Source organism: Streptomyces sp. NBC_00250, from assembly GCF_036192275.1.
Lineage (GTDB): Bacteria > Actinomycetota > Actinomycetes > Streptomycetales > Streptomycetaceae > Streptomyces.
In genome coordinates this window covers 341,149-397,714 of record NZ_CP108088.1, presented here as the reverse complement: position 1 = coordinate 397,714, position 56,566 = coordinate 341,149, and the positions used below count along the sequence as shown (strand labels likewise).

At 73.2% G+C, this 56,566-nt stretch carries 51 protein-coding genes and 1 pseudogene (2 of these 52 running past the window's edge); 25 read left to right on the top strand and 27 right to left on the bottom strand.

Features of this window, described 5'->3' with window-relative positions:
* On the bottom strand, positions 1-2,987 hold the 5' portion of the coding sequence (locus OG259_RS01800) for a DEAD/DEAH box helicase (protein WP_443051897.1). It extends 16 nt beyond the left edge of the window; only the first 2,987 of its 3,003 coding nucleotides appear in the window; its start codon is at positions 2,985-2,987; its stop codon lies beyond the left edge, outside the window.
* 281 nt (positions 2,988-3,268) lie between these two features.
* Here OG259_RS01800 and OG259_RS01795 point away from each other — a divergent pair, with 281 nt between their 5' ends.
* Together OG259_RS01795 and OG259_RS01790 are read left to right on the top strand one after the other, a co-directional pair.
* A complete protein-coding gene (locus OG259_RS01795; protein ID WP_328940545.1) occupies positions 3,269-4,360 on the top strand; it encodes a fatty acid desaturase family protein in 1,092 nt (363 codons plus the stop codon).
* An 87-nt stretch (positions 4,361-4,447) separates the two neighbouring features.
* Positions 4,448-4,993 (top strand): MOSC domain-containing protein, encoded by a 546-nt coding sequence (locus tag OG259_RS01790; RefSeq protein WP_328940544.1) that lies wholly within the window; start codon positions 4,448-4,450, stop codon positions 4,991-4,993.
* 63 nt (positions 4,994-5,056) lie between these two features.
* Here OG259_RS01790 and OG259_RS01785 read toward each other — a convergent pair whose 3' ends face one another.
* The 5 genes from OG259_RS01785 to OG259_RS01765 all read right to left on the bottom strand — a co-directional run bounded on the left by OG259_RS01785 (position 5,057) and on the right by OG259_RS01765 (position 11,229).
* Positions 5,057-6,433 (bottom strand): tannase/feruloyl esterase family alpha/beta hydrolase, encoded by a 1,377-nt coding sequence (locus OG259_RS01785; protein ID WP_328940543.1) that lies wholly within the window; start codon positions 6,431-6,433, stop codon positions 5,057-5,059.
* Between the two features lie 151 nt (positions 6,434-6,584).
* Positions 6,585-7,691: a hypothetical protein gene (locus tag OG259_RS01780; protein ID WP_328940542.1), complete on the bottom strand. Its 1,107-nt coding sequence runs from the start codon at positions 7,689-7,691 to the stop codon at positions 6,585-6,587.
* A 139-nt stretch (positions 7,692-7,830) separates the two neighbouring features.
* Positions 7,831-8,166, bottom strand: coding sequence for a hypothetical protein (locus OG259_RS01775; protein WP_328940541.1), 336 nt, complete (start codon positions 8,164-8,166; stop codon positions 7,831-7,833).
* Between the two features lie 86 nt (positions 8,167-8,252).
* The gene (locus OG259_RS01770; protein ID WP_443052109.1) at positions 8,253-10,361 is read right to left on the bottom strand and encodes a protein kinase domain-containing protein; all 2,109 of its coding nucleotides are present in this window, start codon (positions 10,359-10,361) and stop codon (positions 8,253-8,255) included.
* Positions 10,362-10,620: 259 nt separating this feature from the next.
* The gene (locus OG259_RS01765) at positions 10,621-11,229 is read right to left on the bottom strand and encodes a class I SAM-dependent methyltransferase (RefSeq protein ID WP_328940540.1); all 609 of its coding nucleotides are present in this window, start codon (positions 11,227-11,229) and stop codon (positions 10,621-10,623) included.
* A gap of 177 nt (positions 11,230-11,406) precedes the next feature.
* On the opposite strand from OG259_RS01765, the gene OG259_RS01760 reads away from it, so the two are divergent.
* The 5 genes from OG259_RS01760 to OG259_RS01740 all read left to right on the top strand — a co-directional run bounded on the left by OG259_RS01760 (position 11,407) and on the right by OG259_RS01740 (position 16,807).
* Positions 11,407-12,240: an MHYT domain-containing protein gene (locus OG259_RS01760; protein WP_328940539.1), complete on the top strand. Its 834-nt coding sequence runs from the start codon at positions 11,407-11,409 to the stop codon at positions 12,238-12,240.
* Positions 12,241-12,312: 72 nt separating this feature from the next.
* Positions 12,313-15,348 (top strand): sensor histidine kinase, encoded by a 3,036-nt coding sequence (locus OG259_RS01755; RefSeq protein ID WP_328940538.1) that lies wholly within the window; start codon positions 12,313-12,315, stop codon positions 15,346-15,348.
* Positions 15,345-15,779, top strand: a complete 435-nt coding sequence (locus OG259_RS01750; protein WP_030316903.1) for a roadblock/LC7 domain-containing protein — start codon at positions 15,345-15,347, stop codon at positions 15,777-15,779. The genes OG259_RS01755 and OG259_RS01750 overlap by 4 nt, the downstream gene beginning before the upstream one ends.
* A gap of 13 nt (positions 15,780-15,792) precedes the next feature.
* On the top strand, positions 15,793-16,209 hold the full coding sequence (locus OG259_RS01745; RefSeq protein WP_328940537.1) for a DUF742 domain-containing protein: 417 nt from the start codon (positions 15,793-15,795) through the stop codon (positions 16,207-16,209).
* The gene (locus OG259_RS01740; protein WP_055603501.1) at positions 16,190-16,807 is read left to right on the top strand and encodes a GTP-binding protein; all 618 of its coding nucleotides are present in this window, start codon (positions 16,190-16,192) and stop codon (positions 16,805-16,807) included. The genes OG259_RS01745 and OG259_RS01740 overlap by 20 nt, the downstream gene beginning before the upstream one ends.
* 52 nt (positions 16,808-16,859) lie before the next feature.
* Here OG259_RS01740 and OG259_RS01735 read toward each other — a convergent pair whose 3' ends face one another.
* Positions 16,860-17,285: a PPOX class F420-dependent oxidoreductase gene (locus tag OG259_RS01735; protein ID WP_328940536.1), complete on the bottom strand. Its 426-nt coding sequence runs from the start codon at positions 17,283-17,285 to the stop codon at positions 16,860-16,862.
* Positions 17,286-17,436: 151 nt separating this feature from the next.
* On the opposite strand from OG259_RS01735, the gene OG259_RS01730 reads away from it, so the two are divergent.
* The 7 genes from OG259_RS01730 to OG259_RS01700 all read left to right on the top strand — a co-directional run bounded on the left by OG259_RS01730 (position 17,437) and on the right by OG259_RS01700 (position 23,912).
* Entirely contained in the window at positions 17,437-17,850 is a 414-nt protein-coding gene (locus tag OG259_RS01730; RefSeq protein WP_328940535.1) for a roadblock/LC7 domain-containing protein, read from the top strand.
* Positions 17,851-18,094: 244 nt separating this feature from the next.
* Positions 18,095-19,282 (top strand): DUF6397 family protein, encoded by a 1,188-nt coding sequence (locus tag OG259_RS01725; RefSeq protein ID WP_328940534.1) that lies wholly within the window; start codon positions 18,095-18,097, stop codon positions 19,280-19,282.
* Positions 19,283-19,327: 45 nt separating this feature from the next.
* Complete coding sequence (locus OG259_RS01720; RefSeq protein WP_328940533.1) at positions 19,328-20,875, top strand: ATP-dependent DNA ligase; 1,548 nt, start codon at positions 19,328-19,330, stop codon at positions 20,873-20,875.
* 117 nt (positions 20,876-20,992) lie between these two features.
* Positions 20,993-21,370, top strand: a complete 378-nt coding sequence (locus tag OG259_RS01715; RefSeq protein WP_266900355.1) for a hypothetical protein — start codon at positions 20,993-20,995, stop codon at positions 21,368-21,370.
* Positions 21,371-21,658: 288 nt separating this feature from the next.
* Positions 21,659-22,444: a polysaccharide deacetylase family protein gene (locus OG259_RS01710; protein ID WP_328940532.1), complete on the top strand. Its 786-nt coding sequence runs from the start codon at positions 21,659-21,661 to the stop codon at positions 22,442-22,444.
* Positions 22,445-22,821: 377 nt separating this feature from the next.
* Positions 22,822-23,544, top strand: a complete 723-nt coding sequence (locus OG259_RS01705; RefSeq protein ID WP_328940531.1) for a hypothetical protein — start codon at positions 22,822-22,824, stop codon at positions 23,542-23,544.
* A complete protein-coding gene (locus OG259_RS01700) occupies positions 23,541-23,912 on the top strand; it encodes a peptidase inhibitor family I36 protein (protein WP_266900361.1) in 372 nt (123 codons plus the stop codon). The genes OG259_RS01705 and OG259_RS01700 overlap by 4 nt, the downstream gene beginning before the upstream one ends.
* A 121-nt stretch (positions 23,913-24,033) precedes the next feature.
* Here OG259_RS01700 and OG259_RS01695 read toward each other — a convergent pair whose 3' ends face one another.
* From OG259_RS01695 to OG259_RS01675, 5 genes are all read right to left on the bottom strand, one after another.
* A complete protein-coding gene (locus OG259_RS01695; RefSeq protein WP_443051896.1) occupies positions 24,034-24,798 on the bottom strand; it encodes a rod shape-determining protein in 765 nt (254 codons plus the stop codon).
* 121 nt (positions 24,799-24,919) lie between these two features.
* Positions 24,920-26,107: a globin domain-containing protein gene (locus OG259_RS01690; RefSeq protein ID WP_328940529.1), complete on the bottom strand. Its 1,188-nt coding sequence runs from the start codon at positions 26,105-26,107 to the stop codon at positions 24,920-24,922.
* Positions 26,108-26,177: 70 nt separating this feature from the next.
* Positions 26,178-26,621, bottom strand: coding sequence for an RrF2 family transcriptional regulator (locus tag OG259_RS01685; protein WP_328940528.1), 444 nt, complete (start codon positions 26,619-26,621; stop codon positions 26,178-26,180).
* A gap of 77 nt (positions 26,622-26,698) precedes the next feature.
* Positions 26,699-27,625 (bottom strand): hypothetical protein, encoded by a 927-nt coding sequence (locus OG259_RS01680; RefSeq protein WP_328940527.1) that lies wholly within the window; start codon positions 27,623-27,625, stop codon positions 26,699-26,701.
* 37 nt (positions 27,626-27,662) lie between these two features.
* The gene (locus tag OG259_RS01675; protein ID WP_328940526.1) at positions 27,663-28,055 is read right to left on the bottom strand and encodes an SHOCT domain-containing protein; all 393 of its coding nucleotides are present in this window, start codon (positions 28,053-28,055) and stop codon (positions 27,663-27,665) included.
* A 196-nt stretch (positions 28,056-28,251) separates the two neighbouring features.
* Between OG259_RS01675 and OG259_RS01670 the strand changes: the two genes are divergently transcribed.
* The gene (locus OG259_RS01670) at positions 28,252-28,692 is read left to right on the top strand and encodes a DUF6325 family protein (protein WP_328940525.1); all 441 of its coding nucleotides are present in this window, start codon (positions 28,252-28,254) and stop codon (positions 28,690-28,692) included.
* Positions 28,693-28,700: 8 nt separating this feature from the next.
* On the top strand, positions 28,701-29,054 hold the full coding sequence (locus OG259_RS01665; protein WP_328940524.1) for a hypothetical protein: 354 nt from the start codon (positions 28,701-28,703) through the stop codon (positions 29,052-29,054).
* A gap of 36 nt (positions 29,055-29,090) precedes the next feature.
* Here the strand turns inward: OG259_RS01665 and OG259_RS01660 are convergent, their stop codons facing one another.
* The gene (locus tag OG259_RS01660; protein ID WP_266900375.1) at positions 29,091-29,540 is read right to left on the bottom strand and encodes a peroxiredoxin; all 450 of its coding nucleotides are present in this window, start codon (positions 29,538-29,540) and stop codon (positions 29,091-29,093) included.
* Positions 29,541-29,685: 145 nt separating this feature from the next.
* On the bottom strand, positions 29,686-30,288 hold the full coding sequence (locus tag OG259_RS01655) for a PadR family transcriptional regulator (RefSeq protein ID WP_266900377.1): 603 nt from the start codon (positions 30,286-30,288) through the stop codon (positions 29,686-29,688).
* Positions 30,289-30,433: 145 nt separating this feature from the next.
* Between OG259_RS01655 and OG259_RS01650 the strand changes: the two genes are divergently transcribed.
* Both OG259_RS01650 and OG259_RS01645 read left to right on the top strand, forming a co-directional pair.
* Complete coding sequence (locus tag OG259_RS01650) at positions 30,434-30,919, top strand: SRPBCC family protein (RefSeq protein ID WP_328940523.1); 486 nt, start codon at positions 30,434-30,436, stop codon at positions 30,917-30,919.
* A gap of 243 nt (positions 30,920-31,162) precedes the next feature.
* On the top strand, positions 31,163-32,524 hold the full coding sequence (locus OG259_RS01645; protein ID WP_328940522.1) for a L,D-transpeptidase: 1,362 nt from the start codon (positions 31,163-31,165) through the stop codon (positions 32,522-32,524).
* A 186-nt stretch (positions 32,525-32,710) separates the two neighbouring features.
* Here the strand turns inward: OG259_RS01645 and OG259_RS01640 are convergent.
* Together OG259_RS01640 and OG259_RS01635 are read right to left on the bottom strand one after the other, a co-directional pair.
* Positions 32,711-33,283 (bottom strand): annotated as a pseudogene (locus OG259_RS01640) (threonine/serine exporter family protein); the annotation flags it as partial.
* 117 nt (positions 33,284-33,400) lie between these two features.
* Positions 33,401-35,029, bottom strand: a complete 1,629-nt coding sequence (locus tag OG259_RS01635) for an extracellular catalytic domain type 2 short-chain-length polyhydroxyalkanoate depolymerase (protein ID WP_328940521.1) — start codon at positions 35,027-35,029, stop codon at positions 33,401-33,403.
* A gap of 169 nt (positions 35,030-35,198) precedes the next feature.
* On the opposite strand from OG259_RS01635, the gene OG259_RS01630 reads away from it, so the two are divergent.
* Positions 35,199-35,717 carry a tetratricopeptide repeat protein gene (locus tag OG259_RS01630; RefSeq protein ID WP_328940520.1) on the top strand — a complete coding sequence of 173 codons (519 nt, stop codon included), beginning with the start codon at positions 35,199-35,201 and terminating at the stop codon, positions 35,715-35,717.
* Positions 35,718-35,830: 113 nt separating this feature from the next.
* Here OG259_RS01630 and OG259_RS01625 read toward each other — a convergent pair whose 3' ends face one another.
* Entirely contained in the window at positions 35,831-36,148 is a 318-nt protein-coding gene (locus OG259_RS01625) for a cupin (RefSeq protein ID WP_187624761.1), read from the bottom strand.
* A complete protein-coding gene (locus tag OG259_RS01620; protein ID WP_328940519.1) occupies positions 36,145-37,416 on the bottom strand; it encodes an MFS transporter in 1,272 nt (423 codons plus the stop codon). The genes OG259_RS01625 and OG259_RS01620 overlap by 4 nt, the downstream gene beginning before the upstream one ends.
* Positions 37,417-37,545: 129 nt before the next feature.
* Between OG259_RS01620 and OG259_RS01615 the strand changes: the two genes are divergently transcribed.
* Positions 37,546-38,436: a LysR family transcriptional regulator gene (locus OG259_RS01615; RefSeq protein ID WP_328940518.1), complete on the top strand. Its 891-nt coding sequence runs from the start codon at positions 37,546-37,548 to the stop codon at positions 38,434-38,436.
* 10 nt (positions 38,437-38,446) lie between these two features.
* On the opposite strand, the gene OG259_RS01610 is transcribed toward OG259_RS01615, so the two are convergent.
* The 7 genes from OG259_RS01610 to OG259_RS01580 form a co-directional block, all read right to left on the bottom strand.
* Positions 38,447-39,742, bottom strand: a complete 1,296-nt coding sequence (locus OG259_RS01610; protein ID WP_328940517.1) for a M20 metallopeptidase family protein — start codon at positions 39,740-39,742, stop codon at positions 38,447-38,449.
* A 168-nt stretch (positions 39,743-39,910) separates the two neighbouring features.
* Positions 39,911-41,161 (bottom strand): vWA domain-containing protein, encoded by a 1,251-nt coding sequence (locus OG259_RS01605; RefSeq protein ID WP_443052108.1) that lies wholly within the window; start codon positions 41,159-41,161, stop codon positions 39,911-39,913.
* Between the two features lie 77 nt (positions 41,162-41,238).
* Complete coding sequence (locus OG259_RS01600) at positions 41,239-42,465, bottom strand: AAA family ATPase (RefSeq protein ID WP_328940516.1); 1,227 nt, start codon at positions 42,463-42,465, stop codon at positions 41,239-41,241.
* A 65-nt stretch (positions 42,466-42,530) separates the two neighbouring features.
* Complete coding sequence (locus tag OG259_RS01595) at positions 42,531-43,904, bottom strand: hypothetical protein (RefSeq protein ID WP_328940515.1); 1,374 nt, start codon at positions 43,902-43,904, stop codon at positions 42,531-42,533.
* Between the two features lie 190 nt (positions 43,905-44,094).
* A complete protein-coding gene (locus OG259_RS01590) occupies positions 44,095-45,750 on the bottom strand; it encodes an acyl-CoA dehydrogenase family protein (protein WP_328940514.1) in 1,656 nt (551 codons plus the stop codon).
* Positions 45,734-46,351 carry a TetR/AcrR family transcriptional regulator gene (locus OG259_RS01585; RefSeq protein ID WP_328940513.1) on the bottom strand — a complete coding sequence of 206 codons (618 nt, stop codon included), beginning with the start codon at positions 46,349-46,351 and terminating at the stop codon, positions 45,734-45,736. The genes OG259_RS01590 and OG259_RS01585 overlap by 17 nt, the downstream gene beginning before the upstream one ends.
* Positions 46,352-46,483: 132 nt before the next feature.
* A complete protein-coding gene (locus OG259_RS01580) occupies positions 46,484-47,068 on the bottom strand; it encodes a TMEM165/GDT1 family protein (protein ID WP_328940512.1) in 585 nt (194 codons plus the stop codon).
* A gap of 323 nt (positions 47,069-47,391) precedes the next feature.
* On the opposite strand from OG259_RS01580, the gene OG259_RS01575 reads away from it, so the two are divergent.
* From OG259_RS01575 to OG259_RS01560, 4 genes are all read left to right on the top strand, one after another.
* Positions 47,392-48,021 carry a TetR/AcrR family transcriptional regulator gene (locus OG259_RS01575; protein ID WP_328940511.1) on the top strand — a complete coding sequence of 210 codons (630 nt, stop codon included), beginning with the start codon at positions 47,392-47,394 and terminating at the stop codon, positions 48,019-48,021.
* Entirely contained in the window at positions 48,018-49,517 is a 1,500-nt protein-coding gene (locus OG259_RS01570) for an MFS transporter (protein WP_328940510.1), read from the top strand. Before OG259_RS01575 ends, OG259_RS01570 begins: the two co-directional genes overlap by 4 nt.
* Before the next feature lies 1 nt (position 49,518).
* Positions 49,519-50,631 carry a PP2C family protein-serine/threonine phosphatase gene (locus OG259_RS01565; protein WP_328940509.1) on the top strand — a complete coding sequence of 371 codons (1,113 nt, stop codon included), beginning with the start codon at positions 49,519-49,521 and terminating at the stop codon, positions 50,629-50,631.
* A 177-nt stretch (positions 50,632-50,808) separates the two neighbouring features.
* Positions 50,809-52,752, top strand: a complete 1,944-nt coding sequence (locus tag OG259_RS01560) for a CocE/NonD family hydrolase (protein ID WP_328940508.1) — start codon at positions 50,809-50,811, stop codon at positions 52,750-52,752.
* Between the two features lie 65 nt (positions 52,753-52,817).
* On the opposite strand, the gene OG259_RS01555 is transcribed toward OG259_RS01560, so the two are convergent.
* Entirely contained in the window at positions 52,818-54,182 is a 1,365-nt protein-coding gene (locus OG259_RS01555) for an NtaA/DmoA family FMN-dependent monooxygenase (protein ID WP_328940507.1), read from the bottom strand.
* On the bottom strand, positions 54,179-55,306 hold the full coding sequence (locus OG259_RS01550) for an LLM class flavin-dependent oxidoreductase (protein WP_328940506.1): 1,128 nt from the start codon (positions 55,304-55,306) through the stop codon (positions 54,179-54,181). The genes OG259_RS01555 and OG259_RS01550 overlap by 4 nt, the downstream gene beginning before the upstream one ends.
* A 515-nt stretch (positions 55,307-55,821) precedes the next feature.
* On the opposite strand from OG259_RS01550, the gene OG259_RS01545 reads away from it, so the two are divergent.
* Positions 55,822-56,566, top strand: the 5' portion of a protein-coding gene (locus OG259_RS01545) for an alpha/beta hydrolase family protein (protein ID WP_328940505.1). The gene runs 428 nt beyond the window's last position; the window shows 745 of its 1,173 coding nt (coding positions 1-745); it begins with the start codon at positions 55,822-55,824; the stop codon falls past the right edge of the window.

Sequence of the window (56,566 nt, the reverse complement as noted above, 5' to 3'; positions counted from 1 at the left end):
CGCAGTCGTACGAGCTCCGCCAGCTCGGCATCGGTCAGTTCGGTCAGCTCCGACGGGGTGTCCCCGCCCGTCCCGAGGACGGTGTCCGCCAGCTCGCGCTTGCGGTCGAGCATGGTGGCGATCCGGTCCTCGATCGTGCCCTCGGCGATCAGCCGGTGGACCTGCACGGGGCGGTCCTGCCCGATCCGGTACGCCCGGTCGGTGGCCTGCGCCTCCACGGCCGGGTTCCACCAGCGGTCGTAGTGCACGACGTGTTCCGCCCGTGTGAGGTTGAGCCCCGTACCGGCGGCCTTCAAGGAGAGGAGGAAGACCGGAACCTCGCCTGCCTGGAAACGCGCGACCATCGCCTCGCGCTCGGCGACCGGTGTCCCGCCGTGCAGGAACTGAGTGCGTACGCCCCGCGCTGCGAGGTGCGCCTCCAGGAGCCTGGCCATCCCCACGTACTGGGTGAAGACCAGCGTGCACGCCCCCTCGGCGAGGATCGTGTCCAGCAGCTCGTCGAGCAGCTCCAACTTGCCCGAACGGCCCTCGATCCTCGGACGGTCCTCCTTGAGGTACTGCGCCGGGTGGTTGCAGATCTGCTTGAGACCGGTCAGCAGCTTCACGACCAGGCCGCGCCGCGCCATGCCCTCGGCCTCGGAGATCGCCGCCAGGGTCTCCCGTACGACCGCCTCGTAGAGACCGGCCTGTTCCGGCGTCAGGGAGACGGCCCGGTCGGTCTCCGTCTTCGGCGGCAGCTCGGGTGCGATGCCGGGGTCCGACTTGCGGCGGCGCAGCAGGAACGGGCGGACCAGCGCGGCGAGTCGCGCGGCGGCGGCCGGATCCCGGCCGCCCTCGACGGCGGCGGCGAACCGCGTCCGGAACGCGCCCAGGCTGCCCAGCAGACCCGGCGTGGTCCAGTCGAGGATCGCCCACAGCTCGGAGAGGTTGTTCTCCACCGGTGTGCCGGACAGCGCCACGCGGGCGCGTGCCCCGATGGTCCGCAGCTGCCTGGCCGTCGCCGAGTACGGGTTCTTGACGTGCTGAGCCTCGTCCGCGACCACGAGTCCCCAGCTCCGGGCGGCGAGCCGCGCCGCGTCGAGCCGCATGGTGCCGTACGTGGTGAGCACGAAACCGCCGTCGGCGAGGTCCTCCAGATCACGGGTGGCGCCGTGGAAGCGGCGCACCGGCGTGTCCGGCGCGAACTTCTCGATCTCCCGCTGCCAGTTGCCCATGAGGGAGGTCGGACAGACGACGAGGGTGGGTCCCGCGGACGCCGGGTCGGACTGCCGGTGCAGATGCAGCGCGATGACGGTGATGGTCTTGCCGAGCCCCATGTCGTCCGCGAGACAGCCGCCGAGGCCGAGAGAGGTCATCCGGTGCAGCCAGTCGAGCCCGCGCAGCTGGTAGTCCCGCAGGGTCGCGGTGAGTGCCGGGGGCTGGGAGACCTCCGGGCGGCCGCCCTCGGGTTCGGTGAGCCGCTCCCGCAGCCGCTCCAGCCATCCGGTCGCTGCCACCTCCACGGGCCGGCCGTCGATCTCGGTGGTTCCGGTGAGGACGGCCGAGAGGGCGTCCACCGGGGTCACCGTGCGGTCCTGCTGCGCCCGGGCACTGCGTACTTCGGCGGGGTCGACGAGAACCCAGCGGTCCCGTAGGCGCACCAGGGGCCGCCCGGCCTCCGCGAGCCGGTCGAGTTCGGCGCGGGTCAGCTCCTGATCGCCCACGGCGAAGCGCCAGTTGAAGCCGAGCAGGGCGTCGGCGGAGAGGAAGGAGGGGAGCACGGAGGAGGAACGAGCGTCCTCGGTCTCCTCGTCGGAGCCGAACCCCTTCTCGCGGGAGGCGAGCCCCTCGGCGGAGCCCTTGTCGCCGACGAAGTCCTGCGCTGCGGGCTTCTCCCCGCCCACCGGGCCGATCACCGCACTCGCCGTCAGCCGGTCGGCGAGTTCGCGCGGCCAGTGGACCTGGACGCCCGTCGCGGCGAGGTCGCGGCCCGCCGCGCCGAGCAGCTCCGCGACCTCCTCGTCGACGAGTTCGACGGTGTCGGGTACCGCCGCCGTCAGGAGCGGGGTCAGCGGGGGCCAGGCACGCGCGGCGCGCCGGAGCGCGAGGAGTGCGTCCATCCGGGCCCGGGGGCCGAACGCGGCCGCCGGCCGACCGGAGCCCGCCCACACCTCCGCCGCGTCCGCGACCAGGGTCGGATCGGCGACGGCGTGCAGCTGCAGCACGGCCCGGAAGTCCGGCGCCTTCTCCGACTCGGCGCTGAATCCCGGCAGTTCGAGCCGGAGCGAGAGCCGGACACCCGCGTCGTGCACCGCCGCCACATCGGCGGCCCACGCCCGCTGCTCGGGAACCGGCTGCGGCTCGTCGGCGGCGAAAGCGGGCCCGCCGGCCGCGAGCGGAGCCGCCGGGGTACGGGGCAGGCTGTCCGCGACGGCATCGGCGAAGGCGCGCAGCAGGCCCTCGGGCTGGGGGAGGAGCAGCGGCTCCTCCGGTGAGAGCGGTACGGCGTGCGCCTCGGGCGGCATCGACGCGGCGAGCGTGCGCAGTTCGGCAAGCTCGCCGGGCCCGAGCGGACCGGCCCGCCACGCGTCGACGTCGCCGGGGGTGAGGCCGGGCAGGAGCAGGCCGCGTGCGACGAGGTCGAGGGCGAGGAGAGTGGCGGCACCCCAGAAGGCGCTCGCGGGGGCCGCGGTTTCGGAGAAACGGGCGCGGGCGAGGAGCGGCAGGGCGTCCCGTACGGAGAGGGAGTACGCGGGGACGGTCACCGGCCGGAGGCTCTCCCCGTCCACGACCGTGAGACCGAGTCCGCTGCCGAGGTCGGTCGTTGTGGCTTCCAGGTCCGGCAGCGTGTCGTCGCCGTCCGATGACCAGAAGGCGATCCGTCCGGCGCGGGGCGGATCGGCGGGGAGGAAGACGGCGGAGTGGCGGGTGAGTTCGCGGGAGGGTTCCTGGGCGGGCTCGCGGGCGGGATCATCGGGTCCGTACGACAGCGACAACGCATTCCTCAAATTTGACTACCTGAAGTCCGAGCGGCCGAGGGTACCTCACGGCACCGCCTCGACGTCGTACGTACCTCGCGTGATCCCCACCACAGCCGGAGCGGGGTGGGGATCGCCCTACCCCCGGCCCCCGGCGCACCCCCCGCCGGGCTCGGGTGGTGACGCCATGGCCCCTGGAGATCACCGATCCGTACGTTCTCGGTAGGCACCCGACGACCGTCGACGACCGTCATTCATCGCCACCGACCGAGTCGCCGCCGCACCCCGACCGACAGAAACCGGAGCCCGCCATGTCCCAGGCCACCGTCCTGCCCCCGGCCGCCGCCGCACCCACAGCGGCGCCCGCCCGTGCCAGGGGCGGCAGCGAGTTCACCCCGCTCCTGCGGACGGTCAGGTCACAGGGCCTCCTCGAACACCGCCCCGGCTGGTACGCCCGCGGAATCGCCGTCAACCTCCTCGGCATCGCCGCCGTCGTGGCAGGGCTCGCCCTGATCGGCCCCTCCTGGTGGGCACTGCTGCTCGCCGTACCCCTCGCGCTGCTGTCCGCCCGGGCCGCGTTCGTCGGCCACGACGCCGGCCACGCCCAGATCACCGCCAACCGCAAGGTCAGCCGGATCCTCCAGCTCGTGCACGCCAACCTCCTCCTCGGCATGAGCCGGGAGTGGTGGAACGACAAGCACAACCGCCACCACGCCCACCCCAACCACCTCGACAAGGACCCGGACGTCGCGGCCGACATCCTCGTCTTCGCCGAGCATCAGACGGCCGGCCGTACGGGGCTGCGCGGTTTCCTCACCCGTCACCAAGCGTGGCTGTTCTTCCCGCTGACGACCCTGGAGGGCATCGCACTCAAGGTGTACGGGGTCCAGGCCCTGCTGGCCGAGGACGGGCCCTGCCGTACCCGCCGCGAGCGGCTCGTCGAAGGCGCGCTGCTCCTCGCCCACTTCGCGGGCTACACGGCCCTGCTCCTCACCCTCCTCACCCCGGCCCAGGCGCTGGTCTTCGCCCTCGTCCACCAGATGCTGCTCGGCGTACACCTGGGCATGGCCTTCGCCCCCAACCACAAGGGCATGGAGCGCCCCGACGAGCACGCGGACGGCGACAGCTGGGGGCATCTGAGGCGCCAGGTGCTCACCTCCCGCAACATCCGGGGCGGCGCCCTGACCGACTGGTTCCTCGGCGGCCTCAACTACCAGGTCGAGCACCACCTCTTCCCGAGCATGCCGCGCCCGAACCTGCGCCTCGCCCAGCCCGCCGTCCGGGCCCACTGCGCGGCCCTGGGCGTCCCGTACACGGAGACCGGTTTCGTGGACTCGTACCGTCAGGCCCTCGGCCATCTGCACGAGGTGGGCGCGCCGCTGCGGTCCGAGTGGTCCGAGTAGGGTCGGGGCAGGTCACACCTGGTGTGATCATCGGTTCGGCGGTCGGTGCTCCGGCCTCCGAAGATCGGAGAAGGGGAGCTCCTCGTCATGAGCGGCGGCACGGTCACCACGGTCAGCAGCAACGGCACGTACTCGTTCACCAAGCCCAACAGGGAGGGCATCACCCTCCTCGCCGGACTCGGTGTGGAGGGCGACGTCCACGCGGGCGTGACCGTCAAGCACCGGTCACGCGTCGCCCAGGACCCGACCCGGCCGAATCTGCGTCAGGTCCACCTCATCCACGCGGAGCTCTTCGACGACGTCGCCGGATCCGGCTTCGAGGTCGCTCCCGGCGACCTCGGCGAGAACGTCACCACCCGGGGGATCGACCTCCTCGGCCTGCCCACCGGCACCCGCCTGCACCTCGGTGCGGACGCCGTCGTCGAGGTCACCGGACTGCGCAACCCGTGCGCCCAGATCGACAACTTCCAGCACGGACTGCTCAAGCAGGTGCTCGGCCGCGACGAGAACGGAGACGTCGTGCGCAAGGCCGGGATCATGGGCATCGTCCTGACCGGCGGGGAGGTGCGGCCCGGCGACCCGATCCGCGCCGAGCTGCCGGAGGGCCCGCATCGCCCGCTGGAAAGGGTCTGACCGAGCCCCGTGGGCCCGCCAGGGCGCCCGGCTCACTCCTCCAGAGCGGCCAGGGGCCCCGGCTCACTCCTCCAGGGCGCAGGAGTTGACCACGTCACCGCTCGCGGGCCTCGCGATGGTGCGGTCCGCCGGCGGAGCCGTACCGTCCTCGACCCAGCGGGTCAGCGCCTCGAACGCGGAGCGGTAGCACGGCAGGATCGGACGCAGACGGTCCGGATACGTGTCGTAGAGGCCGTCGGTGTGCGTCCCGTCCTGCACCGTGTAGTACCGGTGCAGCCCGCCCCGGCCCCGCGCGTCGATCATCCCCGTGTACACATCCGAGTCCGTGGCGATGGGCAGCAAGGTGTCCAGGTCGCCGTGGAGCGTGATGAGCGGCCTGCCGATCCGCCCGGTGAGCGCGACCTTCGCCACCGCGCGGTGGACGGACGCCGGGCGGGAGACGTAGTCGTACGAGGCGTCCGAGGCGCAGGGCGCGAAGATCTGCTCCACGGTCCCGCCGGCGGTGGAGCCGGGGCAGGCCGGATCGTACGAGGGATCGAACTCGGCCCGGAAGATCTTCTGCGTCAGCCCCCAGTACGCCTTCTCGTGGTACGGCCACAGGAAGCGCGAGCCGGGTGCGAAGCCCGCCCCGATCAGATCCTCGTCGGTGGCCTGCCCGAGCGACCGGGCCACCGTCAGGGGCAGGCTCGTCAGGAGGTTGGGGCCACGCGCGGTCCACAGCACGCCCTCCCAGTCGACCCCGCCGTCGTACAGCTCGGGCCGGTTCTCCAACTGCCAGCGCGTCAGATAGCCGCCGTTGGAGATGCCCGTCATGTACGTGCGCTCCGGCGCCCGGCCGTAACGCTGCCGCACGGCCTTCTTGGCAGCCCGCGTCAGCTCGGTCACCCGGCGGTTCCACTCGGCGACCGCGTCGCCCGGACCCCGTCCGTCGGTGAAGAAGTCCGGTCCCGTGTTGCCCTTGTCGGTGGCGGCGTAGGCGAAGCCCCTGGCCAGAACCTGGTCGGAGATGAGCGCGTCCGTGGAGTACTGCCGCCGGGTGCCCGGCGCGCCGGTGACGACGAGCCCGCCGTTCCAGTGGTCGGGCAGCCGGATGACGAACTGCGCGTCGTGCGCCCAGCCGTGGGTGGCGTTGAGGCGCGAGTCGTCGGGGAAGTAGCCGTCGATCTGGACCCCGGGCACGCCCGAGGGGTTACGGGTCCCCCGGGCGGCGAGCCCGGCCTGGTCCGCCGTGTCGGTGTACTGCGTGCCCGCGAGCCCGGCGGTCGTCAGATCGGCCAGGCAGGCGGACTGCTGGTGCTCGGCGCCGGGAACGCGCAGTCGGTCCTGCCGCGCGCAGTGCGCGGTGGCCCGCCCCTCCGCCCCGGCGGGACTCGCGGGGGCCAGGACCGTGACGGCGGTCAGCAGCGCGGTGAGCAGGGGGACGCCTGGGAACAGGCGCATGGTGGGCCTCCGAGGGGACGGCGGGAAGGGGTGCGGCGCCACATCCTGCGGCGCACCCCGACCCCCGGGCCATGGTCCCGGACCACACCTCGGGCCGTCGTTCCGTGTGGAGTGGCGTGACACCCCCCAGGGGACGTCACGCCGAGGCCGCTCAGGAGGGGCGTACGGCGATCGCGTCGAGTCCTTCGAGGATCGCCGGCAGCCGCGGCCCCCGGGCCACCGGCAGCACCTCGCCCGGCAGCTCGTCGAGCAGGACGAAGGCCATGTCGTCCGTCCGGGCCACCAGCGACCAGCCGGGGCCGTCCGCCCGCAGTGTCCGCACGCCCTCGTCCGTGCCGGCGTCGGACCGCACGCGCCCGACCGGCGGCGGCTCCTCCAGGTAGCGGAGCGCCTGGTCCAGGGCCCTGCGGACTCCGGCGTACGGGTCGGAGACGGTGTCGGGGGACGGGTCGGTGTCGAGGGCCGGTTCGGGGGCGACGTCGGGGGAAGGTTCGGGTGCGACGACCGCGGACGGCGCAACCTTGGAGCGGGAGGCCGGTTCGAACCAGGCAGACGTCCTGGACGAGGCGGGGGTCTTGGCTGCGGCCGCGCTGTTGGACGCGGCGTCGGTCTCGGGGGAAGAGGCCGTTTCGGGCGAAGGCGCCGCTTCGGAGGAGGCCGCCGCGGGCGAGGCGCTGGTCTTGGGCGAGGCGCCGGTGTGGGGCGAGGCCGGCGTGTCGGGCGAGGCGCCCGTCCGTTCCCCGGCCGGAGCGCCGTCCTCCACCTGGCTCCGCCAGTCCGCCCATTGGAGTGCCACCTCGTCGGCGCCGAGGCGCCGCTGGGCCGGTCCCCAGGCGTCGCCGGAGGGCGGCGTCAGCGGGGCGGAATCGCCCTCTTCCGGCTCCGGGTCGTGCGGGGCCGGTACGCCGGGGGCGCGGGCGACCAGGTCGAGAGGCCAGCCCGGCAGCCCGGCGACCACCGAGCGTTCGTCGGGGGAGAGGTCGTAGGCCATACCGCAGTCCCAGGAGGAGATGGCCACCGCGACGAGCGACACGTCGTCGACGACGACCGTCCAGCGTGCGCCGAGCCCGTCCTGGCCGAACACGAGCCCGTACCCGTCCGTGTACGGCTCAAGCCCCAGCGCCGCGCAGGCAGCCGGGTAGTCGTCACCGAGCACGCTCGGGAAACGCGCGGGCGTCAGCAGTGCCGCGGTCAGCACAAACAGCGCGTCGGCATCGCCGACGGCCTCGGCCTCGGCGATCGGGTCCGTCCCAGCCACGCATGCCTCCCCATCTGGTTGTCGGCGCACCTTAACCAGTGAGTAGGGAGGCCTGTCCATAGCTCGGCGCCGTGACCTGCATCGCCGACGGATGCGAAGCCGCCGCCCGCGCTCGTGCCCCCGCTGTGGGCGGCGGGCCCTACGCGTCACCCGCCGGTGGCCTCGCCGGGTCCGCCCGCAGTCCGAGCAGCGAGCGGGCCACGGTGCTCGGCGACTGGTTCCGTTCCCGGGCGAGGGTGAGCAGGGCCCGGCAGGCCAGTTCGTTGACCCCGAACGACAGCATGCCGGGGGATACCCGGCTGGCCGCCTCCTCCGCCCGTGCCGGGTCGTCCTCGGCGCACGCGGCCACGTACTCGGCCGCCGCCTCGAACAGGTTGTGCCCCTGCCGGGGGCGCGGTGACGCCGGCGCGGCGGCCTCGGGTGCCCGCCGGGCGGAGGGAAGGAGTCTGCGCAGTCTTTCGGGTACCCGTGCCACGCCCCACCGCCTTTCCCGGGCACGACTGCCCGGTACATCCACGGTAGTCAGTGAAGTGCCGGGAAAGAAGGGTGCGTTGGCCGCGGCTAGGAGGGTCCTTCGCTGGAGGACCACTGCTGGACCGGCGGCGTGGCCGTCCGCAGGAGCGGGAGGTTCTTCTCGACGGCCTTCTTCCAGGAACCGTCGTCGATCATCTTCTGGAGAACCCGCTGGATGGTGCCCTCGCGGTCGCCGCCCTCCGGAACACCGATGGCGTAGGGCTCGTCGGTGATGCGGAAGCCGGCGATTCTGAAACGGCCCTTGTACGCGTCCTGCTGGGCGTAACCGGCGAGCAGCGTGTCGTCGGTGGTGACGGCGTCGACGGCACCCGAGGCGAGGTCGCTGATGCAGCGCGCATAGCTGTCGTGGGTCACGACCTGCGCCTGAGGGGCGAGATTCGTCCGGATCAGGAGCGCGGTGCTGGAGCCCGTGGCCGTGCAGACCTTCAGGCCGTTGAGATCCGTCCGGCTCTTGACGAAGGTGTTGTCCGCGGCGAGCAGGACGTCCTGATGGGCCATGAAGTAGGGACCGACGAAGTCGACCTTCTTGTCCCGTAGGGAATTCATCGTGTACGTGGCCACGACGAGGTCGACGTCGCCCCCGGAGAGGAGGGACTCGCGGGTGGAACTCCGCACCTCCTTCCACAGGATGTCGGAGGGGCGGTAGCCGAGTCCCGAGGCGATGTAGGTCGCCACGTCCACGTCGAGGCCCGCGTATGTGCCGTCCGGGTTCTTGAAGCCGAGACCGGGCTGGTCGAACTTGATCCCGACGGTGAGTGTGTCGGCGCCGCCGGACGGGTTCGCCGCAGACGCACCCGTGGACGGCGTGGACGGCGATGAAGACGAGGACGAGGAGGACGAGGGAGAGCCCTGGCCGCTGGGCTTGCCCGCGGTGCGGTTCCCCTCGCCGTCGGACTTCTCCCCGCCGAGGGGAAGGAGGTTCCAGACGAGCACACCGCTCAGCACGACGGCGGCCCCGGCCGCCGCGGCATAGGTCCCGCGGAGCCGCTTCCGCGTCGTGGACGTCGTGGGCGGCTGGGGCGGCGGTGCAGGTGGGGCGGGCGGTGCTGAGGCGGGAGCCGGGGGCGCGAGACGGAAGGCCGTGGCGGTGTCGGCAGCGGCGACGTCGACGCCGGGGCCGGACGGTGGGACCGACGGGGAGGCCGTCGTTCCCCGTGCGCCGACGCCCTGCGGGAGTGCGGTGGGCTGCGCCGATCCCTGTGCGCCCGAGTCGGGTCGGATCTCCGCCGGCGGCGTCGGCGCGTGTGTCCCGGCCGAACCGGCGCCCGCCGGTACCGCGTCCTTCGGCTCGGCGTCGACGGCGCGGTGTCCACCACCCCCGGCCGCGACCGAAGTCTCGGCCTCACGTGGAGCTTGAGCTTCTGCTGCCGTCTCCGTTTCGACCTCGGCCAGCATCCGGTCGAGCACTGCGCCTTCGGGACGCGCCGCCGGGTTCCGTATCAGCACGCCCGTCAGGACCCGCGTCAGCGGTCCCGCACGCCGAGGCGGCGGCACGTCCTCGCCGAGGACGGCCGCGAGCGTGGCGAGCGTGTTGGCCCGGCGCAGGGGATGGTGACCCTCGACCGCGACGTACAGCGTCATCGCCAGCGACCACAGGTCGGCGGGCGGCCCGCCCTCCTCGCCGGCGACGCGCTCGGGCGCCATGTAGTCGGGCGTGCCGATGATCGAGCCGGCGGCGGTGAGGGCGGTGGCCCCGTGGATCGCCGCGATGCCGAAGTCCGTGAGCACGGGCTGTCCGTCGGGCCGCAGCAGGATGTTCGCGGGCTTGATGTCCCGGTGCTGGATGCCTGCTGCGTGGGCGGCGCGTAGGCCCGCCAGGATCCCGCGTCCCAGGGTGGCAGCCTCGCCGGCGGTGAGGTCGCCCCGGTCGAGCCGGTCCTGGAGCGAGCCGCCGGCGACCAGTTCCATGACGAGCCACGGGTAGGTGCCTTCGCCGCCGTCGACGATGTGATGGATGGTCACCACCTGGGGGTGCGCCACGCGGGCGAGTGCCCGGGCCTCCCGCAGAACCCGGATGCGGAGCTCCCGGGCGCCCTCGGGGTCGTACTCGGCCAGCGCCGGGTCGGGCGGGCGGACCTCCTTGAGGGCGACCTCACGGTGGAGTGCCAGGTCCCGTGCTCTCCACACGGTCCCCATGCCGCCCCCGCCGAGCCGCGCCACCAGCTCGAACCGATCGTCGACCACCCGTGCCACCCGCAGCCCCCTCACCCCGATACGGCCACCCGGTGGGATGTGATGCGTCCCGCGGCGTCAGACCGTCGACCCCGCCCCGACTCTGCCACATCCGTGCGGGGGATCCGGCCTGGTCCGCGACCGCTATCGCTAACGCGCCCGCGTCAGTGCCAGCCGCGTCCGAGCCGCGACCGCGGCGGCGACCCCGACGGGGTTTCCTGGATCAGCTCTCGCGGACGGCCATGGCCAGAAAGCGCGTGTCCTCGTCGACGTAACTGACGAGCCGCCAGCCCGCTTCGGCGAGTACGAGGCGAAGCCGGGGCTCGGCGCGCAGGTCGTCCGGGGTGATCTGCCGGCCGTGCCGGGCCGCGAGCGCGGCCCGGCCGATCGGGTGGAAGAGGGCGAGCCGGCCGCCGGGCCGTACGGCCCGGGCGAGTTCACGCAGGTCGGCCACTGGTTCCGCGAGGTGCGAGATGAGCCCCGCGCCGAAGACGGCGTCGAGGGAGCCGTCTCCCACCGGCAGGCGTCCGACGTCGGCGAGCAGCAGCGTCGCGGTGTCGTCCGTGCCGCCGCGCCCGGCGGCGACGGCCCGTTCGAGCATCTCGGGGGTGAGATCGGCGCCGAGTACGGTTCCGGAGGGGCCGACGGCGGCGCGGAGCGGCGGCAGTGCCCGCCCGGTCCCGCAGCCGGCGTCGAGCACCGCGTCGCCCGGGCGCAGTCCGAGCTCGTTCACCGCGGCCGCGTACGCGGGGCCGTCGTCGGGGAACCGGCTGTCCCAGTCGGCGGCGCGAGCGCCGAAGAACTCTCGGACGTGTGTGGGGTCATCGCTCATGCGCTCATGATTCCGTACCCGGAGGGGTGAACGTTCTGTGTGAACATTTTGTGCGCATGTTCTGTGTGCACGTTCGAGCCCGGTGCGATCGTTCGGGATCATCTCTCTGTCATATTCCATCAGCTTTCGAAATGCGCCCCTGGTGCGCCCCCTGATGCGCACTAGCGTCCGGGAGCCATGGGACACCTGGACCACGCCACCTTCGGCTGGCTGACACCTGCACTGTCGTACGCGATGGCCTGCGTCGGCGCCGCCCTCGGGCTGCGCTGCACCGTGCGAGCGCTCGACGCGACCGGCCGCTCGCGGCGGAACTGGCTGCTCACGGCGGCCTCCGCGATCGGCACCGGCATCTGGACGATGCACTTCGTGGCGATGCTCGGCTTCGGTGTGACCGGCACCGACATCCGCTACGACGTTCCGCTCACCATTCTCAGCCTGGTCGTCGCGATGGCCGTCGTCGGCCTCGGCGTGTTCGCCGTCGGCTACGGACGCGACAGGGTCCGCTCACTCCTGATCGGCGGGCTCACCACGGGCATCGGCGTGGCGAGCATGCACTACATGGGCATGGCGGCCCTCCGACTCCACGGCGAGGTCCGGTTCGACCCCCTGCTCGTCGGCCTCTCCGTGCTCATCGCCGTCGTCGCCGCCACCGCCGCCCTCTGGGCGGCCCTCAACATCCACTCGCCCGCCGCCGTGGCCGTCGCCTCGCTCGTGATGGGCGCGGCCGTCAGCAGCATGCACTACACGGGCATGTTCGCGGTGCGGGTGGATGTGGTCCCCTCCTCCGCGACCCTGCCCGGGGCCACGGTCATGCAGTTCATCTTCCCGCTCGCCGTCGGCCTCGGCTCGTACCTCTTCATCACCTCCGCCTTCGTCGCCCTTTCCCCCACGGCCAGGGAACGGGCCGCGTACGCCTCGGCCGGGCGCCTCACCGAGCCGGACGAGCGCGCGGTGGACGTCGCACCTCCCGGCTTCCGCACCGCCCGGGCCGTCCGTACGCCCATGAACTGACCCGCCCCCGTGCTCCAACCCGCTCGCGGGACCCACCGCACCAGACACCGTCGCAGCCGGAACGAGGAGGCCATGCGAACTCCCCGCAGAACCAACGACGCCGAGGCGTCGGCGCCGCCGTCGGCGGCCGCGCGCGGGCGGCGCGCACACGCCGGGCCGCCCGCCGACGAGCCGGGGGAGCCCACCCCCGAGGCCTTCCCGACCACCGCACGCACGGCCGCCACCCACGCGCCGCCCGCTCCTCCCGCCGCCGAGGCGGGTCCCTTCCGCCCGCCGCGTGGCGGCCTGCGCCCCCGTACCGTCCGCGCCAAGATCGTCTCGCTCCTGATGGTCCCGGTCGTCTCGCTCCTCGCGCTGTGGGGATTCGCCACCGTCACCACGGCGCAGGACGTCGCCCGGCTCCGTCAGCTCCAGCGCGTCGACGCCGAGATCCGTGAACCCGTCACGGCCGCCGTCGCCGCCCTCCAGGCCGAACGGCGCGCTGCCGTACGGCAGATCGCGGCACCAGGCGCCACCCGGGTCGCCGAGCTCAAGGACCGGATACGCCGCACGGACGAGGCCGTCGACCGGCTCCGGCTGAACGACACGCACACCGTCGGCGACGCCGGAGACCTGCCCGGGGACGTCGGGGAGCGGGTGACCGTGTTCGTCGGCAAGGTCGCGGGCCTCGCCAGGCTCCGTACCGCCGCCACCGACGGACGGGCCGACGGGAACCAGGTGTACGAGGAGTACACCGCGGCGGTCTCCGCCGCCTTCGCCGTCGGCGGTGCGCTCACCGGCATCCAGGACACCCGACAGGGATCCGACGCGCGCGTACTCCTGGAATTCGGTCGGGCCGGCGAGATGCTGTCCCGCGAGGACGCCCTCCTCACCGCCGCCCATCTCGACGGCCGGTTCGCCTCGGACCGGCTCCGCGCCTTCGCCGGCGCCGTCGAGACCCGGCGTACCCTCACCGCCTCGGCCACCGCCGACCTGCCCGCCGCCGAACGCGCCGCGTGGGCCCGGCTCGCCGCCGGCGGAGACCACACGAGGCTCACCCGGGCGGAGGGCCGGATCCTCGCGGCCGACCCCGGCCGCCCCGCCGCCCAGGCGGTCACCTCCGCGGACTGGGACGACACCCTCGCCGCCGTACGGAGCGGCCTCACCGCGATCGAGACCGACGCGCGCACCGTCGCGGCCGACAGAGCCGACCCCTTCGCGGGCGGTGTGCTCACCGCGGGCGGCGCGGCGGTCGTTCTCGGCCTCGCGGCCGTCGCCGCCTCACTCGTCATCTCCGTACGGATCGGCCGCGGCCTCGTCGTCGAACTCGTCAGCCTCCGCAACACCGCCCTCGGCATCGCACGCGGCAAACTCCCCGCCGCCATGCGCCGGCTGCGCGCCGGAGAGGAGATCGACGTCCAGGCCGAGGCCCCGCCGGGACCCGTCTCCCAGGACGAGATCGGTCAGGTCGGCGAGGCCCTCACCACCGTCCACCGCGCGGCCCTCTCCGCCGCCGTCGAACGCGCCGAACTCGCCAGCGGCATCTCCGGCGTCTTCGTCAACCTCGCCCGCCGCAGCCAGGTCCTCGTCCACCGCCAGCTCAACCTCCTCGACAGCATGGAGCGGCGAGCCGACGACCCCAACGAACTCGGCGACCTCTTCCGGCTCGACCACCTCACCACCCGGATGCGCCGCCACGCCGAGAGCCTCATCATCCTCTCGGGTGCCGCTCCCGGCCGCGCCTGGCGGATGCCCGTCCCCCTCACCAACGTCGTCCGCGCCGCCGTCTCCGAGATCGAGGACTACGCGCGCGTGGAGGTGCGCCGGCTCCCCGAGACGGCCGTGGTGGGCGGCGCCGTCGCCGACCTCACCCACCTCCTCGCCGAACTCATCGAGAACGCCGCCCAGTTCTCCCCGCCCCACACCAAGGTCCGCGTCAGCGGCGAACCCGTCGGCAACGGCTACGCCCTGGAGATCGAGGACCGCGGACTCGGCATGGGCAAGGACACCCTCGCCGAGGCCAACGCACGCATCGCCCAGTCCGAGGCCCTCGACCTCTTCGACAGCGACCGCCTCGGCCTCTTCGTGGTCAGCCGGCTCTCCTCCCGCCACGACATCAAGGTCCAGCTGCGGACCTCCCCGTACGGCGGCACCACGGCCGTCGTGCTGCTTCCGACCGACCTCCTCCAGGGCGCACTGCCACCCGGCCGCGGCACCCCGGCGACCGGCAACGGAACCGACACGCCCCACACGGGAACGCCCCAGGTGCGCGATCCCCGGATGCCGGCCGCCGGCGGGGGAGAGCCGGGCGCGGACCACCGACAGAGCCGCGACGAGCAGGTGACGGGCGACCGGTTCGGCCCCGACGGCTTCAGCGCCGACCGCCTCGGCGCCGACCGGCGGACGGACGACGGGCGCGCCGCACGAGAGCGGGAGGAGGCGCATCGCGCCGAGGCGCGCCGCTTCGGCCGCCCCCAGGTGTCCCGCGCCCCGGCGCAGGCCGGTCCGCCCGCCCCCGCCATCGGTGGAGGAGCCCCCGCCGGGCCCGTTCCGGCGCCCCGCCGGACCGCTCCGCAGCCGCCGACCGGCGCGCGGCCGGGAGTCCTGCCCAAGGAGGCGGGTGGCGCACGGCCGCCGCTCCCGCCGCAGGCCGCACCGTCCTCACGGCCGCAGCCCCTGCCGCGTCCGACCGCCGTCCCCGCGCTCGCGCCGTCGCCGCAGGCCGGGCCTCCGCCCGCCGGGGTCACCGAACTGCGCCGCCGCGGTCCCTCCGTACCGCCGACGGCACGGGAACAGCAGCCCGGCACGCCCGCAGGCCACGCGGGTTCTGCCGGACGCGGCGACGACCCGGAGGGTGAACTGCCCCGTCGCGTACGGCAGGCGAACCTCGTCCCGCAGCTGCGCGAGGCGCCCGCCGCCGCACCCGTCTTCGTGCCGGCCGCGCCGGAAACGGACGCCCGCACCCCGGAGGTGGTACGCGACCGGATGGCGGCCTACCGGGACGGCTGGCAGCGCGGCGGCGGCGCGGCCCCGGGCAGCAGACGCCCCCTCGGCACCGGCACCGGACACACCCCGGGCCACGGCACGACCCCCCTCGACGACCCCCGCCCCGAAGGAGACCAGGCATGATCGACCACGAGAGGATCTCTCACCACCGGTCCGGTGAACTCGACTGGCTCCTCGACGACCTCGTCATGCGGGTCCGGGAAGTCCGCCACACCGTCGTGCTCTCCAACGACGGACTCGCCGTCGGGGCCTCCAACGGACTCAGCCGGGAGGACGCCGAACATCTGGCCGCCATCGCCTCCGGCTTCAACAGCCTCGCCAAGGGCGCGGGTCGCCAGTTCCACACGGGCGGCGTCCGCCAGACCATGGTCGAGATGGACGACGGCTTCCTCTTCGTCGCCGCGGCGGGGGACGGATCCTGCCTCGCCGTCCTCAGCTCGGTGAGCGCCGACATCGGCCTCATCGCCTACGAGATGGCCCGCCTCGTCAAGCGCGTCGGCGAGCACCTGCACACCCCGCCGCGGCTCACGGTGACCCCGCCGGCCGCCGGCTGACCCGGAGACAGCCATGAACGAGGACAGCACCGGCGGCGGCCCGCCCGTGCCGGGCAGTCAGTGGTACGACGCCGACGCCGGACCGCTCGTACGCCCGTACGCGATGACGGGTGGCCGGACCAAGCCCGGGCCCAGCAACGTACGGTTCGACCTCATCGCCCTCGTCGTCGTGGACGACGACCCTCCCGGACCGGCCGAGGAGTCCCTCCTCGGACCCGAGCACCGGTCCCTGCTCGCCCTGTGCAGGGCCGAGACCCAGTCGGTGGCCGAACTCTCCGCCGACGCGGACCTGCCCGTCGGTGTCGTCCGGGTCCTCCTCGGGGACCTCCTCGAATCGGGCTTCGTGCGCGTCAGCCGGCCCGTACCCCCCGCACAGCTCCCCGACGAAAGAATCCTGAGGGAAGTAATCGATGGCCTACGAGCGCTCTGAGAGCACCGGCGCGGACGACGGCGCGGACACCACCGCCCTCGCCCTGAAGATCCTGGTCGCCGGTGGATTCGGCGTGGGCAAGACCACCCTCGTCGGCGCGGTCAGCGAGATCCGGCCGCTCCGCACCGAGGAACAGCTCAGCCGTGCGGGGGAGTCGGTCGACGACACCGGGGGAGTCGACCAGAAGACCACCACGACCGTCGCCATGGACTTCGGCCGCATCACCATCCGCTCCGGGCTCTCCCTCTACCTCTTCGGGACACCCGGCCAGGACAGGTTCTGGTTCCTGTGGGACGAGCTGTCACAGGGCGCGCTGGGGGCGGTCGTCCTCGCCGACACACGGCGACTCGAGGACTGCTTCCCGGCGGTCGACTACTTCGAGCACCGGAAGATCCCGTTCGTCGTCGCCGTCAACTGCTTCACGGGCGCGCGTACGTACGGAGCTGCCGACGTGTCCCGCGCGCTCGACCTGGACCGGGGCACGCCCGTCGTGCTGTGCGACGCGCGCGACCGCGACTCCGGGAAGGAAGTGCTCATCCGCCTGGTCGAGTACGCCGGACGGATGCACACCGCCCGGCTCCTCGACACGGTCGGCTGAGCCCGGTGGTCGCCTCGGCGCGGCGGCCTCCGCGACCCGGGCGGGACACCCCCTAGTCGGCCACGCCGGCCTGGGCGACCACCTTGTGGATGCGTACCCGGACGAGGAGTTCGCCCGGGACCGCATTGCGCTCCCCGAACTCGTCCGCCCGGTCCTCGCCCATGTAGCGGGCGCCGATGCGACCGGCCCAGTGCCGCAACTCCGCCGTGTTCTCGCTGAGTTCGGCGTGTCCGCTGAGCGAGACGAAGGCGAAGGGCGGGGTGTCGTCGTCGACGCACAGGGAGACGCGTCCGTCGCGGGCGAGGTTGCGTCCCTTCACCGTGTCCTTGCCCGTGTTGAACACGAACTCGTCCCCGTCGAGAAGGAACCAGACCGGTACGACGTGCGGACTGCCGTCGTCGCGGACGGTCGCAAGCTTGCCGGTACGGGTTCCCTCGGACACGAAGGTCCGCCACTGATCGTCGGTCATCCTCGTCATGCCCCCATCCTGCGGCACGCGCGGGCGTGGTGCAGTGCTTGCCCTGTTCACGACAGTGCGTAAGGCTTGCGGCGATACGGCGGACCACTGCGGCCCCGAGACGACGGGAATCCCGGTCGACGGGACGCACCACCCAGGGGGAGGACCACTGATGGCGTTGGACAAGGGACTGGACTGGCTTCTCGACGACCTGACTCAGCGGGTCGGATTCATACGGCACGCGCTCGTGCTGTCGAACGACGGCCTGGTGACGGGCGCGAGCAGTGGACTCGCACGTGAGGACGCCGAGCACCTGGCAGCCGTCTCGTCGGGCCTGCACAGCCTGGCCCGGGGCTCGGGCCGGCACTTCAGGGCGGGCAGGGCACGGCAGACGATGGTCGAGTTCGACGAGGCGCTGCTCTTCGTGACGGCGGCGGGCGAGGGCAGCTGCCTGTGCGTCCTGAGCGCGGCGGAAGCGGATGTGGGTCAGGTGGCGTACGAGATGACGCTGCTGGTCAACCGCGTCGGCGAGCACCTCGGTGTGGCAGCCCGGCAGCCGGGGCTCCCGGGCGGCGGCCTGCTCTGACGTTCCGGCTGTCGACGTTCCGGTTGTCGACGCTCGGGCTGTCGGGCTGTCGGGCTGTCGGGCTGTCCGCTTGTCCGCTTGTCCGCTTGTCCGCTTGTCCGTCGGTCTGTCGTGCTGAGGTGTTGTCCACAGGCAGTTGTCCACAGGTCGTGCGAGGTTCGTCACTCTGCGTTACGTTTTCGGTGGTGGGTCGGAGCGATCCACGACACCGAGAGAACACGGACGTACGGGGGAGGGCCACGGGATGACGGTGGACGAAGGGGCGCGCACGGTGACACCGGGACGGGCCGCGCAGGAACTGGAACTGGGGCGCGACGAGTTCCGGCTCGCGGTCCAGCTCGGCCTGGTGAGGACGGTGCCGGTGGGAGAGGGTGGACGGCGGCGGGTCGAGCGGTGCGAGCTCGACCGCCTCAGGGCCGCGCCCGACTTTCCCGCCGGCCTGCGTGAACGGGTGCACGCGATCGGCACCGGGGAGGCGACGGCGCTCCTGGAGATCACGCCGGAGCGCTTCACCCGGCTGGCCCGGGCGGGCTACCTCAGCCCCGTCCGGTTCTCCCTGAACCGCTACCGGGCGGTGGTGTGGACGTATCTCGCGGAAGAGGTCGCCGAGTTCGGCCTCACCTGCCCCGCGCTGCTCACCGGGCGACTGCCCATGGAACTGCGCGAGCGCCTCGCCGCGCAAGAGGACCTGCGGCCGAGGAACTGGCGGGCGCGGCGGCTCGGAGTGCTGCTCCGGGCGACGGAGGACCCTTGGGCGCGGGCCGCCGCCATCGCCTCGCTGCTCGACCCGGTCCAGGTGGCCGAGGTCGTCGACGACCCGTACGAGCGCACCCACCTCGACCGGCTGCGTCCGCCGCCCCCTCCGGGAATGCCGCTGCAGGCGCCGGCGCGGGACATCGCCGAGCGGCTCACACGGGCCGACGACCCGGACGAGATCCTCTGGCACCGGATGAGCCTGGCTCTGGCCCTGGACGAGGCGCGCGGCGAGCAGCCGGCGCCGTATCCCGGGGACTCGGGATGGGCCGGGGGACGGTCCGGCGTGAGGGTCCCCGGGCCGCTGCCCCGACCGCCGGTGCTGACCATGGCCCCCGTACCGTCCGTGCCGACCGCCCCGCGCGTGCCTTCCGAGCGTCCCGCGGAGGTGGTGCCGCTGGGCGCCGCGGTGTCGTGGGGTCGGCAGGCGGTTCCGCCGCCGCCTCAGCCCTCGACGCCACTGGCGCTGCCGACACCGCTTTCGCTTCCCGTGCCACCGGCGCTGCCGACACCGCCTTCGGTTCCGACACCACCACCGTTGTCGGCGGGGCGGCCGGCGGTGCCCGATCGTCCACCGGGCCGTCCGGGTCGCACCAGGCTGCTTGACCGGCTGCGGCGCAGGAGGGTGGCCGACGGCGGACGGTCCGGCGGACGGCGACGCCCGGTGTCCTGGCCCTGACAGTGTCGGCGTGCGGCGTGGGCGGGGTGTGGGGAGGATGGCCCCATGCTGCTTGCCCGTGTCGCCGCGGTGTCCCGGGAGGTCGCCGCCGCCTCCGCGCGCTCGCGCAAGATCGGCCTGCTCGCCGAGCTGTTCGTGGAGGCCGAGCCCCAGGAGAGTCCCCTCGTCATCGCGTATCTCTCGGGCCGGCTTCCGCAGGGCCGGATCGGGGTCGGCTGGAGCGTCCTCAAGGAGGTGGCTCCGCCCGCGGTGCCGCCCGCCGAGCGGCCGGGCCTCACGCTCGGGCGCGTCGACGAGGCGATGACGGAGCTCGCGGCGGTTTCCGGAGCCGGCGCTCGCGCAGAGCGGACCCGGCTCGTCCACGCCCTCTTCGCCGCCGCCACCGACGACGAACAACAGCTCCTGCTGCGGCTGCTCACCGGGGAGGTGCGCCAGGGAGCCCTCGACGCCATCGCCCTGGAAGGCGTTGCCCAGGCCGCCACCGTGCCCGCCGCGGAGCTGCGGCGGGCCGTGATGCTCGAAGGCTCGCTGCCCCCGGTCGCGCAGGCGGTGCTGGCCGAGGGCGCGACCGCGCTCGACCGGTTCACCCTGCGGGTCGGCAACCCCGTACAGCCCATGCTGGCGCACACTGCCGGTTCCGTCACCGAGGCGATCACCGCCCTCGGGCCCTGTGTCGTCGAGGAGAAACTCGACGGCATCCGCATCCAGGTCCACCGGCGCGGCGACGACGTCCGCGTCCACACCCGGTCACTCGACGAGATCACCGACCGGATTCCCGAAGTGGTCGCGACCGCCCGCGCCGTGGCGGGCGACGCCTTCATCCTGGACGGCGAGGTGATCGCGCTCGACCCCGGCACCGGACGGCCGGTGTCCTTCCAGTCCATTGCCTCCCGGGTCGGCTCACGCGCCGATGTGGCCGGTGCGCACGCCACCCTTCCCCTCACACCCGTGTTCTTCGACGTCCTCGCGGTCGACGGCGAGGGCCTGATCGACCGGCCGGGGCGTGACCGGCACGAGGTCCTCGCCCGGCTGCTCCCCGAGTCCCATCGGGTCCGGCGCCTCATCGTGACCGATCCCGCCGACCCTGCGCAGGTCGAGGCAGCCGAGCGGTTCTACGCCGACACGCTGGCCCGTGGGCACGAAGGCGTCCTGGTCAAGGCGTTGGACGCGCCGTACGTGGCCGGCCGCAGGGGACGCACCTGGCTGAAGGTGAAGCCCGTCCACACCGTCGACCTCGTCGTCCTCGCTGTGGAGCGGGGCCACGGGCGCAGGACCGGGCTCCTCTCCAACCTGCATCTCGGCGCACGTACCGCGGACGGCGGTTTCGCCATGCTCGGCAAGACCTTCAAGGGACTCACCGACGACATGCTGCGCTGGCAGACCGAGCGGCTCGGGGAACTCGCCGTGGAGGACGACGGGTTCACCGTGCGGGTGCGGCCCGAACTCGTCGTCGAGATCGCCTACGACGGACTGCAGAGATCGACGCGCTACCCGGCGGGTGTCACCCTCCGCTTCGCCCGCGTCCTGCGCCACCGTCCCGACAAGTCGGCCGCCGAGGCCGACACCGTCGAGGGGATCGTCGGGCGTCGCTGAGCGGACGGCGACGGACCTCGCGGGACGACGCTCCACGAGGGATGCTGGAGACGTGGCACGACGAGCGCCGGTACGACGTGCGTGGGGTGCCACCAGCGACCGGCGGGCCGCGAGGAGATGAGCGACGTGTACGACTTGCACATCGACACCGACGTGACCGTGCAGCTCAATGACTGCAGCCGGGAGGACGCGCAGGCCGTCTTCGGCGTGCTCGACGGTGTCTATCAGCTGGAGGACATGGAGACCCCGAGCCCCCAGGCGACCACGGGACCTTCCCCCACCGTCTGGACGGCCACCTTCGACACGGCCGGCGGACGCCACCAGGAGGTGCGGCCCACCCATCTGACCTCTCCGGTCGGCGCCACGCTCAGCGGTGGCTACCACGCCGTCGACGAGGTCGAGAAGGTGCTGGCCGTCGGCTTCGACATCCAGTCCCTGCAGTCCGTCTCCGGTGACCAGGAGACCGAGGCCCGACTGCTGCTCGCCTCGCGCTGAGCCGGAGGCGTGAACTCCCCGGACGGAGCGGACGGGCGCCGTCCGGGGTTCACGTGTGCCCCGTAGGACCCGCCTGCCCGGAACACCCACCTGCGCGTAAGACCCACTTGCCTTGAAAGACACGCCTGCCTGAACGACCCGCCTGTCTGAAGGCCCAGCTGTCTGGAAGACCCCGCCCGCATCCCCGGTATACACCGTGTGTAGTGTGCTTCGTCGGCCGTGAGTGCCGCCCTGACCAGGCGATTTCCGGCCGAACCGAAGACATTTCCGGGGAAAGCGGGTTCCACCATGTTCCGATTCAGGCTGGGCCGACGCGGGGGGAAGGCCACGGTCCTGCTTGCCGCGGCGTCGCTGATGCTGACGCTCGGCGGCTGCGGAGTCGACACCGTCACTCCGCAGGACGCCCGAGGGGAGGGCGGGACGGACGACAAGGCGGGCGCCACGGCTCGTCGCGTCGACTGCGACAAGGTCAAGTGCATCGCGCTCACCTTCGACGCGGGGCCGGGCGAGGACACCCCGCGGCTCCTCGACACCCTCAAGGAGAAGCAGGTCCCCGCGACCTTCTTCCTGCTCGGCAGCAAGCACGTCAACCGCTACCCGAAGGTGGTCAAGCGAATAGCCGACGAGGGTCACGAGGTCGCCAACCACACCTGGACCCATCGGATCCTCACCGATCTCGACGAGGCGGAGGTCCGCGACGAGCTGTCCCGCACCCAGGACGCCGTCGAGAAGATCACCGGCCGCAAGCCCACCCTCATGCGCCCGCCGCAGGGCCGCACCGACGAGGCGGTGTCCGACGTCAGCCGGGAACTCGGGCTCGCGCAGATCCTGTGGAGCGTCACCGCCAAGGACTACTCCACCAACGACTCCGCCCTCATACGGCAGCGCGTGCTGGAGCAGGCGCACGAGGACGGGATCATCCTGCTCCACGACATCTACGACGGCACGGTTCCGGCCGTCCCCTCCATCATCGACGAGCTCAAGCGGCGCGGCTTCACCTTCGTGACCGTGCCGGAGCTCCTCGCCCCCGGGAAGGCCGAGCCGGGCGCCGTCTACCGCCCCGAGAAGGACTGACAAGACCTGCCGAAATCGGGTGAGGTGACTCACACCGCCCACGTGGGCACGCTTGGAACATTCGGGGATGGTTTACCGTTCATACGTATGTGACTGCGAAGGGGCCTGGTCCCCAAGGTCCCCCCCTGAGGTGACCGCCCTTCGCGTCACGGCGATCGGCCCCGGTTGGAATCCCCCGTCCAACCGGGGCTCTGTCGTTTCCGGTCACTCTCCCGCACGGCACAGCGACGGCGCCCGAGAGGCGCGCACCCCGGCGCGTTCGACCCGTTCGAGTGAGCTCCGGCATGGTGGCTCCGCACTCGGGCAGTGATCATCCCGAGTCGCCGAGCCGATCACTGGCCGGCCGCTCCCACCAGGGACGATCGAAGGGGGACCCCGTGCTCCGTACCGCCGCGCGCGCCCGCCGCACCCGCGATGCCTTCCTGGCCGCGGCCGCCGCACTTCTGCTGTCCGGCTGCACCGCCGTCGGGCCCGAAGCGATCGGGGCGCCCGGCGTTCCCTCCGGCAAGGCAGCTCAGGACGCGCTCCTCAGGGCCGCCGAGCACCGGCTCGTCGTGGACTGCCTCAACGGCCAGGGACTCTCGCTGACGTCCAGGCCCCGCGCCCCGGACGAGGAGCGGACGCTCCAAGCGGCGCTCTTCGGCGCCGGTCCCCGGGAACTCTCCGTCACCCTTGCCACGGGCGCCACCGTCACCGCCCATGAGGACGGCTGCCTCGCCGGTGCCAGACAGCGGCTCTACGGTGACCAGCGCAGCTGGTTCAGGGCTCAGGTCGTCGTCGACAACCTGCGGGCCGAGGCCCAGGCCCGGATGCGCGCCGACCCCACCCACCGCGCGGCACTCGCCCGATGGACCCGGTGCGTGACCCCGCCGGGCAGCCCCCGCCCCGACCGTCCCGATCCGGCGGTCGCCACCCGCTGCTCCCGCGAGAGCGGACTAGACGAGGTCCGCGCCCGGCTGGAGGCGGCCGAGCTGGTCACGGTGCGTGCCCTGCGCCGGGACGAGCTCACCACGTACCGGCAGCTGCGCGACCGCGCGCTGCGGCGGGCAGTCGAACTGCCCGCGCCCACCCACCCGAAGAAAGGCACCACCCTCTCGTGAAGCGACTTCTCGTCACCACCGCCGCGGCCCTGTTCGCCGCCACCGCCGGCCTCGGCCTCGCCACCTCCGCCGTGGCGGCCGAATGCCCCAGTGGTGAGTTCTGCGTCTGGCAGGACTCCAATTTCGGTGGCCAGCGCGCCAACTGGAGCGGCGACGACGGCTGGTGGGAGAGCTGGATCTCCGACACCGACTCCTCCTGGGCCAACCACGGCATCTCGGGACCTGGCATCAAGGATCACGTCAAGGTCTACGAGAGTGCCTGGCAGGGCGGCAGCATGACCATCTGTCTCGCCCCCGGCCAGGAGGTCGGCTACAACGGCGCGGCCAACGACCGCGGTGACTCCCACATCTGGTCCATGGGCTGCTGACCCCCGGCACGCCCACCCCTCACTTCACGCACCGCGGCGTTTTCGTCCGTCCTCCGCCCGTCGTCTGCACTCCGCCCGTCCTCGGCCGGTCCTCGGTGCTCCGCCCGGCGGTCGACCCCGCTCACCGTGCGGGGAGACGGGCGGGGTGGCGGAGGGCGGAGGTGAGCATCAGGCCGGCGCCGCGGACGACGCTGGTCGACGGGTCGTTCGCCAGGCGGATGCGGGCGCGGAGGAGGTGGGCGAGGCGGCCCGTCACGTCGAGCCGCAGCGCGCCGCCGCCGGTCACCAGGACCCCGCGGCGCAGCGCCCCGCGTACGGCGCCCGTGGGGTCGTGCCGCCACAGGTCGCTCACCATGTCGGCGGCCGTCCCGGCGACCGCGTCCGGCACACTGCCCGACTCCGGCAGGTCGTCGACGCCCACCTCGGCCAGCCGGGCGTCCTCGACGAGGCCGTCCACGACCAGTGTGACCTCGGTGAGCTGCGCCCCGAGGTCGACCACCAGCAGCGGGCCGCCGCCGGGCGGAGCCGCGTAGGCGGCCGCGGCGCGGGCGCTGTCCACGGCGATGACCCGCGCCGGACCGAGCTCGTCCACGACCCGTCGTGCCGCCGCCCGCTCCTCGGGAGCGGCGAGAACGGGATGAGTCAGCATGACGACCGTCTCGTACCCGTCGTCGCCCGGGGCGGAGGCGGCGAGGCGCCGGAGCAGGCGGAGCTGGGAGGCCGCGTCGGTCACGCGACCGCGCCGCACCGGACCACTCGGCACGTCCGCGAAGACGCCCGCCCCCGGAGCCCAGGCCCGGGTCCTGGAGCTGCCGATGTCGAGGGCGATCCCGCGCACGGGCCGCCCCGTGTCCCGGCCGCCGCGTGCTGATCCGAACGAGCCCATCGCTTCCGTCCATTCCCTGCGAACCCGCTGATTGCGAGGCTGATATGGCACCTCACTATGCAGTATCCGTGCCAGGAGCGCCATGGAGCTTATGGATCGAAGGAGCTCGGGTGAGACTTGGTCAGTTCTCGGCGCCCAGCCACAGGTCGGGGCCGAACACCTCGTAGTGGATGTCGGCGGCGGCGACGCCCCGGCCGACGAGGTCGCCGCGGACCGAGCGGAGGAAGGGCAGCGGCCCGCACAGGTACGCGGTGACACCGGCCGGCAGGTCCAGTGCGGTGATGTCCGCGCGGCCCGCTCGGGCTCCGGAGTCGCCCGGCTCCTCGTACCAGAGGTGCAGGGTTCCCTGCGGCAGCGAGTCCACGAGGCGCCGCAGCTCGGCGGCGTGCGCGTGGGACGCGGGGGTGCGGTCGGCGTGGAGGACCATGACCGGCCGGGTCGATCCGGTGGCCGCCAGGTGGTCGAGCATCGCCAGCATCGGGGTGCTGCCGATTCCCGCCGAGGCGAGCAGCAGCGGGCTCTCGCCCTCGGGCAGGACGAGGTCGCCGAAGGGGGCGGAGACCTCCAGGGTGTCGCCCACGCGCGCGTGGGCGTGCAGCCAGGAGGAGACCTCTCCGGCCGGGTCGCCGTCCACCCGCTTGACGGTGATCCGCCACTGGGGGCGTCCGGGAGCGGTGGAGAGGCTGTACTGGCGGATCTGCCGGGCGCCGTCGGGCAGGGGGACCTGGACGCTCACGTACTGGCCCGGCCGGAACGCGGAGGTGGGGGTCCCGTCGGCGTGACGCAGGACGAAGGAGACCGTGTCGGCCGTCTCCTCGCGCCGCTCGGCGATCTCCATCGAACGCCAGACCTGGCCCTCGGCCACTCCGGCCTCCTGGTAGAGCCGCGACTCCACCGCGATCAGCGCGTTCGCCATCAGCCAGTAGACCTCGTCCCAGGCCTGGGCGACCTCGGGGGTCACCGCCTCGCCGAGGATCTCGACGATCGCCGCGAAGAGGTGCTCGTGCACCGTCTTGTACTGCGCGGACGTGACTCCGAGGGAGGCGTGCTTGTGCGCGATGCGCGACAGCATCACGTCCGGGCGGGTGTCCGGCTTCTCGACCAGGGCGACGGCGAACGCGGCTATGGAGCCCGCGAGCGCCTGCCGCTGCTCGCCGCCGGCCTGGTTGCCCCGGTTGAACACGTCGCGCAGGAGCTCGGGATGGGCGGCGAAGAGACGCCCGTAGAACCGCTCGGTGATCAGGTCGAGCGCCCCGCCGACGGCGGGCAGAGTGGCACGGACGACGGGGACGGCCTGCTCGGACAGCATGAGAACTCGCAATCTGGTAGATGATCTACGTATTTAACGGTGAGCGCGAGTGCCCCAGGGCGCGCACGGCTCAGAGGGTGGGGCGAGGGGTGAGGGAGAGGAGCAGCGGTCCGGTCGGCGATTCCACCAGCTCCGCCACGGTCAGCGGGTCGAGGGCGCGGTAGAAGGCCTCCTGTGCCTCGCGCAGCGCCCCGCGCAGCCGGCACGCGCTGCGCAGCGGGCAGGGAGGATCGCCCTCGCAGGCGACGACCTCCTCCTCGCCCTCCAGGGTGCGGGCCAGCCAGCCCACCGAGGAGCGACGGCCCCGTTCCGTCAGGGCCAGCCCGCCGCCGCGGCCCCGCCGCGCCTCGACCACGCCGAGGTGTTGCAGCCGGGTGACGACCTTCGCCATGTGGGCGTAGGGCACGTCCATCGAATCCGCCACCTCGCGGGTGGTGACGGATTCCTCCGGAGCGGTGACCGCCAGGCGCATCACGGCACGGAGCGCCAGGTCGGTGAACTTCGTCAGCCTCACGCCATGACCGTATCAAAGCGGTATCCGGCATACGCATTAAGGGTCGCGATGTACGCATGAGGATCCCGGTACGCGTATCAGGAGCGACGTTTGTGGTGCCGCCAGAGCCACCAGCCGCCCGAGACGAGGCAGCTGGTGGTGAGGACGATCCCCAGGACCGGCCACCGTCCGCCCGCGATATGGATGTCCGTGACGACCACCAGGAAGATGGCGACCGTCGGCAACAGAACGGAACCGACCGCGCGCAGCCCGGCGCGAGCCATGACCGGGTCGAGCCGAACACCGCGCGGGGAGCGTGGGTCGGGGGAACCGACGTAGTAGACGGTGGCGCGGTCGGTCAGGCGTGTGGTGGCGCGGTAGTACCCGGTGGCCATGTAGGGCAGCCAGACCAGTGGCGCCACCAGGCCGACCAGGAACACGGCGCCGAGGAGTGCCCACCTGCCGATGCGGACCCAACGGCCCGCCCCGTCGTCCGGCGTGACAAGGCCGAGGAGCCGCGCCATCCGGGTGATCAGGTCCTGGAGTGCTGCCACGCGCCCCCGGCCGCCACCGGTACCGGGCCGGGTGCCGGCCGGGTCGAGCGCGGCCCGGGCGGTCTCGGTGTCCCCGTACACCCCTTGCAGAACGAGGAGTTCGGCAGCGCGTTGCGGGTCAGTGGAGTCCCACCCCTCGACGACGGCGATCTCGAGCACCGTGCGTACCTGGGTGAGGAGCGCGCCGCAGAAGGCCACGGGGATGAGCAGCAGGAAGGGGCCGCCGACGAAGGCGCCCTCCGCCGTCACCGACCGTCGTCCCCGAGTCACGACCAGGGCCCGGAGGGCGGCCGCGTCGGCCTCGGGGTGGGCCTCGCGGAGGCGGGCGACGGTCGGACCGGCCCCCGGGCCCAGATGGCGCAAGGCGAAGGACGCGAGCGACTCCGGAAGCCTGCCGGGCTCCGCCAGGACCTCCTTCAGGAGGGAACCGGCGAGTCCGGCGGCCGGTGCCGCCCGCGTCCTCTTCCGCACGTCCGGGTGCGCCTTCTCCTCTTGCTCCTCCTGGGCCTCAGGCCAGGACCTTGGCCTTCGCCTGCTGGAACTCCTCGGGTGTGATCGCGCCCTTGTCCTTGAGCTCCGCGAGCCGGGCCAGCTCGGCGGCGGCGCCGCCCTCCTGCGTTCCGGCGGCCTCGCGGATGTAGCTCTGGAAGGCGGCCTCGCTCTCCTTGGCCTGCTTGACGTCACGTCGACTCATGCTCTTGCCCCGGGCGATGACGTAGACGAGTACGCCGAGATACGGCAGGACGAGGCAGAAGATCAGCCAGCCGGCCTTGGCCCAGCCGTTCAGATCGTGGTCGCGGAAGATGTCGGTGACCACCTTGAAGAGCAGGAACAGCCACATGATCCAGATGAAGAACCACAGCATGGTCCAGAAGAGGTTGAGGAGGGGGTAGTCGTCCATTCCTGCACACTCCGTTCCCACGCCGGCGGGAGAGGCCAGGCGTTTCAGTGAGTCTCACCCAGCCCGCGGGCCCCCGCACGTCGTGGCCGCTCCGCATGCGGGCCACCGCCCGCCGTGTTCGGATGGTGGCCGCGGACCGCGTGCGGCACCGACGACCACACGCGGAGCCGTGGACGGACACGAGGGACGGAGCGCCATGGGGCCGGTGGAATGTGTCGTGCTCGCCTTCCCGGGGGAGCGGCTGAAAGTGGCGGCGGTGACGGCCGTCGCGGACCTGCGCAGAGCGGGTCAGGTGCGCCTGATCGACTCGCTCGTCGTGGTCAAGTCCGTCAGTGGTGAGGTGTCCACGTCCGAACTCGTCGAGTACGAGGAGTACGACGAGGCCACCGCAGAGATCGGCCCCGAGATCAATCTCCTCGGCCCCCAGGACGCCGAGGAGGCGGCCGAGACACTCGAACCGGGCTCCTGCGCGCTGATGCTGCTCGTCGAACACGTCTGGGCGGCACGGGCGGTCGACGCGATCCGCGAGGCCGGTGGCCGTATCGCCGGGAGCGTGCGAGTGGCGCCCGAGCATGTCGACCAGGCGAGGGACGCTTACCGCGAGGCCGTGGCCGCCGACTCGGCAGTAAGGAGCTGACGATGTTCATGCGACGCCGTCCCCTCGGCCGGCCCGTCATCCGGCCCGCCGGAGCCCCCCTCCTGCGCGGCGCCCTGGTCGGCGGCGCGGCCTATGCTGCGGGCCGGAGTTCCGCCAGGGCCGCACGCCGCGAACAGGACCAGGAGGACGCCATCGCCGAACTTCAGTCCCAGCAGCAGCCCTTGGCCGCCGCGCCACCGGCCGCCGCGCCCGCTCCCGCCGCGCCCGCTCCCGCCGCGCCCGGCTCCGGTGCGGCGCCCTCGGTGACCGACCAGCTCGTCCGACTCGGCGAACTCGCCCGGCAAGGACTGCTCACCCCCGAGGAGTTCGCGGCCGCCAAGGGCAAGATCCTGGGCGTCTGAAGGAACCTCGGCCGTTCCGAGGAGGAACGGTCGTGTTCAGGGACGGCGCAGGGCCGCGAGCGCACGGTCGGCATGGGCGCTCATGCGCAGCTCGCTGCGCACGACCTCACGTATCCGCCGGTCCTGCCCGATCACGAACGTGACCCGCTTGGTCGGCGCGAGCGAGAATCCGCGTTTGACGCCGAACCGTTCGCGTACGGCACCGTCCGGGTCGGAGAGCAGGGGATAGCCGAGCGAGTGCCGCTCGGCGAACTCCTGCTGCCGTTCCACCGGGTCCGTGCTGATCCCGACGGGCAGCGCGCCGACGGCGCGGAACTCGGCCGCGAGATCACGGAAATGGCAGGCCTCCGCGGTGCAGCCGGGGGTGAGTGCCGCGGGGTAGAAGAAGAGGACGACCGGACCCTCGGCCAGCAGGCCGGTCAGGGAGCGCGAGGCGCCCGTCTCGTCCGGAAGGCTGAAGTCCTCGACGAGGTCACCGACGTTCATTTGAGGCCCGTCCTCGATCCGTACGTGGTCCGCCACCGGCGCGTCCGGTGGCCGGCGGGTGACGTTACCCCAGAGTAGAACTCGCCGTCACCCCTCCTGGCGGTCGTCGCCCTCCTGGCGCTCGCCACCACTCCACGGGGACCCGTCAGCCCTGATGTGCCGCCGCGGCCCCGGCCTCCGCCTTCCCGCCGCGTGCCGTGGCGCGCCGGTCGAGCACGGCGAGGGCCCGCTCGCCCCAGCGCAGGTTCTCCTCCTCGAAGAACCGGCCGCGCATCAGCGTGAGGTACGGGCCGACCCGCTCCGCCTCGTCGAGGTACTTCTCCTCGTCCCGTCCGGCGAGCATCCACTCCCGCAGCCGGTCGTAGCGCGCCAGCTTCGCCCGAGCCGTCTCCATCCGCTGGGCCACGAACCCACGGACGGCCGCCGTGTCGCCCTCGTCGCAAGCCTGGACCTGGACCATGAGTTCGTCCCGCACGGCGCTGGGGCGCGGCGGTGTCGACGTGTACGCCGTCAGATCCAGCATCCCGGGCTCCGTCAGGCTGAACATCCGCTTGTTGGGGCGGCGTTCCTGCTCCACCACGCGCGCCGTGATCAGGCCGGCCTCGGCGAGCTTGTCCAGCTCGCGGTAGAGCTGCTGCGGGGTGGCGGCCCAGAAGTTGGCGACGGACACGTCGAAGATCTTGGCCAGGTCGTATCCGGATGCCTCGCCCTCCAGGAGAGCTGCGAGGACGGCGTGCTTGAGCGACATCAGGACAAGCTAGCAGCACGTTGAATAGTTTCCTCCGCACCTATTCAACCGGCGATCCGGGCCGGACGGGGGTCCTACGCTGGCACGTCCGTCCGGCGCCTGCCTAGGCTGGAGGGAGGGGACGGCAGATCCGAGGGGCAGCGCGATGGACAGCCATACGTTTGTCTACACCACCTATATCCGGACGACTCCCGACGAGCTCTGGAAGGCGCTCACCGACCCGGCCTTCACCCGCCGGTACTGGGGCGTGGCCTTCGAGAGCGAGTGGACCCCCGGTGCCCCCATGGTCTGGGACGAGGAAGGGCGTCGGACCGCAGACCCCGAGCAGGTCGTCCTGGAGGCCGAGCTCGGCCGCCTCCTCTCGTACACCTGGCACACCTTCACGCCGGTCTGGGCAGAGGCCGTACGTCTGGAGCAGGACGTCTACGAGCGCCTCGCCCGGGAGCCCCGCTCCAAGGTGACCTTCCTGATCGAACCCTCCGGCGACACGGTCAAGCTCACGGTCACCCATGGCGACCTGGCCCCCGACGGCCTGATGAAGGGCATGATCGGCGAGGGCTGGCCCGCGCTGATCTCCAGCCTCAAGTCCCTTCTGGAGACGGGTGAGGAGCTGCCGGAGCCGCCCCGCTGACCCCCGGTCCGCATCAGCCCGCTCGGCCCGTATCCACGTCCACCCCACCCCCACTCACACTGCCGCACTCGGTCCGCAGCCGCCCCGCTTGGACCATTCGAGTCGTCTCGGCCGCCACTCCGCCGCCACGCCCGGTCTTTTGATCATCTTTTTCTCCTTTCATCCGCTTTGATGCTGCGGTCGGCACCGCCTGCCGACGTCATTCGTCATCGTCGTCGTCGGAAAGGGGAGGGTGTGTCGGACGTGTCGTCCCGCAGATACGTACGGGGGTGGGGAGCGCTCCCCCTGGCCGTCGGAGCCGTCCTCGTCAGTACTGCTGCCCAGTCGTCGCCCGCCGGGCCGGACGTGAGAACAGCCTCTGCCCCGGAACCCACCGCCGTCGTCTCGCTGGACGGCTGCCCGGTCACCGGCGCCGGCCTGTGCTCCGCACCACGCCACACCGTCGTGCTCAGCGGCCCGCGGGTCCTCACCGGTCACCCGTTCACGCTCGGCACCGAGGCGTCCGGGCCCGTGGAACTCGCGCTGCGCACGCCCGGAGTGCTCGCCGACGTCACCGTCACCGACCAGCGCGGCCGTCGTGTCGCCGGGACGCCGAGCGCCGACGGCACCCGATGGACGAGTGTCGCGCCGCTGCCCGCCGGGGCTCGGTACGCCGCCCGTCTCGTCGTCGAGCGGGCCGGGGCCGAAGGGTCCGCCCGCCACCGCGCCCGCCTGGACTTCCGTACGGCCGCCGCCCCCGCCGGGGAGCGGCTCACCGTCACCTTCGGCCCGGACGACGGCGGCACGTACGGCGTCGGGCAGCCGGTCACCGCCGAACTCAGCCACCCCGTACCGGCGGACGACCCCGACGCCCGCCGGGCCGTCGAGCGCGCCCTCCAGGTGCGGGCCGAACCCCGTGTCGAAGGCGCCTGGTACTGGGTCGACTCCGGCACCCTCCACTACCGCCCCCGCAGCTACTGGCCCAGCCACGCCACGGTCCGGGTGCGCAGCGGCCTCGAAGGGGCCCGGGTCTCCGGCGGCCTCTACGGTGGCCGCTCACAGCCCGTCACCTTCGCCACCGGGGCCCGGATCGAAGCCGTCACCGACGTCTCCGCCCTTCGGATGACCGTGTACCGCGACGGACTGCCGCTCCGCACCTTCCCGGTCACCACCGGCAAGGCCGGATACCGCACTCGGGGCGGGACCAAGGTCGTCCTCGGCAAGGAGCCGCTCGTCCGGATGCGCGGCGACTCCATCGGCATCGCCCGCGGCAGCGACGACTACTTCGACCTCAAGGTCCGTTGGGCCACCCGGGTGACCTGGAGCGGCGAGTACCTGCACGCCGCTCCCTGGTCGCTCGACGCCCAGGGCAGCGAGAACGTCAGCCACGGCTGCACCGGCATGAGTCCCGCGGACGCCGCCTGGCTGTTCGGCACCGTCCGCGAAGGGGACCTCGTCCGCGTGATCAACGGATACGGCGCACTCATGACGCCCTTCGACAACGGCTTCGGCGACTGGAACCTGAGCTGGCCCGAGTGGCGCCGGGGGAGCGCCTTCGACCCGAGCGCCACCCGTCCCCGTCCCCGTCCCGGAACGGCCGCGGTCGCCCTTCGCCCCGGGCTGTGAACCCAGGAGGGTCTCAGCGGCCCGGCGCCGACTCCGCGAGCGCCCGGCGCCGGGTCCGGCGCGGCGGGGGCCGCCGGCGCGGGCTCGCCGATGCTCATCCGGGGGCGCCGCTGGAGGCCGGCGCCCACCAGGACCCCCAGCGCGATCGCCGCCACGGTGATCACCGTGCTCACCACGCAGCAGACCGACGCCCGCGCCGAGCACCGCGTACCCGACGACGGCCGGCACGGTCGCGTGCCGCATCGCGCCCAGGCCGACGGTGAGCAGGACATAGCCGAGAACGGTGGCCGCCGGACTGAACCGCTCCGGGCGTTCCCCGACGTCCCGCAGTGCTTGCGACGCGTCCTCGAACGGCACTTCCTCGGCGCGCATCCGACTCACCAGCGACTGCAGGGCCTCCACCTGGTCGAGCCGCAGATCGGGCCCTTCGACCGGGGCGAAGTCCAGTTCGCCGCCCCGGCCGTCGGGGCCGCCGCCGACCCGGACGAAGAGCCCCGTGGGCACCACGAAGGACCGCACACGCATCCCGTAACGGGCGGCCACGTCGTGCAGCACCGGCTCCACCTCGGACGTCTGCTCCCCGGCCCGGAGCAGCACGGCGCCGAGCTCGCAGAGCAGCGCGGCCAGGTCCCGCAGCCGCTCCCGGCCGGCGTCCTCCGCCTCCGGAAGGGTGAGGGTGTCCCTGCCGCGCCGCCGTGCCCGCAGGGCGGCCGCCCTGCGGGCGAGGGCGCGCACATCGACACGGGGCGAAAGGCGCATTCGGGGAAAATGGCAGCACGGTGGGACGTGTACCCGGCAGCGCTCCACGCACCTGCCGCGCCCTGGCCTCCGAACTGCCCGGTCGGCCGGAGTACCCTCCCGGCCGAAGTGCCCCGACTACCGGTACTCGACCGTCAGTGTCACCGGCGCAGCCTGGTTCACGAAGAGATACGCGGTGGCGCTCGGCGCCGACGCGAAGCCGAGCCGGAACTGTGTGACGCCGCCCCTGTTCAGCGCCGCGAGCGCCCCCGTCGACAGGTCCGTCGACACCGTGCTCCCGGAGGAGAACGCGTCGATCCGCGCCGCGCCCGCCACCGACGCCGCCGCCGACCAGTCACCGGGCTCGACCGCGCACCCGCCGAAACAGCCCGTGCGCAGGTCCACCAGGAGCCGGTTGCCCGCAGGCGAGGCCCAGGGATCGCCCGAGCCGCTGGACCGGGTGACGGTCAGCCAGGCCCGGGTGATCTCCTTGCCGGCCGGAATCCGCGAGGTGTCGAAGGAGACGACCGACCGGTTCACCTTGCCGTCCGTGCCCCGGCCGAGCGCCAGCCCGTACACGTCCTCCAGCGTGCCGACCGCCGCCCCCGAGCCGTCCGCGGCCGCCTTCACGTACCCGTCCTCGGCGTCCGTGCTCGACAGGACCGTCCGATCGCCGGTGGGCGGCTCGGTCCCCGTGCCGCGCAGCGCCCGCACCATGCCCATGATCGCCTCGATCTGCTTCCCGCCGTGGCGGGCGTAGGCCGTGTCACCGAGGTAGCCCCACCAGTTCCAGCAGCCGTTCGGGTTCTCCAGGGTCGCGGTCGGTGCCGCCTGCGGATACAGCACGATCATGTCGTTGGTGTCGGCGTACTCGTTCAGGTACGCGTTCTCGACGAACCGGGTCCCGAACCCCTGGTACGCGTACCCCTGCTTGCAGCCGTGCAGCGCCACGAGCAGCTTGCAGCTTGCCCCCTGCGCACAGGACGCCGGGACGTACGCGAAGCCCTCGGCGCCCATCGAGAGCGCGGTTGCCGAGCCGCCCGGTGCGTACGCGTTCTGGTCGAAGCGGATCAGTGAGCCGCCCGTGCCGGAACCCGGCGCCGCGACCGACCCGAAGAGATGCCCGAGCAGCGCCCCTTCCGCGTCGATTCCGCAGTTGTTGAGGAACGGAGTCTGCGTCACCGTGCAGGAGTTGGGGCCGAGCGGAGTGATCCAGGCGTGTCCCGCCGCCGTCGACCGGTTGTACTGGACCCGCGCGCCGAAGCGGCCGTAGTAGTCGGCGAGCGCGTCCGCCACCGGCCGCTTCACCGTCGAGTCGCCCGAGCCGCTGAACACGTACACCGGGTCACCGGCCAGGTTCTCCACCGGGTCGACCTGGCCCTGCGCGGACCGGTCGCGGGTGGCCTGCTCCAGGGTGGCGAGCTGAAGGTTCTGCGTCGTGTCCATACAGGCGTTGAGCGCCGTGGCGAGCAGGCCGCGCGCGCAGTCGTACGGCCCCGAGGCGAAGGACGCCGAGCCCTCGAACGTACCCGAGTACGCGACGTGCAGCTGGGTGGCCATGTAGCCGCCGGACGACACGCCCGCGCTGAACACGGAGCCGATGTCGTACGCCTGGAGCGTGCCGGGCACGGGCGGGGGAGCGGAGGCCCCGGCGGGGACCGCGGTGGGAAACAGGGTCGCGGCGACGCCCAGCAGCAGCGCCGCGAAGCGGCGTGGCCCGCGGCGACGGGCGGGACGGGGTGGAGAGGTGGGGCGGGGTGAACGCATGGGATCTCCCGGATGGCTTGTTCCTGACGGAGGTTCGGCCGGGAGGCTATGGGCGGTCCGGGGCCCTCCTCCATGGGCGAGGACGCCACAATCCGGCCCGCCCGGTATGGCGGCCCGTCACCTGGCAGCCGTCGTGTTGGCGCCCGGCGCGAGCTGCGAGGATGCCGCCATGGAAGATCACGAGGAGAAGAACGGCACGCTGGCGGAGGCGGTCGCGCTGCGCGAACAGGGCCGGAAGGAAGAGGCACGCGAGCGGCTCGTCGCCCTCGCCGCACAGCACCCGGACGACGCGGGGATCGCGTACCAGACGGCCTGGGCGCACGACGTCCTCGGTCTGGAGGCGGAGGCCGTGCCGTACTACGAACGCGCCCTCGCGGGCGGCGGGCCCGCCGGCACAGGGCTCTCCACGGAGGACCGGCGCGGGGCGCTGCTCGGCCTCGGCAGCACCTACCGGATCCGCGGCCGTCACGAAGAGGCCGTCACCCTCCTGACCGGCGCCGTCGAGGAGTTCCCGGAGGACGGCTCCCTGCGGGCCTTCCTCGCGATGGCCCTCTACAACACCGGCCGCCACCACGAGTCGACCCGCCTGCTGCTCCGGCTGCTCGCCGCCACCAGCGAGGACCCGTCCGTACGGGAGTACCGCCGGGCCATCGAGCACTATGCCGAGGACCTCGACGCCATCGAGTGAGGCGAGGGCGGGCCGCGTACAGTCCGCTGTTCACCGGCGGCGTGGGGTCACCGCCGTCATGCGGTCCGAGGCCCGCCGTCATGGGTCCGAGGCCCGTCGGTCGTTCACCGCCGTCAGTCGTTCACCGCCGTCAGGAGCACCACCGCGTCGTCCAGGGCGGTGATCCCGTGCCGTTCCCTGAGCATCCGCAGCGTGCCGGTCGACAGTTCCTCCGCCCGGCCCGCCATCGTCAGGTTCACCCGGCCCCGCAGCACCTGGAGGCTCGCCGCCGGAGGCGCATTGTGCTCGTCCAGGGACGTGCCCGCCGTCAGGGCGATGACGGACTGCCGGAGTACCCCGTCGTGCATGATCAGATGGGCGCTGCGCCCGTGCGGCGCGGTGCGGGCCGCGGCCATGTGCTCGTCGGCGAGGGCGGTGAGGTCCAGCTTCATGACTCTCCCTGCGGGATGCGCGGGCGGATACACCCAGCCTCCCGTGTGGCGTCCGGGACGCAACTCGGGACCGCCTGTCCGGAACGCACCGCCACGATCCCGCCGACGGCGACGAACACCCCGGCGGCGACCAGCGCCGCGGACCAGCCGTGCTCCGCGTACAGCCAGGACCCGGCGAGCGAGCCGAGCGCCCCGCCGCCGAAGGTGGCCAGCATGAAGACCGTGTTGACCCGCGCCGCCACTGTCCGGCCGATCCCGAAGATCCTCGCCTGGTTGGCCACCTGACAGGAGCTGACCCCCACCACCAGCAGATTCGCCCCGGCGACCAGGCCGACGGAGGAGTACGGCACCAGGCCGGCCACACCGAGCCCGAGCCCCGCCAGCCCCAGCCCTCCGGCGCTCACGAAGGGAGCCCCGTACCGGTCGGTGAGCGGCCCGGCCGTCGCCGAGAGCAGCGCGGCGGGCAGGGTCAGCACCCCGAAGAGCCCGGCGGCCCCCGGCCCGTACCCGAGCGGCGGCGCCGCCAGATGGAAGGCGAGCACCGCCCAGAACACGCTGAACGCGGCGAAGACGCAGGCCCCGAGCAGCGCCGAGACGCGCAGCTCGCGGTGGACCGCCAGGAGCTTGGGCAGCCCGGCCAGCAGCCGGGCGTACGAGGTGTGCCCGGGCGCCCCCAGCCGTTCGGGCAGCCGGCGCGGCAGGACGCACAGCAGGGCCGCCGTCGCCACGGCGGCCACGACGTAGGCCGTCCGCCAGCTGCCGCTCACGTCGGTGACCGCGCCCGAGACCGTACGCGACAGGGTCGAGCCGAGCGTGAGCCCGAGACCGACGAGGCCCACGACCCGGCCCTGCCGCCCGGGGCCCGCGAGCACGGCCGCCACCGGGGTGAGGATCTGCGGCAGCACCGTCGTGGTCGACAGCGCGAGCGTCGCGACCGTCAGCGTGATCACTCCGGGCGCCGACGCCGCGACGAGCAGCGCGGCGGTGGTGAGGGCGAGCAGTACCGAGGTCAGGCGGCGGAGCCGCGCGGTGTCGGCCAGCGGTACGAGGAGCAGGATGCCGAGCGCGTACCCGATCTGGGCAGCCGAGGCGATCAGCCCCGCCGTCCGCTCCGAGACGTCGAGACCCCGGGCGACAGCGGCGAGGAGCGGCTGCGGGAAGTAGATGTTGGCGACGGTGACGGCGCCCGCGACGGCGAAGAGGAGGACGTTCACGGGCCGGGCGGGTGCGGGGGAATCGTCGGGGGCGGCGGGGCGGAACGGGTCCACGAAGTCTCTTCCGTACGGGGGAGGGGGCCGCCTCCAGGCTCCCCGCCGCCGCCCCGGCGGAACAAGCTGTCATCATGAAACCGGCGTTGAGCCACACTCAACGATCAGAGCAGTCGCACAGGGGGCCCGGTGCTCGAACGGTACGAGCTGGAAACGTTCCTCACACTCGCCGAGGAGCTCCACTTCGGGCGCACCGGCGAGCGTCTCGGCGTCTCCACCGGCCGCGTCAGCCAGACCGTGAAGAAACTGGAGCGCCGCATCGGTACCCCGCTCTTCGCCCGCACCAGCCGCAGCGTCGGCCTCACCCCGGTCGGCCTGCGCCTGTACGAGGACCTCCTGCCCGCCTACGCGCAGCTCCGTACGGCCCTGGAGCGCGCCACCGAGGCCGGGCGCGGCGTCCACGGGAGACTGCGGGCCGGCTTCGGCACTCCCTGGGACGCCGAACTGCTCACGGCTGCCGCCGACGCTCTCCTCAGCCGCCATCCCGGCTGCGAGATCACCGTCCGCGAGGTACCCCTCGACGGCGGAGTCAGGCCCCTCCTGGACGGCGGACTCGACATCCAGCTCGCGGCCTTCCCCGTGCGCGAGCCGGAGCTGACCACCGGCCCCGTCGCCGTCCGCGACGACCGGGTCCTGCTGCTGCCCGCCGCCCACCCGCTGGCCGGACGCCCCTCCCTCGGCCTGGAGGACCTCGCCGAGCTGCCCCTGATCACCCCCGCGGGCGCCCACCCGCGCCACTGGCTCGACCACCACTACCCCCGGCACACCCCCTCCGGGGCCGCCATCCCGCGGGGCCCGGTCGCGGCCACCTGGCAGGAGGTCCTCTCCCATGTGACGGCGGGCCGGGGCGCCACCCCGGGCGCGGCCCTGGGCGCCCGCTACCACCCCCGACCCGGCATCGCCTACGTCCCCCTGCGGGACGCCCCGCCCCTCGAGTACGGCCTGGTCTGGCCCACCGCCGCCGACTCCGCTCTGATCAGGGCGTTCGTGGCCGCGGTCGGCACAGTACGGGAGGCCTGACCCCGACCGTTCAGTCGCCGTCGCGGGGGACGAGCGCACCCGTCAGATGGTCGTACGCCACGTGCGCGTGGAGCCGGACACCGGTGACGAGGGTGTCGTCGTCCGCGTAGAAGTGCGGGTTGTGATTGGTCACCAGACCGCGTCCGCCGGGCACGGGCACCGGCCGCCCGGAGGCGTCCAGGGTCGCGTCCTGGACACCGAGCATCACGTACAGACCGCCGAAACGGCCGACGAACTCGGAGACGTCGTCGTACCCGAGTGTCGCCCCCGTCTCGACCACGCGTTCCTCGCCCGCCACACGACGGAGGGTCGGAAGGCCCGCCTCCACCCACGGCCTGCTGTTGTGCACGGGCGGCACCGGCTGCAGGTGTTCCACCGTGGCCGTCGCCCCGAAGGCCGCCGCCGAGTGCTCGACGAGCGTCGTCAGGCGCGCCTGGACCCGCGCCATGTCGGACTCCACGGCACAGCGGACCGTGCCCCACAGCGTTATCGTTTGCCCGACGATGTTGAAGCGGCCGACGTCCTCGACGTGCCCGATGGACACCGTGACCGGGTCGAAGGCCGAGACCTGCCGGTACAGCTGGCCGATGCCCGTCAGGACCGCCCCGACCGCCGGCATCGGGTCGATGCCCTCCCAGGGCGTGGAGCCGTGGGTCTGTCTGCCGGTGACGACGATACGGACGAGGGTGGAGGCGCCGTACTGGTTGCCGATGCGGTAGCCCACGTACCCCTTCGGATGCGGTGTCACATGCAGCCCGAAGACCATCGTCGGCACCGGGTCGGTGAACGCGCCCGCCTCGACCATCGCCCGCGCCCCGCCCTCCTCGGTCACCGGAGGGCCCTCCTCGGCAGGCTGGAAGACGAAGAGCACGGTGCCCGGCAGCCGGTCGCGCACCCCGGCGAGGACCGTCGCCGCACCGAGCAGTGCCGCCGTGTGGCAGTCGTGGCCGCAGGCGTGCGAGACGGGGAACGGGCCGCCCGGGTAGTCGGCGTCGACCACCTCGGAGGCGAAGTCCGTCCCGCACAGGTCCTGGACCGGCAGCGCGTCCATGTCCGCGCGCAGCGCCACGACCCGCTCACCCGCGGCACGGCCGCGCAGAACGCCCACGACCCCGTGCCCGGCGATGCCCGTACGGACCTCGTCGAGGCCGAGGGCGTCGAGGTGGTCGGCCACGAGACGGGCCGTGTTCACCTCACGGTTGGACAACTCCGGATGCCGGTGCAGATGGTGCCGCCAGGCGATCACCCGATCCGCCACCTCGGCCGCCCGCTTGTCCAGTTCCTCGTGGATCGCCTCGCTGCCCAACGGGACTCCCTGTCGTTCCGGCCGATGCCGATGCCGATGCCGATGCCGATGCCGATGCCGATGCCGATGGCCGTGGTCGTGGTCGTGGGGTACGTGCTCCCTCAGGCTGCCATCCGGAGCGGCACCCGTCACCGTCCGGCGCGCCCCCGCCGTACCTCTCACGACCGTCTATCCGATCGTCACCACGCGTGCCCAGTCGGGCGGTGTGTCCGGTTCGTAGTCCGGATCGTTCTCGACCCACGAACCGCCGCGCGAACCGTCCCGGGGGAACAGGCCCACCACCGTCCGGCACGGCGGCCGGTCGTCCGGCCAGGCAGTCTGGCCGTCCGTCAGGACCACGATGACGTCGGGCCGGGGCGCCGTCCGCAGCGCCCGGGAGAAGCCCGTACGAAGATCCGTACCGCCGCCACCCACCAACGGGATGTCCTCGGCCCGGCACAACGGATGCACGGTGCGGGCCGCCGCGTCGCACGACATCACCGTCACCAGGTCGCGTCGCCCGCCCACGGCCCGGGAGATGGCGGCCACCTCCAGGAGCGCGCCTCCCAGCTCCGCGTCGCTCACCGACCCGGACGTGTCCACGATCACCGTGACCCGGGGCGGTCTGCGCCGGAGGCTCGGCAGCACGGCACCGGGCACCCCCGCCGAACGCCGCGAAGGCCGGCCGTACGAGTAGTCCTCACCCGCGCCGGAGGCGGAGGCCGCCGAACGGACCGCCGCTCCCAGCAACTCCCGCCACGGCTGCGGCGGATGGAAGGCCTCCTCCGCCCACCGCTTCCATCCCTTCGGCGTGCTCCCCGGTCGACCCTTCACGGCCTGCGCCACCCGGAACCGGACCGCGTCCTGCTGCTGCGCGCTGAGGCCGTGTGCGCCGTCGGACCCCAGATCCCACTCCCGGTCCAGCCCGTCGGCACCGCTGCCGCAGTCCAGCCAGGCGAGATGCTGCATGCCCGAGCCGAGGCCGATCCGGCGCAGGTAGTCCTCCATCAACTCGCCGGACGTGAGCCCGAGGGAGTCCGGAGTCACGGCGCCCTCGGGCATGACCAGTCCGTCCCCGAACACGTCGTCGTTGATCTCGCAGTCCGCCGCGATGTTCATCAGCAGCCTGGCGCCCGGGCCGGTCAGACCGCGCTCCCGGGCGACCCGGTCACCGCGCCCGTGGTGGTCGCGCAGGAGGTGCGACACCTCGTGGACCCACACCCCGGCCAGTTCCTCCACCGGTGTCCGGTTCACGAAGACCGGCGACACGTAGCACCGCCAGTGCCGGTCGACGGCCATCGTCGGCACCCGTCGCGACTCGACGACGTGCAGGGCGAACAGGGCGGTCGCCAGGTAGGGCCGGGTCCGGACGGCGAGCAGCCGGGCGGCGAAGAGCTTGTCGAGGTCGAGGTCGAGTTCCCCGGCTGTCCTCGCGCCCACCGTGTCCCCGGCCGTCCTCGCGCTCACCGTGTCCCCGGCTGCCTTCGTGCTCACCGTGCCACCGGCTGCGTCCGTGCTCACCGTGCCACCGGAGCGTTCGCGACAAGGGCCGCCGCCTCGTCCGCGCGCCGGGACATCGAGACCGCCCCCGCGAGCCGTTCGATGGTGGGTGGCACGTCCCACTCCGCACGGCGGAGCGCGGCGAGCGTGGTCGCCGGGACGACGACCAGATCCGGCGCGCCGGTCTCCACCGCCCTGGCGAGCAGCGCCCAGGCCGCATCCCAGCGGGACTTCTCGGGGCGCGCCCCGACCGCGGCCACGACGCCGTCGAGCGCGGCCTGGCGCAGATCACCCCGCTCCGGCAGCTCGGCCCCGGCCGGGTCGGCGAGCAGCGTCTCGGGGTCCGGGAGGTCCATCCGGTCCAGGCTCGCCAGCAGTTCGAGCCCCGGACCGTCCCCGACGGTGCCCCTGACCAGGAGCGAGATCACCTCGCGGGAGGATCCGGCGGCGGTGGCGAAGGCGATGAGGCGCAGGCTCATCTCCCAGCTGCGGGGCGAAGGCCAGGCGCCACCCCGCCGGGTCTCCCCGCTGGGCAGCCGGTGGACGAGCGTGGGCCGGGTGGCGAGGAGTCCGCACACCGCGCGCCGGGCGTGGTCCACGGCGTGGGGCAGGCGCTCCGGGTCGAGCACGGGCAGTGTCGCGCGCGGCCAGGTGCCGCCGAGGCCGCGGACGACGACCTCGTGGTCGTGGGTCCACTGGAGGTGGACGAAACGGTTGGCCAGCGGCGGACTCAGCTCCCAGCCGTCGGCGGCCGAGGCCCGCGGGTTGGCGGCGGCCACGATCCGCACCCCGGCCGGCAGCCGCAGGGCGCCGACCCGCCGCTCCAGGACAAGGCGGAGCAGAGCCGCCTGCACCGCCGGTGGGGCGGTGGACAGTTCGTCGAGGAAGAGCAGACCGCGGCCGGCCTTCACCAGCCGCACCGCCCAGTCCGGCGGGGCCATCGGGACGCCTTGCTCGGCGGGATCGTCCCCGATGACGGGCAGCCCCGAGAAGTCGGACGGTTCGTGCACGCTGGCGATCACCGTCGTCAGCGGGAGGTCCAGGGATTCGGCGAGCTGGGTCAGCGCGGCGGTCTTGCCGATCCCCGGCTCACCCCACAGGAGTACGGGCAGGTCGGCGGCGACCGCGAGGGTCAGGGCCTCCAACTGGTCGTCGGGGCGTGGCTCGGTGGTGGAGTCGCGCAGCAGGGCGAGGAGTTCGTCGGCGACATCGAGCTGGGCGGGGGAGGGGGAGCTCAAGAGCATGGGTGATCACCTGTGGGTTCGTCGTCAGTGGGCCGATACCGGTGCGCGGTTCGAAGCCGCTTCGGTCAGCGGCCGAAGGAGTGGCGAGGGTGGGTGCGGTGGTGCTGAGGACGGTCGGGCCCGGGCCGCACACGACCCGGGCCCGGGCCGTAGAGGTCCGCTCGGTAGAGCCCGTACGCGATCCGCCGCCGGGCGGCCGACTCCAGTACGTCCCGTAGCGCGCCGTTGCGCAGGGCGGCGCCGGGACCGAGCAGGCCCTCGACGACGGCCAGCGCGCCGGCGGTGTCGCCGTGGTCCAGGCGCTCGCGGACGCCGGTGAGGCAGTCCGGACGGCGGTGGGCCTCGTCGATGGCTTGCAGACAGGGGAGGGGCGGCCCGCCCAGCGCGACCAGGAGCTCCTCCCGCCGGATCTCCGCGGGGGCGTGGTCGAGCGGGGCGAGTACGCCGTCGGACAGACCGATCCGATGCCGCACTCCCCGGCAGTTCACCAGACGCGGCTGCCCGGGCGGGTCCGTGACGGGCGCCGGTCCGGCGGGCCGGTGGTCGGGTACGAGCGCCGAGGCGACCAGCGGATGCAGCTGCCCGGCCTCGATCAGCCCGGCGCGCAGCAACTCCAGGTCGGGCAGCACCCAGGTCGCGGCGTCGGGCAGCGTGGGCAGCGCCTGGGATGCCGACGCGGACATGGCAGCGGCGTCCGATGCCGATGGCGGTGCACCGCCCGGCGGCACGTCGAGAACCAGCTGCTGCCGCGCTCCGAGCCGTACGCGGACCTGTCCGGAGTCCCGTCCCTCGGCCCGGAGCAGGATCCCCGCCTCCGCCGCCCAACGGTCGACGGCGCGATCGCGCAGTTCCTCGTTCACCGGCGGTGGATCCGCGGACGGCCCCGTATCGGCCCCGGAGCGGCTGCGCAGCTCGCCGCTGCGCTGTCCGTCCCAGAGGTGGCGGTGCAGATCCAGGCGGTACCGCCGGCTGGGGCGCGGATGAGGATGTCGGCGCTCACCGGCCGCGGAACGGGATCCGTCCCACAGGGCGAGACTCATCCGCTGTCCGGAGTCCGCCCACGCGGGCGGGGTCCGCACCACGAGGTACACCGGGTGGGGGTCGTCGTCCCCCGAGAGGTCGTACCGCGCCAGGGGGACGGTCAGTCCAGGCCGAAGCAGGCCGTCGGGGGCGATCCGCGGCATGTGCCAGCGCAGCAGGTCGGGAGCGAGGCGACGAAGGTCCGCCCGGACCAGGGCGGCGAGTTCCCGCCCGTACGAGTGGGTGGCGGAACGCAGGTCGAGATCGACGTCGACGCCCGCGGCGGCGCAGGCGCCCGACCAGTCGCCGACGGAGCGGCGGCGGGCAGCGGTCTCGATCATGGAGGGCGGCACGGCGAACTCGCGCACGCGCAGCCAGAGGGAAAGGTGGGATTCGCCGTTCGCGGTGGGAGAGAGCATCAGCACTCACCTTGCGCGGACGGGACCCCCGATCTGATAGCAGAGTAGGTCGTCATCACGATGATCGTATCGAGGCGTGTGCGGCGGGGCCAGCTGTTTTTCGCCGCATGCGGCAGGCCCCGCGCCAACACTTCGTCGGCCGGTGCCGCTTCGCCGGACCGGCCGACGAAGCCGCACCATCAGCCGCTCCCTAGCCCGCGCTCACGGCGTCCGGACCGCTCCGCGCGATGATCGCCGCCGTGTCCACGCCCGCGGGGAGCGTGCCGAACGCGAGGCCGCGGTCGCCGTCGAGCCGCGACGCGCAGAACGCGTCCGCCACCGCCGGGTCCCCGTGCCGTACGAGCAGCGAGCCCTGCAGCACCAGAGCCAGGCGCTCGACCAGCCGCCGCGCCCCGTACGCCGCCGCGTCCGGGTCGCCGAGCCCCGCCAGGTCCTTGCGGAGTCCGGCGATCGCCGCGTCCAGGCGCCGGTCGGCGCCCGCTCCCCGGTCGACCTCCGCGAAGAAGGCCTCCACCGCCTGCGGCTGACGGGCCATCGCCCGCAGGACGTCGAGCGCGGCGACGTTCCCCGAGCCCTCCCAGATCGACGGCAGCGGCGACTCGCGGTACAGCCTCGGAAGGCCCGAGTCCTCCACGTAGCCGTTGCCGCCCAGGCACTCCAGGGCCTCCGCGGCGTGTGCGGGCGCCCGCTTGCACACCCAGTACTTGGTGACCGCGAGGCCGAGCCGCCGCAGCTGCTCCTCCTCCGCGTCGCCGCGCGTCGCCCGGTCGACCGCGCCGGCCAGGCGCAGCGCCGCGAGCGTGGCCGCTTCCGCCTCCACCGCCAGGTCGGCCAGGACGTTCCGCATCAGAGGCTGGTCGACGAGCCGCGCCCCGAACGCCTCGCGGTGCGTGGCGTGGTGCACGGCCTGGACGAGCCCGAGGCGCATGCCGGACGCCGAACTGATGGCGCAGTCGAGCCGCGTCATGTTCACCATCCGGATGATGGTGGCCACCCCGCGCCCCTCCTCGCCGACCAGCCGGCCGAGGGCACCCTCGTACTCGATCTCGGAGGAGGCGTTGGACCGGTTGCCCAGCTTGTCCTTGAGGCGCTGGAGGCGGATCGCGTTGCGGCTGCCGTCCGGCAGGACGCGCGGCACCAGGAAGCAGGAGAGACCGCCCGGCGCCTGCGCGAGGGTGAGGAAGACGTCCGACATGGGCGCCGAGGTGAACCACTTGTGGCCGGTCAGCGCGTACAGGCCGGGCTCGCCCGCCGGGACCGCCCGCGTCGTGTTCGCCCGGACGTCGGAACCGCCCTGCTTCTCGGTCATCGACATTCCGGCGATGATCCCGCGCTTCTCCGTCGGCACCCGGAGCCCGAAGTCGTACGACGAGGAGGTCAGCAGCGGCTCGTACACCTCGGCCAGCTCCGGCTGGGCGCGCAGCGCCGGGACCGACGCGTACGTCATGGAGACCGGGCAGAGGTGCCCGGCGTCGGCCTGCCCCCACACGAACACCTTCGCCGCGCGGGCCACGTGCGCGCCCGGCCGCTCGTCGCGCCAGGGGGTGCCGTGCAGCCCGTGCCGGACGGCCACGTCCATCAGGTCGTGCCAGTGCGGGTGGAACTCGACCTCGTCGATCCGGTGGCCGTACCGGTCGTGGGTGTGGAGCACGGGGGAGTGGCGCTCGGCGAGCCGCCCCCATTCCTGGGCCTCTTCGCCGCCGGCCCGCGCGCCGAGCTCGCGGACCTCGGCCTCGGCCCAGCCGGCGCCCTCCCGGCGCAGCGCCTCCAGGAGCGCGGGGTCGGCGGAGACGTCGTAACCGGTCAGGGGCGGTACCTGGTTGGTGACCTCATGGGTGGTCGGCATCGGGGACTCCCAGTGCTCGCAGGGTGAAGGTGACGAGTGCGGGTACGGTGCCGGGCCCGACGGACCCCTCCGCCAGCGGGCCGACGAGCGCTTCCGCGCCCGCCCCGACCAGTGCCGAGGCCGTCAGGACCGGGTCCTGGGGCGGCAGCTCGCCCGACCGCACGCCCTCCTCGACGCGCGCGGCGAACACGTCCCGGAACGCGCGCCGGAAGACCAGCCGCTCGGCGTCCACGGCCGGGTCGACCGGTTCGGCGAGCAGCGCGTAGGCGAGGCGCGGCGACTTCAGGGCGCGCAGGGCGAAGGTCTCGATGACGGCGACGACCCGCTCGGCGGCCGAACGGTGCCCGGGGTGCCCGGCCGCCTCGGAGACGGCTGCGACCTCACGGCTCACCACGGTCCGGAAGAGCTCCACGGAGAGCTCGGCCTTGCTGGGGAAGTGGCGGTACACGCTGCCCGTGGCGATTCCGGCACGGGTGGCGACGGCCGCCATCGTGCATCCCGCGTATCCCTGCTCGGCGAGCAGTTCCCGGGCGGCGTCGACGACGGAGGTGCGCTGGGCGTCGAGCCGGGCCTGGACGGCGGGGGTGCGTCGGTAGGGCATGGAAGAAGTGAAGCAGTGATTCATTGCTTCATCAAGGGTCGGGAAGCGCCGGTGCGGGAACGGGCGCGGGAACGGCGAACGCCCCCACCCTGTGGGGGTGGGGGCGTTCGCCGTGCGGTCGGACGACCGCTGTCAGCCGGTGAAGACCTCGGTCAGGGACCAGATCGCGAGGCCCGCCATGCAGATGCCGCCGATGCGCTGCACGGTCTTGAGCGGAACGCGCTTCGCGATGAAGCGGCCCGCGACCAGGGCGAGCGCGGAGACGCTCATCAGGGCGGCGAGGGAGCCGATCGCCGTCGACCAGGTGCCGTTCGTGGCGGCCAGGTTGGCGGTGGTGATCTGGGTGAGGTCGCCCCACTCGCTGATGAACACGGCCATGAAGGCCGTCGAGAAGACGGGCAGGAAGCCGGTGACGGTCCTGCCGCCCTCGTCGGCCTCGTCGTCGTCGCCCCCGCCGCGCAGCAGCATGAACGCACCGAAACCGAACAGCAGGGCGGAGACGAGCTTCACCGACCAGCCCGGGAGCAGCCCGAGCAGGCTGCCGGCGCCGACCGCGATGGCGACATGCGCGAGGAAGGCGGTCGAGGTGCCGATCCATACGTAGAGAGGACGCATCCGTGTGCCCATGGCGAGGGACGCGAACATCGTCTTGTCGGGAAGCTCGGCGAGGAAGATCAGCCCGAAGGCGGTGAGGATCGCCAAGGGGTCGAGGTGCATACCGGGGCTCTCTGCTCGGTCCGGGCCTGTGGACTCGGCACGACACCTCGGTGGGCGACGGGAGGACCACTCGGCCCGGCATGACGGACCACGCCCACGGAAGCGCGGACGCGGTTGATGCCTGGCCGAAGGTCTCGCCCGTCCGCGTCGAACGCGGACCCGGTCACCGGGAACCCGAGGGCTCCAGTATGTCGACGACCGATTTGCAGGGCTACTCCCCTTCGCTGTTCCTCAGTGTAGCGGGCCGGGGCGCGAGGGTGAGGGGGCAGGGTCTGCGCGTGATCGAGTAGACAATGCCTACTCGATCTTGGTAGACACTGTCTATGCGTGAGGAAACCGAAGATCACCAGATACCCGCGAGCGACGGCGGCGACCGGAGCGACGGCGGGCTGCGCGAGCGGCTCGTCCGCGTCGGCGTCGAGCTCGTGAACGCCGAAGGCGCCCAGGCCCTCTCGCTGCGCGAGATCGCCCGCCGCGCCGGCGTCTCCCACGGCGCCCCCCGCCGCTACTTCCCGACCCACCTCGAACTCCTGTCGGCCATCGCCCGCCAGGGCTTCACCGAACTGGCCGCCCGCGTCACCGCCGAGGACCGGGAGACGGCCGCGCCGCGCGAACGGATCGCGGTCCTCGCCCGCGTCTACCTCGACTACGCCGGCACCCGACGTGGCATGTACGAGCTGATGTTCCGACACGACCTGCTGGAGAGCGGCAGCCTCGGACTCCGGGAGACGAGCCTGCCGCTCTTCGCCCGCCTCACCGAACTCGTCGCCCGCGTCCGCCCCAGCGCCGCCGACCCCACCGTCCTCGCCGGCGCGCTCTGGGCCAACCTCCACGGCATCGCCCAGCTCTGGCACTGGGGCAGCCTCCGGCTCGCGACCGGCGGCGACGACCCCGCCCCGCTCCTGGCGGCCGCCCTCGACGCGCACCTCGGTCCCGCAAGGCAGGCCCCGTGACCGCGCGCCGCGCCCCCGTCCTCGCGTGCAGCGTCGTCGGCGCCGCCGTCGTCGCCCTCGACGGCACCGTCCTCACCGTCGCCCAGCCCGCCCTGCAGCGCGATCTGCACGCCGATGTGGACCAGGTCCAGTGGACCAGCACCGGATACCTCGTCGCCGTCGCGAGCCTCCTGGTCTTCGCCGGACGGCTCGGCGACCGCTACGGCCACCGCCGGGTCTTCGCCGTCGGCGCACTCGGCTTCGCGGCCGCCTCCACCGGAATCGCCCTGGCCCCCGGCATCGGCACCGTGATCGTGCTCCGGGTGCTCCAGGGAGTGTTCGGGGCGCTCCTCCAGCCCGCCACGCTCGGCATGCTCCGGACCGCCTTCCCGCCGGAGCGGCTCGGCACCCCCATCGCCGTGCGCACCGCCGCCATCGGTCTCGCGGCCGCGGCGGGCCCGCTCGTCGGAGGCGCGCTGGTCTCCGCGTACGGCTGGCGCTCGGTCTTCCTCCTCGGCGTCCCCCCGACCCTCGCGATCGGCCTGCTCGCCCTGGCCACCCGCGAACGACCCACCGAGCCGAGCGCTTCCCGCGGAGCGGGTCCCCACCTGCAGCACACCGAGCCCAGTCCTTCCCGCGGAGCGGGTCCCGCCCCGCGGCCCGCCGCCACCGGCCTCTCCGCGCTCGACCCCGCCGGTGCTCTGCTGCTCGCCGTCACGCTGGGGCTGCTCGTCCACGGGCTCGTCGAGGCCGCCCGTCCCGGCGGCGCCCCCACCGGCCTGCTCGCCGTCGCCGGGGCCGTCGCCGTCGGGTTCGCCTTCGCCCGCCACGAGCGTCGCGTCGCGCGCCCCCTCCTGCCCCCGGAGCTGCTCCGGAGCGTGCCCGTCGTCGCCGGCCTCGCCGTCCTGCTCGCCGCCTCCGCCGCGCTCTTCGGCTCGCTCTTCGTGGCCACCTACTTCCTCCAGGACGTCCAGGGACTCGACCCCCTCGACTGTGCCCTGCGCGTCCTCCCGCTCGCCGTCCTCATGGTGCTCGGCGCACCGCTCTGCCCACCGCTCCAGCGCCGGTTCGGCCCCCGGAGTACGGCGACCGCCGGCGCGGTCCTGCTCACCCTCGGCGTACTGCTCCTCTCCCGGCTCGACGCCACGGCCGGAGCCACCGTCGTCGGGATCAGCGCCGCACTCCTGGGCGCCGGGTTCGTCACCCTGATGGTCACCGCGACCTCGGTCGTCGTGCACCGCGCGCCCGAGGCCCACGCGGGGGTCGCCGGCGGTCTCCAGCAGACCGCGATGAACATCGGCCCGGCGCTCGGCGTCGCCGCCGCGACCCTTCTGCTCGCCCTCGTGCCGCACGGCGGCTTCGTACCGGTCCGTGGTGCCGCCCTCCCGGCCCTCGCCGTGATCGCCGCTCTCGCCGTCCCGGCCGCGCTCGCCCTGCCCGGCGGCACGGACCGGCCGCGGACACGCCGAGGACCGACGCCACCCCGGACCGGACGCGGCGCGTGCGTACGATCATGAAATGCCAGCAGGTCAGCGGGGCCGTCCCGACGCACCGGCGCGCACCCAGTTCAACCTCGGTCGCGCGCTGCCGTTCCTGGTCCTGGTCGTGGCGTTCGTCGCGGATCTGTTCACCCCCGACCGGGATCGTTTCGACCGGCTGCTCGTCGCCGCGCCCGCGCTCGCCGCCGTCACCTGGAGCGTGCGCGGGACGATCGGCATCGGGCTGCTCGCCATCGGCGCCCGGGCGCTGCTCAGCGTCATCAGGGGTGAGTTCCCCGCGACCCCCGAACTCGTCACGAACCTGATCGTGATCGCCGGCGTCACCGCCGCCTCGGCCTGGGTCAGCCACGTCCGCACCCGCTACGAGCAGGACATGCAGGAACTCACCGCCGTCGCCGAGGTGGTGCAGCGTGTCGTGCTGCGCCCGCTCCCCGCCCACCTCGGCCGCTACGACCTGAATCTGCTGTACGTGGCCGCCGCCGCGAAGGCCAGGATCGGCGGTGACTTCTACGAGGCCGTACGGGTCCCCGGCGCCGTGCGGATCATGCTCGGCGACGTCCAGGGCAAGGGCCTCGGCGCCGTCGAGACCGCCTCCGTGCTGCTCGGCTCCTTCCGCGCCGCCGTCAACGACGCCCCCGACCTGGCCGTCCTCGCCGACCGGCTCGACGAGGGCCTCGCCCGCTACGGAGCCTGGGACCCCGACTCCGACGCCGCCGAACGCTTCGCCACGGTCGTCCTGGTGGAACTCCCCGACGGCGAGGACATCGCACGGCTCCTCAGCTGCGGCCACCCCGCCCCGCTGCTCCAGCGCGGCAGCGAGGTCGAGTCCGTGCACTTCGCCGACCCCTCACTGCCCGTCAACCTCGCGGGCCTGGCCGACTCCCGCCACCGCATCGAGGAGGTGGCCTTCGGCCCCGGGGACCGGCTGCTCCTCTACACCGACGGCGTCAGCGAGACCCGCGACAGGGCCGGCACCTTCTACCCGCTCGAACTGCGCCTGCGCGGCTGGGCACGGGAACCGGCCAAGGAGCTGCCGGCACTCCTCCACAAGGACCTCGTCCACTACGGCGCCGACAGCCTCGACGACGACGTCGCCGCCCTGCTCGTGGTGTTTCCTCCCGAAGCACGCTGAACCGGAACCGTCCCCGTCGTCCCCAAACATCGAGTTCGGGGCGGCTTGTGTCGTTCCCGCCCGGTTGTGTGACGCGTGCGCTGTTCGTGCGCTCTGGTCGCCCCGCCCCGCGTGGGTGAGGGTGGTGACCGTCCGCATGCGGACGGTCACCAGTCCAGTCGAGAGGAACGGGTGCACGTGCCCCAGGAGAACCCCTTCACCACCGGCTCGTCCGAACACTTCCCCGGTTTCCCGGACGTCACGGCGGCCCTGACCGCCGCCGAGACCTCCCGGATCACCGGACGCGGCCTCTGGGCCGCCGACGGAACGGTGGACCCAGGCGCCGTCCGGCTCGGCCAGACCCTCGCCAACGCACTCCTGAGGGAGACGACCGACAGTCCGGACGGCACCGACGGTGCCGACGCGCTGCTCCCCGCCGAACTCGCAGCGGTCGTCGAGGAGGTGCGCGGCCTGGCGCTGCCCGCCTACCACCGCATCGAAGGGGCCGCGGAGAGCGAGGGGTCCACGGAGCACGTCCGCCTCTCCGCCTTCAGCCTCCGGCAGCTCGGCCCCGGCCCGCACCCGCTCGTCGTCGTCCCGGCGGGCTGGACCCCCTTCGGCTGGCCGCTGTTCCTCTGGTCGTACCTCGTCCTCGCCCGCAAGGGCTACCACGTCCTCGCCTACACCCCCCGAGGGCTCGGCATCCCCGGCCTGCCCTCCACCTCCAGCGGCCTCATCGACGTCGCCGGACCCCACGACTGGGCCGACGGATCCGCCGTCATCGACTTCGCCGTCGACCACTTCGCCCCGAGCGTCGTCGGCTTCATGGGAGAGTCCTACGGCTCCGGCATCAGCCAGCTCGTCGCCGCCCACGACGACCGGGTCGCCGCCGTCGTCGCCCTCAGCACCTGGGGCAACCTCGCGACCAGCCTGTACGACAACAAGACGCGCCACCTCGCGGCGGTGAAGGCCCTCCTGGCCCTCACCGGCGGGCTGCCGGAGAACAAGTTCGACGAGGAGAACCAGCGGATCCTCGCCGACTTCCAGGCCGACCGGAACCTGGAACCCGACGTCGTCGACTGGGGCCGGCTGCGCGCCCCCGAGTCGTACCTCACGCTCACCAACGACAACGGCACGCCCACCTTCTTCTCCAACACCTGGCACGAGAGCCTCTTCGCGGTCAACCAGACCCTGGAGACCTTCAACGGCCTCGACGTGCCCAAGCGGCTCAACATGTGGATCGGCGACCACGCCGCCCCCGAGGGCCCCGCTCTCCTCGGCCCGCCCACCACCCCGGGTGAGGTCAACCTCCCCATGGCGGAGGCGTACGCCTGGCTCGACCACCACCTCAAGGGCGAGCGCAACGGGGTGGAGGACTGGCCCGAGGTCTGCAACCAGGTGATGTTCACGTACGTCACGGAACCGGTCCTGGACCCGGACACCGGCGAACCGACCGGCGACAACAGGATCGTGACGCCCGCCCGCCGCGAGACCAGCCCCGGCTGGAGCGAGGTCACCCGCGGCACCGAGGTGTTCGGCCTCACCGGCGACGGCGCGGCCGGCACCGACGGCCGCCTCGTCCCCGTCGGAGGCGAGGAGCCCGCAGCGGAGGAGACCGGCTGGCGGCGCGCCTTCCTCGCGGGCGTCGACACCGAGGCCACCGCCATGGACCAGATCATGAAGACCGGTCAGGCGGAGTGGAAGGGCAACCCCAAGATCTACGACACCCGCAAGATCGACCGCCGTCACGCGGTCGCCTGGACGACGGAACCGCTCGTCTCGCCCGACGGGGAGGCGGGGACCGGCCGCCGAGTCCGGGGCATCCCGCGGCTGCGCCTCACGGTCCGCTCCACCGCGACCTCCGCGAGCCTCTACGCCCACCTCCTGGACGTCGCCGAGGACGACACGGCCCGGATCATCAGCCATGAGCCGCTCAACGTGTACGGCCTGACGCCCGACCAGGACACCACCGTCACCTGGAACCTCCAGGCCGCCGCGTACGACATCGCCTCCGGACACCGGCTGATGCTGGTCGTCGACAGCAAGGACCCGCTGTACGGCGACGCCTCCGTCACCTGGACGCAGACCGTCATCGGCTCCCCGGAGGACGAACCGTCCCGCCTGGAACTGCCTCTCGGCTGACCGCCGGAGGCCGTACGGCGGACGGGCACGCGGCTCCACGCGCGCGTGCCCGCCCGTCGTGGGGGTCACACCACCGGGGCGAGCCCCAGATGCTCCCGGAGCGTCGTGCCCGAGTACGCCGACCGGTACACGCCCCGCTCCTGGAGCTCCGGCACCAGCAGCTCCACGATGTCGTCGAGACCGTCCGGAACCAGATACGGCGAGACGTTGAAGCCGTCGACGGCCCCGTGCCGGACGAACCGGGCGAACTTCTCGGCGAGCCCTGCCGGGGTACCGACATGGCCGCGCTGCGGACCGAGCTCGATGACCGTCTCGCGCAGCGACCAGCCGTTGGCCCCGGCCTTCGCCCGCCACTCGGCCACCACCGCCCGGGGATCGTCCACCCAGCGCGTCCCGAACGTCCCCGTGTCCCGGGCGACCACGGGCTCCTCGGCGGGCAGCGGCCCGTCGGCGTCCCGGCCCGAGAGGTCGAAGCCCCACAGGCGGCTCGCGATGCCGAGGGCCACCGCCGGAGTGACCTGTTCGAGGCGGACCCAGCGGGCCTTCTCCTCCGCCTCCTTCTCGGTCGCCCCGATGACGATCTCCGTACCCGGCAGGATCCTCAGCGCGTCCTCGGGCCTGCCGGCCGCCCGCAGTCTGCCCCGGATGTCCTCGGCGAAGGCGAGCGCGTCGTCGAAGTCCGTGCCGTGCGCCGAGAACACCACGTCCGCGTGACGGGCCGCGAAGTCCCGGCCCTCCCCGGAGTCCCCCGCCTGGAAGATCACCGGGTGTCCCTGGGCGCTGCGCGGCAGTGTCGGGGCCAGGTCGACGTCGAACTGGGTCCCCTTCGCGCGGACGCGTCCCACCGCGTCCGGCACCGACCAGGAACGCGCGTCGACGGACCCGGCCACCGCGCCCTCCGCCCAGCCGTTCCACACGGCGCGCGCCACGGCCAGGAACTCCTCGGCGCGCCGATAGCGGTCGGCGTGGTCGAGGAAGCCGCCGCGCCGGAAGTTCTCCCCGGTCCAGGCATTGTGCGTGGTCACCACGTTCCAGCCGGCCCGGCCGCCGGAGAGCAGATCCAGACCGGCGAGCCGACGGGCGAGGTCGCCCGGCTCGTTGAAGGTGGTGTTGGAGGTCGAGACGAGGCCGATCCGTTCGGTCGCGGCGGCCAGCGCCGACAGCTGGGTGATCGAGTCGGGCCGGCCGGCGACGTCCAGCTCGTGGATGCCGCCCTCCGACTCGCGCAGCCGCAGACCGTCCCCGAGGAAGAAGGCGTCGAAGAGCCCGCGTTCGGCGGTCCGCGCCAGGCGGAGGAAGGAGGCCGGGGCGATCTGCGAACCGCTCGACGGGTCCGACCAGATCGTCCAGTGGTTGACGCCCTGGAAGAACACCCCGAAGTGCAGCCGGGCGTCCGGGCGGGGGACATCGGTGGGATCGGTGCGGGTCATCGGGTCTCCTCCCGTACGGGCGCGGCGGTGATGTCCGTCGTGAAGCGGCTGAGGGGCCGGGTGAGGCCCAAGGAGGCACGCAGGGTGGCGCCCGGCAGCGGCCGGGCCGCGATCCGCCGGAGGAAGAGCTCGGGCAGCACGAGCCGGGAGAGCACGGCGAGGTCCTCGTCGAGGACGAGGGGACGCAGCCGCACCCCGTCGACGCGGCCGCTCAACTCGGCGAGCAGGGACACCAGTCCCGACGCGGGACCGGTGTAGCGCAGCCGGTCCGGGCGGGCCGTCCACGGGGCGTACCGCTCCAGGTCGGCGATCCGCTCCCGCGCCGTCCCGCCCGGGGTGTCGAGGGCCACTTCGATCTCGGCGAAGGCGAGCGGCGGACCGCCGTCGGACCGCGCGGCAGCGGCGGCGTCGCCGGCCTCGGTGGCGGTGGTACCGCCGACCAGCGCCACATCGGTCAGCTCGGCCGGTACGGTCCCGTGGCGGGCGAGGACCACGGGCCGCCCCTGCGGCGGGCGCGGCACGATCGACGGGCCCTTCACGGAGTACGTCTCACCGGTGAAGTCGATGGAATGGAGCCGCGACCGGTCCAGATAGCGGCTGGTCGCCACCGACCGGATCACCGCGTCGTCCTCCCAGGAGTCCCACAGGTCCCGTACGACCCGGAGACCGTCGCGGGCCTCGCGGGCCAGCGCGTCGGCTCCTTCGACGGGTGGCCGCCCCCACGCGCGGGCGGCGGCGGGGTCCTCCTCGACTCCCACCACCCAGCCGGCCCGGCCGGCCGAGACATGGTCGAGCGAGGCGAGCTGCGAGGAGACGTGGAACGGCTCGGCGTAGGTGGTCGCCAGAACCGGCGCCACCCCGAGGACGCTCGTCGACGCGGCCACGAACGCGGCCCGTTCCACCGCGCCGATCCGTCCCACCGGATCGGCACCGGAACCCGGCGGCAGGATCGAGTCCTCCAGGGTGACCAGGGTGAACCCGGCGTTCTCGGCGACGGCCGCCACCCGGGCCGACCGACGCGGGGTCAGCAGCTCGCCGGGGGAGTGCGCGGCACGGCGCCACGCGGCCGGATGGGCGCCGTCACCGTCGATCTCGACGGCCAGGCGCAGGGCAGTGCGGGGCATGGGAAGTCCTTCCGGAAGACAGGAGCACGCGGCGGCACCCACGGGCGCGCGCGGGCGCGCCGACGCGGTGCCGGGCGGCGGGACGTCAGGGGACGCGCGGACCCACGCGGGGCGGGTCAGGCGCGGAAGGAAGGACAGATGGCCGAGGAGGTACGGCAGAAGTCGACGTGCCGTCGGCAGACGAGCCGCGCCCCCGACCGGCCGGAGCCGTGTGACGCCGCGATCGATGCGCGCACGTCCGCCTCCCCGCAGGTCCGGGCCCCGGGCCCATGTCCCGTCCACGTCCGGAAGGGAACGCCTCAGCTTAGGCAGGCCGCCTTCCGCGCTGTCAAGGCCGTCCCGGGAGACGGGCGGGTGGACGGACGTGGACGGCACGGGAGTTCGCCCGCGGAGCCGGCAAGTGGGCCGGGCCCGGGGCCGCTTCCCCCGGACCGCGGTGCATCCGACCCTGGTACGACGGCACATGGGCCCGGAGTCGGACGCGCCGCGGCCGCCGCGACCTCTAGCGTTCCCTCATGATCCGAATCACCAGGGCGGCCGTCGCCGCTCTCCTCGTCTGCTCCGTCGCCTTACCTGCCGGTGTCGCCGCCGCGGCCGGCCCCGATGCCCCGCCGCCGCTGTCGGCCGCCCAGCCGACGAGGGCCGCCGCGCTGCCCGCGCCCACCGGTCCGCACTCCGTCGGAAGCACCGTCCTGCCGCTCGTCGACCGCTCCCGCACCGACCCGTGGGTTCCCACCGCCGACGGACGCGCGCTCATGGTCACCCTCCACTACCCGGCGGCACACACCGGCGGTGGCCGCCCCGCCCCGTACGCCACCCGGGAGGAGGCGCGACTGCTCGCCAAGCAGCTCGGGTCCGGTGTCTCCGGCGACCTGCTCGCCCGGACGCGCACCCACAGCAGGACCGACGCGCGGCCCGCCCCGGGCCGGCGCCCCCTGGTGCTGCTCTCACCGGGCTTCGGCGTCTCCCGCTGGACCCTCACCCATCTCGCCGAGGACCTCGCCTCCCGCGGCTATGTCGTCGCCTCCGTCGACCACGCCTACGAGTCCTACGGGATCAGCCTCCCCGGCGGCCGTACCCTCACCTGCGTCGCCTGCAAGGCCCTCGACGAGGGCGGTGTGCACGGCAGCGTGGTCACCTCGACCCGCGCCGCCGACATGCGCTACGTCCTGGACCGGCTCACCGGGCCCCGGCCCGTCTGGAAGCACGCCGACGTGATCGACGACCGTCGGATCGGCATGGCGGGCCACTCCATCGGCG

Bases quoted from the DNA above. Each gene is read 5' to 3' on its own strand.
- OG259_RS01795 (WP_328940545.1), top strand. From the start codon at position 3,269: ATGTCCCAGGCCACCGTCCTGCCCCCGGCCGCCGCCGCACCCACAGCG.
- OG259_RS01790 (WP_328940544.1), top strand. From the start codon at position 4,448: ATGAGCGGCGGCACGGTCACCACGGTCAGCAGCAACGGCACGTACTCG.
- OG259_RS01785 (WP_328940543.1), bottom strand. From the start codon at position 6,433: ATGCGCCTGTTCCCAGGCGTCCCCCTGCTCACCGCGCTGCTGACCGCC.
- OG259_RS01770 (WP_443052109.1), bottom strand. From the start codon at position 10,361: ATGGGGACCGTGTGGAGAGCACGGGACCTGGCACTCCACCGTGAGGTC.
- OG259_RS01765 (WP_328940540.1), bottom strand. From the start codon at position 11,229: ATGAGCGATGACCCCACACACGTCCGAGAGTTCTTCGGCGCTCGCGCC.
- OG259_RS01760 (WP_328940539.1), top strand. From the start codon at position 11,407: ATGGGACACCTGGACCACGCCACCTTCGGCTGGCTGACACCTGCACTG.
- OG259_RS01755 (WP_328940538.1), top strand. From the start codon at position 12,313: ATGCGAACTCCCCGCAGAACCAACGACGCCGAGGCGTCGGCGCCGCCG.
- OG259_RS01750 (WP_030316903.1), top strand. From the start codon at position 15,345: ATGATCGACCACGAGAGGATCTCTCACCACCGGTCCGGTGAACTCGAC.
- OG259_RS01745 (WP_328940537.1), top strand. From the start codon at position 15,793: ATGAACGAGGACAGCACCGGCGGCGGCCCGCCCGTGCCGGGCAGTCAG.
- OG259_RS01740 (WP_055603501.1), top strand. From the start codon at position 16,190: ATGGCCTACGAGCGCTCTGAGAGCACCGGCGCGGACGACGGCGCGGAC.
- OG259_RS01735 (WP_328940536.1), bottom strand. From the start codon at position 17,285: ATGACGAGGATGACCGACGATCAGTGGCGGACCTTCGTGTCCGAGGGA.
- OG259_RS01730 (WP_328940535.1), top strand. From the start codon at position 17,437: ATGGCGTTGGACAAGGGACTGGACTGGCTTCTCGACGACCTGACTCAG.
- OG259_RS01725 (WP_328940534.1), top strand. From the start codon at position 18,095: ATGACGGTGGACGAAGGGGCGCGCACGGTGACACCGGGACGGGCCGCG.
- OG259_RS01720 (WP_328940533.1), top strand. From the start codon at position 19,328: ATGCTGCTTGCCCGTGTCGCCGCGGTGTCCCGGGAGGTCGCCGCCGCC.
- OG259_RS01715 (WP_266900355.1), top strand. From the start codon at position 20,993: ATGAGCGACGTGTACGACTTGCACATCGACACCGACGTGACCGTGCAG.
- OG259_RS01710 (WP_328940532.1), top strand. From the start codon at position 21,659: ATGTTCCGATTCAGGCTGGGCCGACGCGGGGGGAAGGCCACGGTCCTG.
- OG259_RS01695 (WP_443051896.1), bottom strand. From the start codon at position 24,798: ATGGGCTCGTTCGGATCAGCACGCGGCGGCCGGGACACGGGGCGGCCC.
- OG259_RS01690 (WP_328940529.1), bottom strand. From the start codon at position 26,107: ATGCTGTCCGAGCAGGCCGTCCCCGTCGTCCGTGCCACTCTGCCCGCC.
- OG259_RS01675 (WP_328940526.1), bottom strand. From the start codon at position 28,055: ATGGACGACTACCCCCTCCTCAACCTCTTCTGGACCATGCTGTGGTTC.
- OG259_RS01670 (WP_328940525.1), top strand. From the start codon at position 28,252: ATGGGGCCGGTGGAATGTGTCGTGCTCGCCTTCCCGGGGGAGCGGCTG.
- OG259_RS01665 (WP_328940524.1), top strand. From the start codon at position 28,701: ATGCGACGCCGTCCCCTCGGCCGGCCCGTCATCCGGCCCGCCGGAGCC.
- OG259_RS01660 (WP_266900375.1), bottom strand. From the start codon at position 29,540: ATGAACGTCGGTGACCTCGTCGAGGACTTCAGCCTTCCGGACGAGACG.
- OG259_RS01655 (WP_266900377.1), bottom strand. From the start codon at position 30,288: ATGTCGCTCAAGCACGCCGTCCTCGCAGCTCTCCTGGAGGGCGAGGCA.
- OG259_RS01650 (WP_328940523.1), top strand. From the start codon at position 30,434: ATGGACAGCCATACGTTTGTCTACACCACCTATATCCGGACGACTCCC.
- OG259_RS01635 (WP_328940521.1), bottom strand. From the start codon at position 35,029: ATGCGTTCACCCCGCCCCACCTCTCCACCCCGTCCCGCCCGTCGCCGC.
- OG259_RS01630 (WP_328940520.1), top strand. From the start codon at position 35,199: ATGGAAGATCACGAGGAGAAGAACGGCACGCTGGCGGAGGCGGTCGCG.
- OG259_RS01625 (WP_187624761.1), bottom strand. From the start codon at position 36,148: ATGAAGCTGGACCTCACCGCCCTCGCCGACGAGCACATGGCCGCGGCC.
- OG259_RS01600 (WP_328940516.1), bottom strand. From the start codon at position 42,465: ATGCTCTTGAGCTCCCCCTCCCCCGCCCAGCTCGATGTCGCCGACGAA.
- OG259_RS01595 (WP_328940515.1), bottom strand. From the start codon at position 43,904: ATGCTCTCTCCCACCGCGAACGGCGAATCCCACCTTTCCCTCTGGCTG.
- OG259_RS01590 (WP_328940514.1), bottom strand. From the start codon at position 45,750: ATGCCGACCACCCATGAGGTCACCAACCAGGTACCGCCCCTGACCGGT.
- OG259_RS01585 (WP_328940513.1), bottom strand. From the start codon at position 46,351: ATGCCCTACCGACGCACCCCCGCCGTCCAGGCCCGGCTCGACGCCCAG.
- OG259_RS01580 (WP_328940512.1), bottom strand. From the start codon at position 47,068: ATGCACCTCGACCCCTTGGCGATCCTCACCGCCTTCGGGCTGATCTTC.
- OG259_RS01575 (WP_328940511.1), top strand. From the start codon at position 47,392: ATGCGTGAGGAAACCGAAGATCACCAGATACCCGCGAGCGACGGCGGC.
- OG259_RS01565 (WP_328940509.1), top strand. From the start codon at position 49,519: ATGCCAGCAGGTCAGCGGGGCCGTCCCGACGCACCGGCGCGCACCCAG.
- OG259_RS01555 (WP_328940507.1), bottom strand. From the start codon at position 54,182: ATGACCCGCACCGATCCCACCGATGTCCCCCGCCCGGACGCCCGGCTG.
- OG259_RS01550 (WP_328940506.1), bottom strand. From the start codon at position 55,306: ATGCCCCGCACTGCCCTGCGCCTGGCCGTCGAGATCGACGGTGACGGC.